Origin of the sequence: Amycolatopsis sp. VC5-11 (assembly GCF_037034185.1) — a bacterium.
In the GTDB taxonomy this organism is placed as follows: Bacteria; Actinomycetota; Actinomycetes; order Mycobacteriales; family Pseudonocardiaceae; genus Amycolatopsis; species Amycolatopsis nivea.
Map to the genome: position 1 here is coordinate 345,648 of NZ_JBAGKF010000008.1, position 57,319 is coordinate 402,966.

General features: G+C 70.0%; 45 protein-coding genes, 1 pseudogene and 1 riboswitch (1 of these 47 running past the window's edge). Of the genes and pseudogenes, 18 read left to right on the forward strand and 28 right to left on the reverse strand.

Annotated elements, in window-relative coordinates:
• Both WA670_RS25235 and WA670_RS25240 read right to left on the reverse strand, forming a co-directional pair.
• Positions 1-601 carry the 5' portion of a GntR family transcriptional regulator gene (locus WA670_RS25235; RefSeq protein ID WP_336159057.1) on the reverse strand. It extends 125 nt beyond the left edge of the window, so only the first 601 of its 726 coding nucleotides appear in the window; its start codon is at positions 599-601; its stop codon lies beyond the left edge, outside the window.
• Between the two features lie 358 nt (positions 602-959).
• Complete coding sequence (locus tag WA670_RS25240) at positions 960-1,724, reverse strand: SGNH/GDSL hydrolase family protein (RefSeq protein ID WP_037818783.1); 765 nt, start codon at positions 1,722-1,724, stop codon at positions 960-962.
• A 126-nt stretch (positions 1,725-1,850) separates the two neighbouring features.
• Between WA670_RS25240 and WA670_RS25245 the strand changes: the two genes are divergently transcribed.
• Positions 1,851-3,050, forward strand: a complete 1,200-nt coding sequence (locus WA670_RS25245; RefSeq protein WP_336159059.1) for a glycosyltransferase — start codon at positions 1,851-1,853, stop codon at positions 3,048-3,050.
• A gap of 62 nt (positions 3,051-3,112) precedes the next feature.
• Here the strand turns inward: WA670_RS25245 and WA670_RS25250 are convergent, their stop codons facing one another.
• The 5 genes from WA670_RS25250 to WA670_RS25270 all read right to left on the reverse strand — a co-directional run bounded on the left by WA670_RS25250 (position 3,113) and on the right by WA670_RS25270 (position 7,990).
• A complete protein-coding gene (locus WA670_RS25250) occupies positions 3,113-4,105 on the reverse strand; it encodes an aldo/keto reductase (protein WP_336159060.1) in 993 nt (330 codons plus the stop codon).
• Positions 4,106-4,254: 149 nt separating this feature from the next.
• Positions 4,255-5,472: a glucose-1-phosphate adenylyltransferase gene (glgC, locus tag WA670_RS25255; protein WP_037818780.1), complete on the reverse strand. Its 1,218-nt coding sequence runs from the start codon at positions 5,470-5,472 to the stop codon at positions 4,255-4,257.
• On the reverse strand, positions 5,469-6,626 hold the full coding sequence (gene glgA / locus WA670_RS25260) for a glycogen synthase (protein ID WP_134732923.1): 1,158 nt from the start codon (positions 6,624-6,626) through the stop codon (positions 5,469-5,471). The genes glgC and glgA overlap by 4 nt, the downstream gene beginning before the upstream one ends.
• 66 nt (positions 6,627-6,692) lie before the next feature.
• Positions 6,693-7,448: a putative protein N(5)-glutamine methyltransferase gene (locus WA670_RS25265; protein WP_037818777.1), complete on the reverse strand. Its 756-nt coding sequence runs from the start codon at positions 7,446-7,448 to the stop codon at positions 6,693-6,695.
• Positions 7,445-7,990, reverse strand: coding sequence for a universal stress protein (locus WA670_RS25270; RefSeq protein ID WP_336159061.1), 546 nt, complete (start codon positions 7,988-7,990; stop codon positions 7,445-7,447). Before WA670_RS25270 ends, WA670_RS25265 begins: the two co-directional genes overlap by 4 nt.
• 147 nt (positions 7,991-8,137) lie before the next feature.
• Between WA670_RS25270 and WA670_RS25275 the strand changes: the two genes are divergently transcribed.
• The gene (locus tag WA670_RS25275) at positions 8,138-10,210 is read left to right on the forward strand and encodes an AMP-binding protein (protein WP_037818776.1); all 2,073 of its coding nucleotides are present in this window, start codon (positions 8,138-8,140) and stop codon (positions 10,208-10,210) included.
• 3 nt (positions 10,211-10,213) lie between these two features.
• Here the strand turns inward: WA670_RS25275 and WA670_RS25280 are convergent, their stop codons facing one another.
• Entirely contained in the window at positions 10,214-11,098 is an 885-nt protein-coding gene (locus WA670_RS25280) for a LysR family transcriptional regulator ArgP (RefSeq protein ID WP_037818775.1), read from the reverse strand.
• 70 nt (positions 11,099-11,168) lie between these two features.
• Here WA670_RS25280 and WA670_RS25285 point away from each other — a divergent pair, with 70 nt between their 5' ends.
• The 7 genes from WA670_RS25285 to WA670_RS25315 all read left to right on the forward strand — a co-directional run bounded on the left by WA670_RS25285 (position 11,169) and on the right by WA670_RS25315 (position 18,654).
• Positions 11,169-11,774, forward strand: a complete 606-nt coding sequence (locus tag WA670_RS25285; protein ID WP_037818808.1) for a LysE/ArgO family amino acid transporter — start codon at positions 11,169-11,171, stop codon at positions 11,772-11,774.
• A 70-nt stretch (positions 11,775-11,844) separates the two neighbouring features.
• Positions 11,845-12,297: a MarR family winged helix-turn-helix transcriptional regulator gene (locus WA670_RS25290; protein WP_134732919.1), complete on the forward strand. Its 453-nt coding sequence runs from the start codon at positions 11,845-11,847 to the stop codon at positions 12,295-12,297.
• Positions 12,294-13,094, forward strand: a complete 801-nt coding sequence (locus WA670_RS25295; protein WP_336159062.1) for an ABC transporter ATP-binding protein — start codon at positions 12,294-12,296, stop codon at positions 13,092-13,094. Before WA670_RS25290 ends, WA670_RS25295 begins: the two co-directional genes overlap by 4 nt.
• A complete protein-coding gene (locus WA670_RS25300; protein ID WP_134663478.1) occupies positions 13,054-13,875 on the forward strand; it encodes an ABC transporter permease in 822 nt (273 codons plus the stop codon). The genes WA670_RS25295 and WA670_RS25300 overlap by 41 nt, the downstream gene beginning before the upstream one ends.
• 45 nt (positions 13,876-13,920) lie before the next feature.
• Positions 13,921-16,050, forward strand: coding sequence for a transglycosylase domain-containing protein (locus tag WA670_RS25305; RefSeq protein WP_238607242.1), 2,130 nt, complete (start codon positions 13,921-13,923; stop codon positions 16,048-16,050).
• Positions 16,051-16,208: 158 nt separating this feature from the next.
• Entirely contained in the window at positions 16,209-16,586 is a 378-nt protein-coding gene (locus tag WA670_RS25310) for a contact-dependent growth inhibition system immunity protein (protein WP_275294713.1), read from the forward strand.
• A gap of 454 nt (positions 16,587-17,040) precedes the next feature.
• Complete coding sequence (locus WA670_RS25315) at positions 17,041-18,654, forward strand: AMP-binding protein (protein WP_037818806.1); 1,614 nt, start codon at positions 17,041-17,043, stop codon at positions 18,652-18,654.
• Between the two features lie 101 nt (positions 18,655-18,755).
• Here the strand turns inward: WA670_RS25315 and WA670_RS25320 are convergent, their stop codons facing one another.
• The 4 genes from WA670_RS25320 to WA670_RS25335 form a co-directional block, all read right to left on the reverse strand.
• On the reverse strand, positions 18,756-19,163 hold the full coding sequence (locus WA670_RS25320) for an ATP-binding protein (protein WP_037818767.1): 408 nt from the start codon (positions 19,161-19,163) through the stop codon (positions 18,756-18,758).
• Positions 19,164-19,165: 2 nt separating this feature from the next.
• Entirely contained in the window at positions 19,166-19,540 is a 375-nt protein-coding gene (locus WA670_RS25325; RefSeq protein ID WP_051729641.1) for an STAS domain-containing protein, read from the reverse strand.
• 1,088 nt (positions 19,541-20,628) lie between these two features.
• Entirely contained in the window at positions 20,629-22,224 is a 1,596-nt protein-coding gene (locus WA670_RS25330) for an FMN-binding glutamate synthase family protein (RefSeq protein WP_336159063.1), read from the reverse strand.
• 41 nt (positions 22,225-22,265) lie between these two features.
• The gene (locus WA670_RS25335) at positions 22,266-22,787 is read right to left on the reverse strand and encodes a DUF6790 family protein (protein WP_336159065.1); all 522 of its coding nucleotides are present in this window, start codon (positions 22,785-22,787) and stop codon (positions 22,266-22,268) included.
• A gap of 59 nt (positions 22,788-22,846) precedes the next feature.
• Between WA670_RS25335 and WA670_RS25340 the strand changes: the two genes are divergently transcribed.
• A complete protein-coding gene (locus WA670_RS25340; RefSeq protein WP_037818764.1) occupies positions 22,847-23,260 on the forward strand; it encodes a MarR family winged helix-turn-helix transcriptional regulator in 414 nt (137 codons plus the stop codon).
• A 112-nt stretch (positions 23,261-23,372) separates the two neighbouring features.
• Here WA670_RS25340 and metH read toward each other — a convergent pair whose 3' ends face one another.
• The 10 genes and pseudogenes from metH to WA670_RS25390 all read right to left on the reverse strand — a co-directional run bounded on the left by metH (position 23,373) and on the right by WA670_RS25390 (position 35,840).
• A complete protein-coding gene (gene metH, locus WA670_RS25345) occupies positions 23,373-26,978 on the reverse strand; it encodes a methionine synthase (RefSeq protein ID WP_336159067.1) in 3,606 nt (1,201 codons plus the stop codon).
• A 17-nt stretch (positions 26,979-26,995) separates the two neighbouring features.
• Positions 26,996-27,072: riboswitch (S-adenosyl-L-homocysteine riboswitch) on the reverse strand.
• Between the two features lie 44 nt (positions 27,073-27,116).
• Positions 27,117-27,719, reverse strand: a complete 603-nt coding sequence (locus WA670_RS25350; RefSeq protein ID WP_275294698.1) for a maleylpyruvate isomerase N-terminal domain-containing protein — start codon at positions 27,717-27,719, stop codon at positions 27,117-27,119.
• A gap of 4 nt (positions 27,720-27,723) precedes the next feature.
• A complete protein-coding gene (locus WA670_RS25355; protein ID WP_336159068.1) occupies positions 27,724-29,094 on the reverse strand; it encodes a carboxylesterase/lipase family protein in 1,371 nt (456 codons plus the stop codon).
• 203 nt (positions 29,095-29,297) lie between these two features.
• Positions 29,298-30,107, reverse strand: a pseudogene (locus WA670_RS25360) (lysylphosphatidylglycerol synthase domain-containing protein); the annotation flags it as partial.
• Positions 30,107-31,114 (reverse strand): glycosyltransferase family 4 protein, encoded by a 1,008-nt coding sequence (locus WA670_RS25365; protein ID WP_037818754.1) that lies wholly within the window; start codon positions 31,112-31,114, stop codon positions 30,107-30,109. The gene WA670_RS25365 and the pseudogene WA670_RS25360, both read right to left, overlap by 1 nt.
• A gap of 31 nt (positions 31,115-31,145) precedes the next feature.
• On the reverse strand, positions 31,146-31,985 hold the full coding sequence (locus tag WA670_RS25370) for an aldo/keto reductase (RefSeq protein WP_037818752.1): 840 nt from the start codon (positions 31,983-31,985) through the stop codon (positions 31,146-31,148).
• A 43-nt stretch (positions 31,986-32,028) separates the two neighbouring features.
• A complete protein-coding gene (locus WA670_RS25375) occupies positions 32,029-32,364 on the reverse strand; it encodes an STAS domain-containing protein (RefSeq protein ID WP_051729638.1) in 336 nt (111 codons plus the stop codon).
• A 712-nt stretch (positions 32,365-33,076) separates the two neighbouring features.
• The gene (locus WA670_RS25380) at positions 33,077-33,490 is read right to left on the reverse strand and encodes an SsgA family sporulation/cell division regulator (RefSeq protein ID WP_037818751.1); all 414 of its coding nucleotides are present in this window, start codon (positions 33,488-33,490) and stop codon (positions 33,077-33,079) included.
• Positions 33,491-33,980: 490 nt separating this feature from the next.
• Positions 33,981-34,853, reverse strand: coding sequence for an alpha/beta fold hydrolase (locus WA670_RS25385; RefSeq protein ID WP_336159069.1), 873 nt, complete (start codon positions 34,851-34,853; stop codon positions 33,981-33,983).
• 51 nt (positions 34,854-34,904) lie between these two features.
• Positions 34,905-35,840, reverse strand: a complete 936-nt coding sequence (locus tag WA670_RS25390) for a LysR family transcriptional regulator (protein WP_037818749.1) — start codon at positions 35,838-35,840, stop codon at positions 34,905-34,907.
• A 118-nt stretch (positions 35,841-35,958) separates the two neighbouring features.
• Here WA670_RS25390 and WA670_RS25395 point away from each other — a divergent pair, with 118 nt between their 5' ends.
• Both WA670_RS25395 and WA670_RS25400 read left to right on the forward strand, forming a co-directional pair.
• Positions 35,959-36,828 carry an alpha/beta fold hydrolase gene (locus WA670_RS25395; protein WP_037818748.1) on the forward strand — a complete coding sequence of 290 codons (870 nt, stop codon included), beginning with the start codon at positions 35,959-35,961 and terminating at the stop codon, positions 36,826-36,828.
• Positions 36,825-38,228 (forward strand): MFS transporter, encoded by a 1,404-nt coding sequence (locus WA670_RS25400; protein WP_336159070.1) that lies wholly within the window; start codon positions 36,825-36,827, stop codon positions 38,226-38,228. The genes WA670_RS25395 and WA670_RS25400 overlap by 4 nt, the downstream gene beginning before the upstream one ends.
• Positions 38,229-38,230: 2 nt before the next feature.
• On the opposite strand, the gene WA670_RS25405 is transcribed toward WA670_RS25400, so the two are convergent.
• Positions 38,231-39,136: a LysR family transcriptional regulator gene (locus WA670_RS25405; protein ID WP_275294706.1), complete on the reverse strand. Its 906-nt coding sequence runs from the start codon at positions 39,134-39,136 to the stop codon at positions 38,231-38,233.
• 109 nt (positions 39,137-39,245) lie between these two features.
• On the opposite strand from WA670_RS25405, the gene WA670_RS25410 reads away from it, so the two are divergent.
• The 5 genes from WA670_RS25410 to WA670_RS25430 are packed head-to-tail and all read left to right on the forward strand — an operon-like array spanning position 39,246 to position 43,598.
• Positions 39,246-39,998, forward strand: a complete 753-nt coding sequence (locus WA670_RS25410; protein WP_336159071.1) for an alpha/beta fold hydrolase — start codon at positions 39,246-39,248, stop codon at positions 39,996-39,998.
• 37 nt (positions 39,999-40,035) lie between these two features.
• On the forward strand, positions 40,036-40,836 hold the full coding sequence (locus WA670_RS25415; RefSeq protein WP_336159072.1) for an SDR family NAD(P)-dependent oxidoreductase: 801 nt from the start codon (positions 40,036-40,038) through the stop codon (positions 40,834-40,836).
• On the forward strand, positions 40,833-41,678 hold the full coding sequence (locus WA670_RS25420; RefSeq protein ID WP_336159073.1) for a sugar phosphate isomerase/epimerase family protein: 846 nt from the start codon (positions 40,833-40,835) through the stop codon (positions 41,676-41,678). Before WA670_RS25415 ends, WA670_RS25420 begins: the two co-directional genes overlap by 4 nt.
• 32 nt (positions 41,679-41,710) lie before the next feature.
• Positions 41,711-42,997, forward strand: a complete 1,287-nt coding sequence (locus WA670_RS25425) for an MFS transporter (RefSeq protein WP_336159074.1) — start codon at positions 41,711-41,713, stop codon at positions 42,995-42,997.
• Positions 42,978-43,598 (forward strand): nuclear transport factor 2 family protein, encoded by a 621-nt coding sequence (locus tag WA670_RS25430; protein ID WP_336159076.1) that lies wholly within the window; start codon positions 42,978-42,980, stop codon positions 43,596-43,598. The genes WA670_RS25425 and WA670_RS25430 overlap by 20 nt, the downstream gene beginning before the upstream one ends.
• A gap of 268 nt (positions 43,599-43,866) precedes the next feature.
• Here WA670_RS25430 and WA670_RS25435 read toward each other — a convergent pair whose 3' ends face one another.
• From WA670_RS25435 to WA670_RS25450, 4 genes are read right to left on the reverse strand one after another with little or no spacing between them, the layout of a single operon-like run.
• Positions 43,867-45,273 (reverse strand): L-fucose/L-arabinose isomerase family protein, encoded by a 1,407-nt coding sequence (locus tag WA670_RS25435; RefSeq protein ID WP_336159077.1) that lies wholly within the window; start codon positions 45,271-45,273, stop codon positions 43,867-43,869.
• Positions 45,274-45,276: 3 nt separating this feature from the next.
• The gene (locus WA670_RS25440) at positions 45,277-46,278 is read right to left on the reverse strand and encodes a substrate-binding domain-containing protein (RefSeq protein WP_238607259.1); all 1,002 of its coding nucleotides are present in this window, start codon (positions 46,276-46,278) and stop codon (positions 45,277-45,279) included.
• Positions 46,279-46,300: 22 nt separating this feature from the next.
• Entirely contained in the window at positions 46,301-47,290 is a 990-nt protein-coding gene (locus tag WA670_RS25445) for an ABC transporter permease (protein ID WP_037818734.1), read from the reverse strand.
• Positions 47,287-48,813 (reverse strand): sugar ABC transporter ATP-binding protein, encoded by a 1,527-nt coding sequence (locus WA670_RS25450; RefSeq protein WP_336159078.1) that lies wholly within the window; start codon positions 48,811-48,813, stop codon positions 47,287-47,289. Before WA670_RS25450 ends, WA670_RS25445 begins: the two co-directional genes overlap by 4 nt.
• A 443-nt stretch (positions 48,814-49,256) precedes the next feature.
• Between WA670_RS25450 and WA670_RS25455 the strand changes: the two genes are divergently transcribed.
• Positions 49,257-54,719: an ATP-binding protein gene (locus WA670_RS25455; protein ID WP_336159079.1), complete on the forward strand. Its 5,463-nt coding sequence runs from the start codon at positions 49,257-49,259 to the stop codon at positions 54,717-54,719.
• 22 nt (positions 54,720-54,741) lie between these two features.
• On the opposite strand, the gene dnaE is transcribed toward WA670_RS25455, so the two are convergent.
• Positions 54,742-57,319, reverse strand: a 2,578-nt coding sequence (gene dnaE, locus WA670_RS25460; RefSeq protein ID WP_336159080.1) for a DNA polymerase III subunit alpha, incomplete at its 5' end; no start/stop codon positions are given.

Consider the following 57,319-nt stretch of genomic DNA (forward strand, 5'->3'; position numbering starts at 1 on the left):
TCCCCGGCGCGATGTCCAGCAGCGCGGCCGTATCCGGCCCGGCGGACACCGCGTGCACCTCGACCTCCGCCCGCCCCAGCCGGATGCCGTTCGTCTCCTCCAGGAGCGCGAACAGGTCCCGGTGCGCCAGGTCCTTCCCCAGCAACGGAATCCCCAGATCCGCGACCAGATAGGTCGAGTCCAGCGACAACGGCGCCCCGCCCAGCCGCCGGACGCGCTCGAGATGCACGACCTGCTCCCCCGCCGCCAGGCCGAGCCGCTCGGCCACAGACGGGGGCGCGGCGACCGTCTCGGCGGTGCGCACCTCGTTGACGACCTCGCCGTGCCCTTCGAGCGCCTCCGCCAGCCCGGTCAGCCGATCGAGCCCGTGCCCGTACTTCGGGCGCACGACCAGCGTCCCGACGCCTTGCCTGCGCTCGACGAGCCCCTCGTCCCGCAGCAAGCCGAGCGCTTCCCGCACGACGTTCCGCGACGCGCCGAACCACTCGCCCAGCGCCCGCTCGCCCGGCAGCAGATCCCCGACCTCGCCCGCGACGATCCGCTGCCGCAACCCGTCGGCCACCTGCCGGGCCCGTTCCGCCCTCCGCTGCGCAGTCACCACTTCGGCGACGCTACCTGGATTTTGATTACGCCGAGGTTACGCCACCCGCATTGACCTGCGGAAACGCCGTGAGCAGCGGGAACGGGGACCCAGTGGAGCGTTCCGCCACCGTGAACCGGCTTGATGGGCGCGGACGCTCCGGCGGGATCAGAGCCGGGCTAGGCCAGCGGCCTCCGTCACCTTCGGCGGAGAGTTTCCCTTGAGCCACCACCGCGAGCCCGCACCGCGACCGGCCGCAAGCCCTCAGCCCGCACCGCGACCGGGCGCAAGTCCGCAGCCCGCACGCGACCGGCCTCAAGCCCGCGCCGCGATCAGCCGCAAACCCGCCCCGCGCCTCAGCGTCCAACCGCCGGAAAGCTCAGCAAATGCTCCCCAAGCTCGACGTCCAGCCCCACCACATCCCGTACTCGGCGAGGTTCCCCGCGTCGTTCAGGTGCACGTTGTCCGCCAGCCACGGGCTCGGGTTCGGCAGATTCGCCGAGCCCGCGGGCGGGATGTACTGCCGCAGGTCGACGAGCGCCGTCCCCTTGGCGACCGCCGTCTCGTAGATCGACGAGGCGTACTGCGACCAGAAGTACTTCTGCGTCTGCCCGCCCCACGGGTTGGGCGTCCACTTCAGCTCGGCGTAGATCGACAGCAGGATGTCGACCCCGGGCCGCGCGGCGCGGATGTTGTCGATGACCTTGCCGAGGTTCGCCTTGAACACCGCCGGGTCGGTCTGCGAGATCAGTTCGTTGCCGCCGAGGTCGATGAGCACCAGGTCGGGCTGGCGCTGGGTGATGTCGGCGAGCGCGCCGGTCGTGTCGGGCCAGCGGCCGCCGGGGAGGTAGTCGGTGGCCATCGCGCCGTTGTGCGCGTAGTTCTTCGTGGTGGTGTTCCACTCGGCGTGCAGGTCGTTGGCGATTTTCGTGGTCCAGCCGTACGTGGTCGGCGCGTAAGTGTCCGTAGTGGACTGGTAGCCCGTGGTGCCGTAGCCGGTGTCGGCCGACGTGCCGAGGATCGCGACCTGCTCCTTCTTGGTGCACCAGGTGCTGGTCTGCCCGGCGTCGGCGGCGACGGCGGGGGACATCGCGATGCCGAAGCCGACCAGGGTCAGCAATGCCGCGACACGGGCTTTTCGCATGGGGACCGGGCCTTTCCGGGAAGGATGATCTGCGGATGTGTCGCGGCGGCCGCCCCGCGCGTTACCGGTGTGCCCGAACAGAAACCTGGATGCGGGGAGCGTCACGGTTCTGGCAGTCTCGAAGAGGTGAAGATCTTGTTCGCCACCGCGCCCGGGTACGGGCTCACCCTCCCGCTGATCCCGGTCGTCTGGGCCGCCCGCGCCGCCGGGCACGAGGTGCTGCTGGCCACCACCGCCGAGATCGCCGAGGTGTCCGCGCGCGCCGGGCTGCCGGTCGCCGACGTCTTCCCCGGCCGCGACATCTGGGCCGATCTGCTGGCGAACGTCAAGGACGGTTCCGCCCCGGACGCGGACGAACCCGAGGAATACCGGCTCGCGCGGCAGGCGCAGGGTCCGTTCGGGCTCTTCACCGCCGCCATGACCGAGGGCACCATCGAAGCGGGCCGGGCGTTCGGCGCGGACCTGGTCGTCTACCCGTCCGACCACGGGGCCGGCGCGCTCACCGCGGTCGCGCTCGGCGTGCCCGCGCTGGAGGTCGGCAACCGGATCTCGTGGTCGGCCAGGGACCTCTCGTGGCGCGCCGAACACGACGACTTCCTGAGCGGCGAACTCGTCGCGCTGATGCGCGAGAAGCTCGGCATCGGCGACGCGCCGCCGAACGTCATCGCCCGGATCGACCCGCGCGCACCGAGCATGGGTGGGCTGCGCGCGGACGAGGATCACGTCGACGAACGCGACGGCGCGCCTTGGTGGCCGATGCAGTTCGTGCCCTACAACGGCGGGGCGGTGCTGCCGGAGTGGACGCTGCGGAAGCCGGAACGGCCGCGGGTGGCGGTCACGCTGGGCACGGTGGTCCCGGCGATGACCGGGGTCAGCAGTTTGAAGGTCGTGCTGGACGCGCTCGGCGGGATGGACGTCGAGGTCGTCCTCGCGGCGGGCACCGCTGATCTGAGCGAACTCGGCGAGCTTCCGGAGAACGTCCGGTCGGTGGGGTATCTGCCGCTCTCGGCGTTCTTGCCGGGGTGTTCCGCGATTGTGCACCACGGCGGGTCCGGGACTACCGCCGCGCCGTTGTTCTACGGGGTGCCGCAGGTGGTGTTGCCGAGTTTCGCGGACAATCCGATGTCGGCGGAGCGGGTGGTCGAGCGTGGCGTCGGGCTGAGCCATGATCCGTCCGCTGTGGACGTCGAGACGATGCGGAAACTGGTGCGCCAGGTGCTCGAGGACGATGCGTTCTCCACGGCGGCGGCCGAGGTGCGCGCGGAGATCGCCGGGCAGCCGAGCCCTTCCGACGTCATCGCGCGCGCCCTCGCCGCGTTGAGCTGAACCGGATCCGGCACCGCGCGGGGCGGACACGGCAGGACCGTCGGCCGGTTCGGCCCGCGCGCTCAGCGGCCGAACAGCGATTTCAACTGCTCGGGAACGCGCTCGCCGCGAATGGGAATCTGCGCCGCGGCCTCCTCGATGTGCTGCAGGTCGCCGGGCGTCAGCTCGACGTCGAGCGCGCCAAGGTTTTCTTCGAGGCGGTGCAGTTTGGTGGTACCGGGGATCGGCACGAACCACGGCTTTTGCGCCAGCACCCAAGCGAGAGCGATCTGGGCCGGGGTGGCTTTCTTGTCGCCGGCGATCTGCTGGAGCAACTCGATCAGCGCCTGATTGGCCTGTCGTGCTTCGGGCGTGAAGCGCGGCAGGGAGCGGCGAAGGTCGTTGTCGGCCAGAGGTGTGCGATCATCCATTTTGCCGGTCAGAAAGCCTTTCCCGAGCGGACTGTATGGAACCAGGCCGATGCCCAGCTTCTCCAAGGTCGGAATGATCTCGACTTCGTGCTCGCGCGTCCACAACGAGTATTCGCTTTGCAGCGCCGTTACCGGCTGCACGGCGTGAGCACGGGTGATTGTCGCCGCGCCCGCCTCCGACAAACCGAAGTGCTTGACCTTGCCTTCGGAAATCAGCTCTTTTACCGCGCCCGCCACGTCTTCAATGGGCACCTGGGGATCGACGCGGTGTTGGTAGAGCAGGTCGATGCAATCGGTGCGAAGACGCGTGAGCGACGCCTCGGTCACCCGGCGGATCTGCTCCGGGCGGCTGTCGAGGCCCGACATCGGGCTCGGTCCGTGTTCGCCGTGCCGGATGCCGAACTTGGTGGCGATCACCACCTGGTCGCGCACCGGAGCCAGCGCCTGACCGACCAGTTCTTCATTGGTGAAAGGACCATAGACTTCGGCGGTGTCGAAGAAAGTCACGCCTCGGTCCGCGGCCGCCCGCAGCAGTTTCGTCATCTCGGCGCGGCCCGGGGGCTCGCCGTAGAAGAAACTCATGCCCATGCAGCCCAGTCCCAGGGCCGAAACTTCGAGTTGCTGTCCCAGCAAGCGCTTCTGCACCGCAAATGCTCCTCAGTAAACATCATCCAGGCCATTGCTTTCCCCGCGTTCAGCGGGGAACTGCCCACAGATTAGGCAGGCCCTTCCGACATCTGGGAGATCCTGGTGATGCAGGTACTGCGAGAACCCCTCTCGTCAGGTCTCCGGCCCTAGATCGCGGTTTCTCCCTTGCCCAGCACGACAATCCCGAAATCGCTCACGTGGTAATGGCCGCGATCCCGCGCCAGGTCCACCCCGATGTGCGCACCGGGCGGGACGACGACGTTCTTGTCCAGGATCGCGCGCCGCACCACCGCGCCGCGGCCGACCCGGGCGCCGTCCAGCAGCACCGAGCCCTGCACGACCGCGCCGTTCTCGACGAAAACATCCGGCGACAGCACCGAATCCACCACTTGTGCGCCGGAAATGATGCAGCCGTTGCTGACGATCGACTGGGTCGCCGTGCCGCCTTCCACGAACTTCGCCGCCGCGCGCTGGCCGGGATGGGCCAGGATCGGCCATTTCCGGTTGTACAGGTTGAAAATCGGCTGCGTCGAGATCAGGTCCGTGTGCGCGTCGTAATAGCTGTCGATCGTTCCGACGTCGCGCCAGTAACCGTGGTCCCGGCTTGTTTCGCCCGGCACCACGTTGCCGTTGAAGTCGTAAACCGCCGCCTCGGATTTTTCCACCAGCGCCGGGATGATGTCGCGGCCCATGTCGTGTTTGGACGCCGGGTTCTTGGCGTCCGCGTGCAGCGCGTCGAGCATCACCTGCGTCGTGAAGACGTAATTGCCCATCGACACATACGATTCGTCCGGCGAATCCGGCAGGCCGGGCGGGTCCTCGGGTTTCTCCAGGAACGCGTCGATCTTCGTCCCGTCCTCGGTGCTGATCACGCCGAACGACCGGGCCTCCGCGCGCGGCACGCGAATCCCGGCGACCGTCACGCCCGCGCCGGACGCGATGTGCGCGTCGATCATCTGGCGCGGGTCCATCCGGTAGATGTTGTCCGCGCCGAACACCGCGATGTACGCGGGCGATTCGTCGTGCACGAGGTTGAGGCTCTGGTGGATCGCGTCCGCGCTGCCCTGGAACCAGCGCGGGCCGAGCCGCTGCTGGGCGGGCACCGGCGTGACGTACTCGCCGGTCAGCGACGACAGCCGCCAGGTCGTCGAGATATGCCGGTCCAGCGAATGCGATTTGTACTGCGTCAGCACGCAGATCCGGCGGATCCCGCCGTGCACCAGATTGGAAAGCACGAAGTCGACCAGCCGGTGCACGCCGCCGAACGGGACCGCGGGTTTCGCGCGGTCGGTGGTCAGCGGCATCAGCCGTTTGCCCTCGCCGCCGGCGAGGACGATTCCCAGCACATCGGATCCGTCGATCACGAAACCCTCCCGCACGCCTCGTAAACCCCGACCGTCGCGGCGGCGATCGCTGCCCAGCCGAACTCTCCCACCGCGCGGTCCCGTCCGGCGAGGCCCAGCCGGGTGGCGCGGTCACGATCCGCGGCCAGGTCGTTGATCCCGCGCGCAAGCCCGGCCTCGAAAGCGCCGGGCTCGTTCTCGTCGTAATGCACCAGCACACCGGTCTCGCCGTCCGCGACCACCTCCGGGATGCCGCCGACGTCGCTGGCCACCACCGCGGTGCCGCACGCCATCGCTTCCAGGTTCACGATGCCGAGCGGCTCGTACACCGACGGGCACACGAACACCAGCGCGTGCGTCAGCAGCTGGACGACCTCGGTGCGCGGCAGCATCTCCGGAATCCAGTGCACGCCGGACCGGTTCTCCTGGAGTTCAGAGACAAGCCCGCGGAACTCCGCGTCCAGCTCCGGCGTGTCCGCACCGCCCGCGCACAGGATCAGCTGCACGTCTTCGTCCAGCGCGGCCCCGGCGCGCACGAGATGCGGCACGCCCTTCTGCCGCGTGATCCGCCCGACGAACAACGCGTAAGGCCGGTTCGGATCGATCCCGTGTTTCTCCAGCACATCGGTGCCCGGATCGGGTTGGTACAGCTCGGTGTCGATGCCGTTGCGCACCACGTGCACCCGCGCCGGATCGACGTTCGGGTACGCGGCGAGCACGTCGCGCCGCATGCCGGAGCTGACCGCGATGATCGCGTCCGCCGCCTCGTACGCGTCGCGTTCGATCCACGACGACACCCGGTAGCCGCCGCCGAGCTGCTCGGCCTTCCACGGCCGCAGCGGTTCGAGCGAATGCGCGGTGATGACGTGCGGGATGCCGTGCGCGAGCTTCGCGAGATGGCCGCCGAGGTTCGCGTACCAGGTATGACTGTGCGCGAGATCGTGCCCGGCGAGGGCGTCGGCCATCGAGACCGCGATGTCCATGGTGGCGAACGCGGGCTGGGCGTACCCGTGCGCGTCGCGGTGCCCGTGCGCGCCGTCCGGGCGGTCGGGGCCCCAGCAGTGCACGTCAAGGTCGACCAGCGACCGCAGTTCCCGCGCGAGGAACTCGACGTGCACCCCCGCTCCCCCGTACACGTCCGGCGGGTACTCCCGGGTGAGCAGGCCGACCTTCATGGGTCGACCCTAGACGTCCGCCCCGGACGCACGCAGTACGGAAAGCGGGCGAATCCGGTTCGCCGCTCAGTGTTCGCGCCGTCCTACCACGACGGTCGCGCCGAGTTCGTCCTCTTCTTCCACCCACGCGACCAGCCCCGCCCGCCGCAGTTCGGCCGTCGCGGCGTCGGCTTGGCGTTCGCTGGCCTCGAAAAGCACGTGCCCGCCCGGCACCAGCCACTCCGGAGCCTCGGCGACGACGCGACGGAGCACGTCGAGACCGTCGGCTCCCCCGTCGAGCGCGACACGGGGTTCGTGGTCGCGCGCCTCGGGCGGCATGAGCGCCACGTCGTCGGTCGGGACATACGGGACGTTCGCGATCAGCACGTCCACCCGGCCGCGCAACCGCCGCGGAAGCGGGGCGTAGAGATCGCCTTGGTAGACCTCACCAGGCACGTTCTGCCGCGCACAGTCCACCGCGGCGGGCTCGACGTCCGCCGCGTGCAGCTCGATCCCGGGCACCTCGGCCGCGACCGTTGCGCCCAGTGCACCGGAGCCGCAGCACAGATCGAGCACCACCGACTGCTCCCGCGCGAACCCGGCGGCCAGCCGCACGAGCAGTTCCGTGCGGTGCCGGGGCACGAAGACGCCCGGCGCGACAACGAACCGGCGGCCGACGAATTCCGCCCAGCCGAGGATGTACTCCAGCGGTTCCCCGGCGACCCTCCGCTCGACCATCCCGGCCAGGTCGCCCGATTGGCCCAGCAGAAGCCGGGCCTCGTCCTCGGCGAACACGCACCCGGCGGCGCGCAGCCGCGCGACAGTGTCCTCGAAGTCGCTCACGGCACCACGACGACGGGCCAGGTCGCGGCGCGCACCAGCCGGTTGCCGACCGAACCGACGAGCCGGTGCCCGCCCTGTTCGGAGGCGCCGACCACGACCATGTCCGCGTTCACCTCCTGCGCGGCCTGACGCAGTTCGGGGAAGGTCTCGCCGCGGCGGACCACGAACGTGACCGGCACCTGCAGGTCGGCCGCCCGGTCGCGCAGTTCCGCGCGCAGCTGCTCGATCTCTTCCTCGAAGGTCTGCTGCTGCACGTCGACGACCGCGGCCGCGGCGAGGCCGGTCCACACCGTCGGCGCGGCCACGTACACCACGACCAGCCGCGCGCGCTGCCTCCGCGCGAGGCCGCCGCCGTAGGCCGTCGCCCGCAGCCCGGTCGGCGAAGTGTCCGCGCCGACCAGGATCACGCGCGGTCCGTCGGTGCCCCGTTCGTACGGGCCCGGATCCCAGCTGGGTCCGTATTCCTCGACCAGTTGCTCCACCCGGCCCATTATGTCCGGCGTGCCGGACGTCGCCGGGTCGCGCCCGTCACCCTCGGGCACGCTCCGCAAGAAAATTCCCACCCAGTTGGATTTTGGGCCTTTCGGAGTACCCCGGGCGTCTCGTGCCTGGTAGCGTCCCCGCAACCTGAACACGCGTCCGGGAAGGACCGGGGAGCCCACACGCGTGCGGCGGCGAGGCGGATCGCGATGCGAGACGATGTAGTCGAGGCGAGTGCGGTGGTCGGGCACTCGCCCGAACAGGTGTGGCAGATAGTCGGCAGTCCGGAGCTGTACCCGAGGTTCGTCCCGGCGATCAGCTGGTGCGAGGTCACCGTTCCGGCCGAGCGCGGGCGCGGGCCGCACTGCCTGATCCGGCTGGCCCCGGACCGGCACACCATGGTCGAGGGCACGATTCACGCGGCGGTGTACCGCCCGGGCGAGCACGTCGTCTGGTGCGGGCTGCCGGACGAGCGGACCTGGGTGTCGGTCGAACTGCGGCCGGTCCCGCGCGGCGGCACCGAGATCGTGCTGCGGATGATGCTCCCGTCGCTGCCCCCGGAACACTCCGACCTGCTCGCCCGAGGCACGGCGAAAGGCCTGCTCAAACAGCTGGCGAAGCGGATCGGGCAGCAGCTGTCCGGGCTGCCGGGCGACCCGCCGGAGCAGGAGCCCGCCACCGCCCTGCGCACGGCGAACACGCTGGTCCGAGCGGGCGTGCTGGCCGCGGGACGGCCGGACAAGATGGTCAAGCAGCTCAGTTCCCTCGCGCGCTGGGGCGCGACCCTGGCCGGCGGATACCTCGCCGCGACCGCGCGCGGGGCCGATGACGTCGCGGTGCACGACGAGCGCAACACGCGCACGTTCGGCGAGATCGACGAACGCAGCAACCAGCTGGCCAACGCGCTGGCCGCGCTCGACGTGAAGCCCGGTTCGCGGGTCGCGCTGATGTGCCGCAACCACGCGGCGATGATCGAGGCGTTCGTCGGCTGCAGCAAACTCGGCGCCGACGTCGTCCTGCTCAACACCGGTCTCTCCCCCGCCGCCGTCGAGGAGGTGCTCACGCAGCACCCGCCCGCCGCGGTGCTCGCCGACGACGAGTTCGCGCCGATCATCGCGTCGGTGCCCGGCGAATTCCCGCGCGTGAGCACGTGGGACGACGCCGACCAGGGCTACCGCACGCTCGACGAACTGCTCCAGGACGCCCCGACGACCCGGCCGAAGCCGAGCGAACACGAGGGCCGGATAGTCGTGCTGACCTCCGGCACCACCGGAGCCCCCAAGGGCGCGCGCCGTCCGACGCCGAAGGGCGTGAGCACGTCGGCGACCGTTTTGTCGCGAATCCCCTTGCGGGCACGGGACAAGATCGCCGTGGCCGCCCCGCTGTTCCACAGCTGGGGGCTGGCCGCGATGCAGCTCGGCATGGCGCTGCGGGCGGAGCTGTCGCTGATCCGCCGGTTCGACGCGGAGCAGACGCTGCGCACGATCGCCGAGCACCGCTGCGACGCGCTGTTCGCGGTCCCGATCATGCTGCAGCGCATCCTCGACCTGCCCGAACGCGTGCGCAACCGGTACGACCTGTCGTCGCTGCGGATCGTGGCGAGCAGCGGATCGGCGATGCCGGGCGCGTTCGTGACGTCGTTCATGGACACCTTCGGCGACGTCCTCTACAACTTCTACGGCTCCACCGAGGTGTCCTGGGCGAGCATCGCCGACCCGGCCGACCTGCGCGCCGCGCCGACGTCCGCGGGCCGCTGCCCGCCCGGCACCCAGGTCGCGATCCTCGACGACGACCGCCGCCCGGTCCCGCCCGGCGACGAGGGCCAGATCTTCGTCGCCAACGACATGCTGTTCGACGGCTACACCAACGGTTCCAGCGTCCCCCGCGCGCACGACCTGATGGCCACCGGCGACGTCGGCTACCAGGACGCGTCCGGACGGCTGTTCGTCACCGGCCGGGCCGACGAGATGATCGTGTCCGGCGGGGAGAACGTGTTCCCGCGCCCGGTCGAGGAAGCGCTGGCCGCACTGCCGGGCGTCTCGGACGCGGCCGTGGTCGGCGTCCCGGACGACGAGTTCGGCCAGCGGCTGGCCGCGTACGTCGTGCTCCGCCGCGGCGCTCGCATGCACGCGGAGGACGTCCGGCACTACATCCACCAGCGGCTCGCGAGGTTCGCTGTGCCGCGCGATGTGTACTTCGTGCCGGAGCTTCCGAGGAACGCGACCGGGAAGATCGTGAAGCGGCTTCTCAACGACGACCTTTGGCCGATCGCGCAGGGGTAGGCCCTACGGCCCCAACGCGCGCCCAGCCGCCCTCCCCACCGCCTCCGCCACCGCGGCCAGCGACGGCGAGTCCAGCTTCCACTGCTGCCAGTGCAACGCCACGTCGACCGCCCGGTCCGGCGCGAGATCCACCAGTTCCCGTCCGGACAGCTGCAGTTCCGGCACCATCCCCCAGCCGAGCCCGGCCGCCACCGCGTCCACAAAGGACACCGACGCCGGGATGCAGTGCCGGACGCGGCCCGAGAGCTTGCGCCGGGTCAGGCGGCGCAGGAACCGGTCCTGCAAATCGTCTTTCCGATCGAACACCACCACCGGCGCGGCGGGCAGCCGCTCCGCGAGCGAGCCGCCGTCCAGCCAGCGGCGCACGAACTCCGCCGACGCCACCGCCCGGTACCGCATCGTGCCGAGGCGGCGGACGGTGCACCCCTGCACCGGTTGCGGCGTCGCGGTGATCGCGGCCATCACCAAGCCCTCGCGCAGCAGGGCGGCCGTGTGGTCCTGGTCGTCGCTGCGCAGGTCGAACGAGACCGGCGGTTCGGCGGGGACCTCTTCGAGCGCGGGCAGGAACCAGGTGGCCAGCGAGTCCGCGTTGACCGCGATCGGCAGCGTCGTCGGCTGGCCGGCTCCGCCGAGGCCCAGTTCCGCGCGGGTGTCGGATTCGAGCCGGGTCAGCTGCCGGGCGAACCGCACCAGCACCTCGCCGGATTCGGTGAGCCGCACGGGTTTCGACCGCAGCACGAGCACCCGGCCGATCCGCTGCTCCAGCGCCTTGACCCGCTGGCTCACCGCGGGCGGAGTCACGTGCAGGACGGCGGCGGCCCGGTCGAACGACTGCTCGTCCACCACCGCGAGCAGAGTGCGGACCTGGTCGAGCGGAAGATCGGACATCACGAACGCTTATCTTAGTTCAGAATCTTTACCTGGAATAATGCGGACGACCGCTTCTACCGTCGGCAGGGTGATCGCAGCGCTCAGCGCCGGGTTCGGCACCGGCATGTCCCTCATCGTCGCCATCGGCGCGCAGAACGCTTTCGTGCTCCGCCAAGGATTGCGCGGCGGTCTCGTCGTGCCGGTGATCCTCGTCTGCACGCTGTCCGACGCGGTCCTCATCGCCGCCGGGGTGAGCGGGATCGGGGCGGTGCTGCAGCGGTGGCCGTCGGCGATCAAGGCGATCGCGATCGTCGGCGGGCTTTTCCTGGTGGGATACGGGATCCTCGCCGCGCGCCGGGCTTTCCGGCCGGGCACGCTGGCCGTCACCCCGGCCGACCTGTCTTCGCCGAAGCGCGTCCTCCTCACCTGCCTCGCGCTCACCTGGCTCAACCCGCACGTCTATCTCGACACCGTCCTCCTCCTCGGCTCCGTCGCGGCCGGACACGGCGACAGCCGCTGGCTGTTCGGCATCGGCGCGGTGGTCGCGAGCGCGGTCTGGTTCAGCACGCTCGGGCTCGGCGCGCGAAGGCTGTCCGACGTCTTCGCGCGTCCCACCGCCTGGCGGATCCTGGACGGCGTGATCGCGGCGACCATGACCGCGCTGGGCGTCGCGTTGCTGCTTCATCAGGGATAAACCAGCAGGCTTCCGGCGAACGAGACATTTAGCGTTGCTAATGACTCTGACTCAGAGCTAACTTCGAGGCATGCCCGCACCCCGGATCGACCTCGCCGAACGCGTTCTCGCCGCGGTGCTGGGCGTACGCCGTGTCGTGCGCCGCCGCGTGCGGGCCGAACTGCCCGGCCCGCATCTGCCGGGCTCGCAGGTGGAACTGCTGCGGGTCGTGCACCGGAACCCGGGCATCGGCGTCGCGGCGGCGGCCCGGGAGCTCAGCCTGGCCGGGAATTCGGTGAGCACGCTCGTGAACGTGCTCACCGAGGCGGGCTTGCTGCGGCGCGAGGTCGATCCGGCCGACCGCCGGGCCGCGCGACTGCAGCTCACCGACGCGGCCCAGGACCGGATGGCGACCTGGCGGCGTACGCGAACAGGCCTGGTTTCCGCCGCGCTCGCTCAACTGTCCGAAGAGGACACTTCGGCGATCGTCGCCGCACTGCCCGCCCTCGAACGGCTCACCGAAGTGCTCAAGGAGGACACGTGAGCGAACCGGCAGTCCGCTGCACCGAAGTGCGGCACTCCTTCGGGACCACCGTCGCGGTCGACGGCGTGGATCTCGCCATCGAGCCCGGCGAGGTCTTCGGCCTGCTCGGCCCGAACGGAGCCGGGAAAACCACCACGATCCGGATGATCACGACGCTTTTGCCCGTCTCGCCGGACCGCATCACCGTCTTCGGGCTCGACGTCGCCCGCCGCCGGATGGCCGTCCGCCGCCTGATCGGCTATGTCCCCCAACAGCTTTCCGCCGACGGCGCGCTCACCGGCCGCGAGAACGTGTCGCTGTTCGCCCGGCTCTTCGACGTGCCGCGAGCCCAACGCGCCGCCCAGGTGCGGGAGGCGCTGGAGCTGGTCGGCCTTGAGAACAACGACGCGGACCGCCCGGCCGGCCGGTACTCCGGCGGCATGATCCGCCGGCTGGAACTCGCGCAGGCGCTGGTCAGCTCGCCCCGGCTGCTGATCCTCGACGAGCCGACCATCGGCCTCGACCCAGTGGCGCGCTCAGCGGTCTGGGAGCGGATTTCCGAGATCCGCGCCCACACTGGGATGACCGTGCTCGTCACCACCCATTACATGGACGAAGCCGAGCAGTACTGCGACCGCGTAGCGCTGATGCACACCGGCAAGATCCGCGCGCTCGGCACCCCGGCCGACCTCGAAGCCGGGCTCGGCCCGCAGTCCACTTTGGACGACGTGTTCCGGACCGTCACCGGGAACGCGCTCGACGCAGGAGGGATTCGCGATGTCCGCGCCGCTCGCCGCACCGCCCGCCGTCTCGGCTGACCCCGGCCCGCTGGGGCAGTTGCGCGTCCTGTTCTCCCGGATCGGCGCGATGTGCCTGGTGGAACTGCAGAAACTCCGCCGGGACCAGACCGAATTGCTCACCCGGGCGATCCAGCCCGCGCTGTGGCTGCTCATCTTCGGCGAAACGTTCACCCGGTTGCGCGCGATCCCGACCGGTTCGGTGCCCTATCTCGACTATCTCGCGCCCGGCATCCTGGCCCAGTCCGCATTGTTCATCTCCATCTTCTACGGCATCCAGATCATCTGGGAGCGCGACGCGGGCGTCCTCGCGAAGCTGCTCGTCACGCCCACGCCGCGCGCGGCGCTGGTGGCGGGCAAGGCTTTCGCCGCCGGGGTGCGCGCCCTCGTGCAGGCGTTCATCGTGGTGATTCTCGCCGCACTGCTCGGCGTCGGGCTGACCGCGAACCCGTTGCGGCTCCTGGGCGCCGCCGTGGCCGTTGTGCTCGGTTCGGCCTTTTTCTGCTGTCTTTCCATCGTTATCGCCGGTTTGGTGCTTTCCCGCGAACGGCTGATGGGCATCGGCCAGGCGATCACGATGCCGCTGTTTTTCGGGTCCAACGCGCTCTATCCGGTGAACCTCATGCCGTCCTGGCTCAAGGTGCTGAGCCACGCGAACCCGCTCAGCTACCTTGTCGACGCCTTGCGGGGATTATTGATCGGCACCCCGGAGAACCTCTGGGCCGACTTCGGCGTCTTAGTGGGTGCGACCGCGCTGGCGATCGCGGTCGCTTCGGCTCTGCTGGGAAGGTTGGCTCGATGAAACACCCTCGTCCGCACACCGGTTTCTCACCGGGACAGGCATAGGTTGGGAACCGTGTCTCGTCGCAGGGGGATAGCCCCGTTCCTCGGATTGTGCGTGCTGGCCGGGATTCTCGTCGCGGGCACGCTCGCCCCGGTCGCGATCGGCGCCGGCGTGCTGTCCAACCAGGTCAGCGATTCGGTCGACGCCATCTCCGCCGATCTCGTGCACGCGGAGCCGCCGCTCGTCACCACGGTCACCGACCGGAACGGCGGGACGATCGCGACTTTGTACTCGCAGTACCGCATTCCGGTCACTCCGGCGCAGATCTCCCCGGCGATGAAAGCCGCGATCGTCGACATCGAAGACCGCCGGTTCTACAGCGAGGGCGGCGTCGACCCGCAGGGCATGCTGCGCGCCGCGGTGCACAACAGTTCCGGCGGGAACCTGCAAGGCGCGTCCACGCTCACGCAGCAATACGTGAAGAACTACCTCGTGAACGTCGTGGACCGCAACGACAAGGCGGCGCAGCAACGAGATCAGGAGGATTCGCTGGCACGCAAGCTGCGCGAGGCGAAGATGGCGGTGCAGCTGGCGCAGACCGTGTCCAAGGACGACATCCTCGCCGACTACCTGAACGTGGTCGAATACACCGGCACGGTGTACGGCGTCGGCGCCGCCGCGCAGGCGTATTTCGGGACGACTGCGGACAAACTGACCGTGCCGCAGGCGGCGCTGCTCGCCGGGATGGTGAACAACCCCAACATCTACAACCCGTACACGCATCCGGACAAGGCGCTCCAACGGCGCAATCTGGTGATCGATTCGATGGTGCAGGCGCATTCGATCCCGGCGTCCTACGGGGCGACCGCGAAGGCCACCCCGCTGGGCCTCAGCGGTTCGCGGCCGCAGGCGCCGGCGAGCACGTGCCTCGGCGCAGCTCCCGATGCCGGGTTCTTCTGCGCGTACGCGGTCCGTTATCTCGTGCAGTCCGGGCTCACCGTCGACCAGATCGACACCGGCGGATACACCGTGAAGACCACCATGGACCCGCACGTGAGCCAGGTGACGAAGGACGCGGTCAACGCGAACGTGCCGACCACGCAGGACGGGGTCGCCAACACGTTCGCGGTCGTGCAGCCCGGCGGCGACGGGCACCAGGTGCTCGCGATGGTCGCGAACCGCAACTACGGCACCGATCCCGACCAGGGCGAGACGTCCACGAACATCGTGGCCGACGCGAGCAACAAGTTCGGCGCGGGCTCGTCGTTCAAGATCTTCACCTCGGCCGCGGCGATGGTCGCCGGGAAGGCGGGCCTGAACACGCCGCTGCCGAACCCGTTCAGCGACTGTTTCAACCCGCCCAACATGAACCGGTACACGCACTGCTATCCGGTGAGCAACGACGGCACGAGCTACCCGAACCCGATCACGCTGGCCGCCGGGCTCGCGACGTCGCCGAACGTCGCGTTCGTCGGCTTGGAATCGCAGGTGGGCATGCCCGCGGTGCTGGACATGGCGCGGAAACTGGGCCTGCGCAACACCATGGCGACCAACGACGCGGGCAGCAAGCCGATCACCGACCCGTCGGACGCGCGGTCGAAGAACCCGCAGTACAACGAACCGCAGTCGCAGTATTTCCAGAACCTGCTGTCGTTCACCCTCGGCAACAGCCCGGTGAGCCCGCTGGAGATGGCGAACGTCTCGGCCACCCTGATGAGCGGCGGGATGTGGTGCCCGCCCGACCCGATCCTGTCCGTCACCGACCGCCACGGCCAGCCGGTCGCGCTGCACCAGCAGGCATGCGAACAGGTGATCCCGCCCGGCGTCGCGAACACGCTGGAGGCGGGGCTGAGCCAGGACACCACCATCGGCACGTCCGCCCGCGCGGCCCAGTCGGCGGGCTGGACCCACCCGGACATCGGCAAGACCGGAACCACGCAGGAAAGCGAATCCGTCGCGTTCGTCGGCGGAGTCGACCACTACGCCGTGTCGTCCATGGTCTTCGCCGACGGCCCCCACCCACAGGAAATCTGCCCCGGCACCCCAGTCCACCTGGGCAACTGCGGCCACGGCGCCTTCGGCGGCACGGTCGCCGCGCCGCCGTACTTCGCCGCGATGAACCAGCTGCTGGCCGGACAGCCGGACGTCCCGATCCCGCCCCCGGACCCGGCCTACCTGGACGCGCACGCCTGAGCCGCTGGGGCTTTGCCATGCGGGGAACCCTGACTCGCTCGCGGTTTCCCCGCACGGGCCTCCCGCGGACCGTCAGCGGCTCTCCGAAACTCGTCCCCGGAACGAGGTGATCACCCCTGTCCCGACGACCCGACCGGTCCGCCCAGTCGCTGGAGCAGATCGAAAACGCCGACTGGGGCGACCCTCCCGCCAACGCGACCAGGCTAATCGAGACCGTGCATCGCTTGCGGCGCAAGCCCATCGCCCTGCTCACGGCCGAAGACCTCCGCCTCCTGCTCGGCCAGGACGTCGGCGCGCCGATCCTCCTGCCGCGCGCGCTGGCGATGCTGGAGCACGACCCCCTCTGCGAAGGCGACCTCTACCCCGGCGATCTGCTCGCGTCGACACTGCGCATCCCGCCGTCGCACTGGCACGCCCGCCCGGACCACCTCGAGCGGCTCGAACGCGTCCTCGCCGCGCTCGACACGACCGCCGAGGACTTCGACTTCCTCCTCCGCAAGCCCATCGCCAAGTTCCGCGAGCGGCTCGGTTCCTGACCGGCGCGGCACGGCCCGCCGCACTCCGGCACCAAGCCCGCACCCACCACGGTGGCCGCACCGACGGCTCAGCCCGCCAACCCCACCCGACTGCGCTCCATGCCCCCGCAAGCGGCTCGGTTCCTGATCGGCGCGATCCGCCGCACCCCGGCACCAAGCCCGCACCCTCCACGGTGGCCGCACCGCGGGCTCAGCCCGCCAACCCCATCCCGACTGCGCTCCATGCCCCTGCGAGCGGCTCCGCTCCTGATCGGCGCGGCACGGTCCGCCGCACTCCGGCACGAAGCCCGCACCCACCACGGCGGCCGCACCGACGGCTCAGCCCGCCAACCCTGTCCCGACTGCGCTCCGTGCCCCCGCGAGCGCCGTCCGATGTTGCGTCTTCCTGACGGTCGTAAAACGTATTACAGTAGCTGGACGCGTGAATGGCCGTCGTCTGAATTGGGGGCACGTGGTGCAGCTCCAGCCGAGTGCGCATGTCGACACGTTCTGCCGGGACCACCTCCCGCCGTTCGAGCAGTGGCCGCGGTTGTGGTTCGACCTGCCCGAACTGCAGTACCCCGACCGGCTCAACGCGGCCACGCGACTGCTCGACGACACGATCGCGCGCTGGGGAGCCGACCGTCCCGCGTTGCTCTCCCCCACCGAATCCTGGTCCTACGGCGACCTGCTGACGCGCGCCAACCAGATCGCCCACGAGCTCACCGCGCAAGGCGTCGTACCTGGGAACCGCGTGCTTCTGCGCGGGCCGAACACCCCGTGGCTCGCCGCGTGCTGGCTGGGCGTGCTGAAGGCGGGCGCGGTCGCCGTCGCCACCATGCCGATGCTGCGCGCGCACGAACTGTCGAAGATCATCGAAGCGAGCACGCCCGTCATCGCCCTGTGCGACCACCGGTATCCCGAGGAACTGCAGTCCTTCGACCTCCCCCTGGTGCCCTACGGCGGCGACAGCCCCGACGACCTGGCCGCCCGCTGCGCCGCCCGTCCCGCGACCTTCGAGGACGTCGACACCGCCGCGGACGACGTCGCTCTCCTCGCCTTCACCTCCGGCACCACCGGCCGTCCCAAGGCGACCATGCACTTCCACCGCGACCTGCTCGCCATCGCCGACACGTTCTCCCGGCACCTGGTCAAACCCCGGGAAACCGACCTGTTCTGCGGCACTCCCCCGCTGGCGTTCACGTTCGGCCTCGGCGGCCTGCTGGTCTTCCCGCTGCACGCCGGCGCCGCGACGCTGCTCATCGAGCGCGCCACCCCGACCGAACTCGCCAACCTCGTCGCCGAGCATCACGTGACGGTCCTGTTCACCGCGCCCACCGCGTACCGCGCGATCCTGGCCTCCGACCGCCGCCCGCTGCTGTCCGGCTTGCGCCGCGCGGTGTCGGCGGGCGAGGCGCTGCCGGAATCCGTCGCGACCGACTTCCACGAGGCCACCGGCCACTGGCTCATCGACGGCATCGGCAGCACCGAAATGCTGCACGTCTTCATCTCCGCCGCCGACGAGGACGCCCGTCCCGGCGCGACCGGCCGCGTCGTCCCCGGCTACCGCGCACAGATCGTCGACGACAACGGAAACCCCGTCCCCGACGGCACCCCCGGCCGCCTGGCCGTCCAAGGCCCGACCGGCTGCCGCTACCTCGCCGACGACCGGCAGACCGTCTTCGTCGAGGACGGCTGGAACCTCACCGGCGACACGTACGTCCGCGACTCCGACGGCTACTTCCACTACCGCGCCCGCAGCGACGACATGATCGTCTCGTCCGGCTACAACATCGCCGGGCCCGAGGTGGAAGAAGTGCTGCTGCGCCACCCGGATGTGCTGGAATGCGCGGTCGTCGCCGCCCCGGACGACGCGCGCGGCTCGATCGTCGCGGCTTACGTGGTCCTCAACGAGGGCGTCCCCGGCGACGACGCGAAGGTGAAGGAACTCCAGGACTTCGCGAAATCCCTTGCCGCGCCGTACAAATACCCGCGACGGGTGGAGTTCATCCCGGACCTGCCGCGCAATCCGAGCGGGAAGGTGCAGCGATACCTGCTGCGCCGCCGCGCGGCCGAACCGGTGAGCTGACTTCGGAAGCGGTCGTCCTTACTGAACCGGCCCTCAGCCGCCAGCGTCGCCGGTGCCGACCGCCCTCCAAAGCGGACCCATCGACCGGCGAACTGGGTCCGTCAGAGCTTCCAGCCGAGCGTGACCACCGTGCCGTCCGCGCCGGTCCGCACGTCCGCTTGGTCCGCCGTCGCCTGCACAAGCAGCAACCCGCGCCCGCGCACCGACACCGGATCGTCCTCGGCCTCGTCCGGCGGACGCCACTCGCCGTGGTCGGCGATCACGACCTCGACGCTGTCCGGCCGGCACACCGCGTCGAGATCCACCAGCCCCGGTTCCCCCGGATAGGCGTGGTCCGCGACGTTCGCCAGCGCCTCGTACCCGGCGAGCACGATGTCGTGCGCGCGATCGTCCGGGATGCCGGACTCCAGCGCCCAAGCCAGCAACCGGTGCCGCAGCGCCCGCAGCGCCCCCGGTTCGGCCACGATCCCGTGGCAGCTCAGCGCGCGGGTGTCCTCCTGCACGTCCATGGTCAGCCGCCCGCTCCGGCGACCCCGGCCAGCGCCTGGTCGACCGAGGGGAACAGCGAGATCCACTCGTCGAGGCCGGTGGTCGTGAACGGCCGCGAGGTGATCGAAGACGTGCTCACGACCCGCAGCGCGCCCGCGTCGAGCTTGCGATGCGCGCCCGCCAGGACCTGCAGCCCGGACGAGCTGAGAAAATCGACCGCGCGCAGGTCGACCACCAGCACGCCAGGCTCGCGTTCGAGCACCCCGCCCACGAACTCGCCGAGCTCGGGCGCGGTGACCAAATCGATCTCCCCGCCCACGGTCACCACCGCGGCCGGCCCCCGCCACCGGACGGATACCTCGAGGTCTCCCGCGTCCTGCTCGTCTCCCGAAGCCACGATCACCGATCGTGCCCGATCGGAGGACGAATCGCCAGTGGACCACCGGACGGGGGCACTACGTTCCCTCCGCCCGGCCCCGCCCGCACTCCCCCATCGGCGGGCCCGGCGGGGGCCAGTCGCGGGGAATGGCACGTCGGCCCTGGGATGGGCTGGATGCGGCGATGCGGAGCTGGCCGCATGGGGTGGCTCTTCACCCGACCGGCCTCAGCCCGGCAAACTCCTCGCCCAACTGCCCCAGCTCAGCAACGACCCTTCCCCCGACCGGCCTCAGCCCGGCAAACTCCTCGCCCAACTGCCCCAGCTCAGCAACGACCCTTCCCCCGACCGGCCTCAGCCCGGCAAACTCCTCACCCGACTGCCCCCGGCTCGGCAACGGCCCTTCGCCCGGCATGTCCCCCATGGGGTTTTCTCCGCGGTGGGCCGAAGTTCCCGCCCCAGCCGACGGACCCGGCGCGCGTTGCCGACGTCCGTGAGGGCCACCCTCACGGAATCTGATTCCCTCAGGGTGGCCCTCACGGACCTCCACCGAGCGGAGCCGCGCAGCCCGGCTCGCCAGCCGGTGCTCCGCATCGCCCTGGCAAGCGCCGCTACCGCGACCCCGCCGCAAACCACGCGGCAGAGATGGCCCCAACGCCACATTGGGTGCGTTCCACGCACCCAATGTGGCGTTCGGTGCGTCAGACGCACCCAATGCCGCATTGGGGCACCAAAGACAACCGGAGAAGAGCAAGGGGCCTCGGCCGACCAGGTGCCCGCCTCACCGTCGATCACCCGGCGAATATCCGTCGCACGACCCGCCCGCAACCAGGCCAGATCAGCTGCCGAGCGGCACTTCCGTCCTCAGGCGAACGTCCGGATCAGCCGCCGCCCAGTCCCACGCCCAGCAGCGCCCTGCGTCCAAGAGAACCGATCTGGATCAGCCGCCGCCCAGTCGCGCCCTGCGCTCAAGGGAACCGGTCCGGATCAGCGCCCGCCCAGCAGCACTCCCCCCTCTGGCGAACGTCCAGCCCAGTTCCCCGTCCAGCCGCGCCCTGCACTCAAGAGAACCGGTCCAGATCAACCGCCGCCCAGCAACGCCCCCGCCCTCAAGCGAACCGATCCGGATCCGCCGCCGCCCATTCCTCCGCCCAGTCGCGAGGCGGCTCCGCCAGCAACTGCCCAGGCTCCAGCCAGTCGTACCACTCCGCGTAGGACAGCACCGTCCGCGGATCCACCCGGCGGCGCAGCAATCGCGGCGACAGCTCCGCCGGGTCCGAGACCCCCATCGCCGCCATGATGCGCATCGCCGAGGCGACCGTCGCCTCCTGGTATCGCCGCACTCGCTCGGTCTTGTCGCCCACGTCCAGCGCCCGTCCCCGGCGCGGGTCCTGCGTCGCCACCCCGACCGGGCATTTGTTCGTGTGGCATCGCTGCGACTGGATGCATCCCACCGCGAACATCATCGCCCGCGCGGCGTTCGTGTAGTCCGCGCCCTGGATCAGCCGCTTCACCACGTCCGCGCCGGTCGCGACCTTTCCGCTCGCCCCGAGCCGGATGCGGTCCCGCAGGCCGGTGCCGACCAGTGCATTGTGGACAATGTGCAGCCCCTCGGTGAGCGGCGTGCCAAGGTGATCCGCGAACTCCAGCGGGGCGGCCCCGGTACCGCCTTCAGCACCGTCGACCACGATGAAGTCCGGCGTGACCCCTTCGGCCAGCATCGCCTTGCACACCGCCAGCACCTGCACCCGCGAACCGACGCACAGCTTGAACCCGGCCGGTTTCCCACCGGCCAACTCGCGCATCCGGGCGATGAACTGCACCAGTTCACGAGGAGTCGAGAATACCCGGTGATATGGCGGGGAAACGACCGTTTCTCCTATGGGAACCTCGCGCACCCGGGCGATTTCCGCATTCACCTTGGTGCCCGGCAGGACACCGCCCATCCCGGGCTTTGCGCCTTGCGAAAGTTTCAGAGAAACGCATTTCACCGCGTCGTGTGCGGCTTTGTCGGCGAAGGTCGACGGGTCGAAATCTCCGTCCGAGGTTCGGCAGCCGAAGTAGCCAGTGCCGATTTCCCAGATCAGGTCACCGCCGCCCCGCAGGTGATACTCCGACAAGCCGCCTTCGCCGGTGTCATGGGCGAAACCACCGCGGGCGGCACCTTGGTTCAACGCGAGGATCGCGTTGCTGGACAAGGAACCGAAGCTCATCGCGGACACATTCAGCAACGCCATCTCGTACGGCTTCGTACAGTCCGGCCCGCCGACCCGGACTCGCGGCGCGTGATCCGGAACCGGCACCGGCGCGAGAGACGGGACGAGGAATTCGTATCCCTCGGCGTATACGTCGCGCTCGGTGCCGAATGGTTCTTCCGCGGCCGTGCCCTTGGCGCGCTGGTAGACAATGGACCGGACGTCGCGGTCGTAGGGGCGGCCGTCGAAGTTGCGTTCCACAAAGTACTGCTGCAATTCCGGCCGGATGCTTTCGAGCAGGAACCGCAGGTGCCCGAGCACCGGATAGTTCCGCAGCACCGAATGCCGCCGCTGGATCACGTCGTACACCCCGGTCGCCGCGAGCAGCAGCAACGGTCCTGCCAGGAACCACCACCAGGGCGACACCGTCGCGCTGAGCACTGCCGCGCCGGCCGCGAGCACGACCAGTCCCGCGACCAGTCCGAATCGGACCACACTGAGTCTTGCCACGGCGTCGAAACTAAACCCAGTGGCCACGACGTGCAGGTCGGCTAGACCAGCGCGGGCTTTTCGACAGCCGCAACCAGTCGCTTCGAGCGGACCGCGAGGACGATCAGCACCGCCGGGAACAGCAGGTCGCAGACCAGGACGCCGCCGGTGTTGCCCGGCGCGTGGTCGCCGTTGGCGAACCACTGGTACACGTGGCCGATCAGCGCGCCCCACAGGAACATCCCGGCGCCGAGGCCGACGGTGATCCGTTCCCGGGCGGTGGCCGACGACGAGGCGGCGCGGAAGCCCATCACTGCGAGCCCGAGGTTGGCGAACGCGATCTCGAACTGGAACGGCGAGCGGGCGAATCCGATCGTGTCGGCCATCACGCCCGGCATGCCGAGGAAGGCCAAGACCATCCAGAGGCTGCCGCAGCCGAGCGCGGCGACGGCCCACCACCGCTGCCAGGTCTCGAGCCTGGCCTGCGGCGAAGGGCTCTTCCGGGTGCGGATCAGCGCGCCGGCGACCGCGATCAGCGGCCAGATCAGGGGGAACAGGGTCTGCGCGACGTAAGGGATCTCCATGCCGATGAGTCTTGCATAGTTAATATTAACTCGTCAACACTCCTGGTAGGCTCGCTCCCGTGGACGACGGACTTGCCGAAGCGCTTCATCGAGTGGTGTACCTGCTGGGCGAAGCCGCGCGGAAACGCGCGGACGACTCAGCCGGGCTGACCTACAGCCAGCTGCGCCTGCTGGGCACAGTGGACGACATCGAACCCGCGACACAGCATCAGCTCGCGCAGGCGATGTCGGTGTCCGACCCGGCGATCAGCCGCGCGCTGCGCCCGCTGGAATCAGCCGGGCTCGTCCAGGTGCGCCAAGACCCCGACCACGCCCGACGACGGCTGGTCACGCTCACCGACGCGGGCCGCAGAGCCTTCCACGACACCGGGAAACCGCTCCGGGACGAGTTCCGGGAGGCCTTGCTGAAGGCGGGCTTTCCGTACGAGCAGTACCTGCGCGACACCGAGCGGCTCGCCGAACTGCTGTCCTGAAGCATCTCCGGGAACGGCCGCTTTCAGAGATGCCGTGAGGGGAACCCTGAGCGAATCAGATCCCCTCACGCACCTCGACGCCCGTCACCCAAGGGCCACGGCGAAACGCGGCTCAGTAAGCCAGATTGGGCCGCAGCCACCGCTCCACTTCGGACAGTTCCTCGCCGCGCCGGGCCGCGTAGTCTTCCATCTGGTCGCGGCCCAGGCGGCCGACCGTGAAGTACCGCGATTCCGGGTGCGCGAAGATCAGCCCGCTCACCGCGGCGGCCGGGGTCATCGCGTACGACTCGGTCAGCCCGATCCCCAGCTCGTCGGCGCCCAGCAGCTCGAACAGGTCCTTCTTCTCGCTGTGGTCCGGGCTCGCCGGGTAGCCGAGCGCCGGGCGGATGCCGCGGAAGCGTTCCGCGTGCAGGTCCGCCAGGTCCGGCTGCACGTCCGGCTCGAACCAGCGGCGGCGGGCTTCCAGGTGCAGGTACTCGGCGAACGCCTCGGCCAGCCGGTCGGCCAGCGCCTTCACCATGATCGCCCGGTAGTCGTCGTGTTCGGCTTCATAGCGGGCCGCCAGGTCCTCCGCGCCGTGGATCCCGACCGCGAACCCGCCCAGATGGTCGCCGAAACCGGCGGGGGCGATGTAGTCGGCCAGGCACCGGTTCGCGCGGCCATCCGGCTTCTGCGTCTGCTGGCGCAGCATCGGGAACTTCCAGTCCGAGTACTCGCCGTCGAGCAGGATGTCGTCGCCCTCGGAATGCGCGGGCCAGAACGCGTACGCGCCGCGCGCGGTGAACGAGCCGTTCTCGATGATCTCGTCCAGCAGCTGGTTCGCGTCGTCGAACAGCTCGCGCGCGACCGGCTGGTCGAGGATCGCCGGGTACTTGCCCTTGAGTTCCCAGGCCAGGAACAGGAACTGCCAGTCGATCATCTCGCGCAGCTCGGGAATCGACGGCTCGACCACGCGCACCCCGGTGAACTCCGGCGTCGGGATCTCGTCGAACGATACCGTCTCGGCGTTGGCGCGGGCTTGCTGAAGAGTGAGCATCGGCGTCGAGTGCCGGTTTTCGTGCTGGATCCGCAGCCGCTGCTGCTCCGCGCGGTTGGCGGTGTCCAGCGCGTCCGCGCGGTCGGTGTCGAGCAGGTCGGACACCACGCCGACCACTCGCGACGCGTCGAGCACGTGCACCGTCGTGTGGTCGTACGCCGGGGCGATCTTGACCGCGGTGTGCTGCTTCGACGTGGTCGCGCCGCCGATCAGCAGCGGCAGCTTCAGCCCGCGCCGCTGCATTTCCTGCGCGACCGACACCATCTCGTCCAGCGACGGCGTGATCAGCCCGGACAGCCCGACGACGTCGGCGTGCTCGGCGACCGCGGTGTCGAGGATCTGCGCCGCGGGCACCATCACGCCGAGGTCGATCACCTCGTAGTTGTTGCAGCCCAGCACGACGCCGACGATGTTCTTGCCGATGTCGTGCACGTCGCCCTTCACCGTGGCGAGCACGACCTTGCCCTGCCCGCGGGTGGTCTCGAAGCGGCCCTCTGCCTGCAGTTTGGCCTTCTCCGCCTCCATGTACGGCTCGAGATAGGCCACCGACCGCTTCATCACCCGCGCGCTCTTCACGACCTGCGGCAGGAACATCTTCCCGGAGCCGAACAGGTCGCCGACGATCTTCATGCCGTCCATCAGCGGGCCCTCGATGACCTCGAGCGGCCGGTCGAACTCCTGCCGGGCCTCCTCGGTGTCGTCCTCGATGAAGTCCACGATGCCGTGCACCAGCGCGTGCGAAAGCCGTTCCGCCACCGGGTTTTCCCGCCAGGACAGGTCGACCACGCGCTTGGTCCCGCTGCCCTTGACCGTCTCGGCGAACTCCACGAGCCGGTCGGTGGCGTCCTCGCGGCGGTCGAACAGGACGTCCTCGACGAGTTCCAGCAGGTCCTTCGGGATGTCCTCGTACACCGCGAGCTGGCCGGCGTTGACGATGCCCATGTCGAGTCCGGCGCGCACGGCGTGGAACAGGAACGCCGAGTGCATCGCCTCGCGCACGACGTTGTTGCCGCGGAAGGAGAACGACAGGTTCGAGATGCCGCCGGAGGTGTGCGCGCCCGGACAGCGTTCCTTGATCAGCGGCAGCGCCTCGATGAACGCCTTCGCGTAGCCGTTGTGCTCGCTGATGCCGGTGGCGACGGCGAGCACGTTCGGGTCGAAAATGATGTCCTCGCCCGCGAAACCGGCCTCGCGGGTGAGCAGATCGTAGGCGCGGGAACAGATTTCGACCTTGCGCTCGACCGTGTCGGCCTGGCCCTTCTCGTCGAAGGCCATCACCACGACGCCGGCGCCGTAGTCGTGGATGCGCCGCGCCTGCTCCAGGAACGGGCCCTCGCCCTCCTTGAGGCTGATCGAGTTGACCACGCCCTTGCCCTGCACGCAGCGGAGCCCGGCCTCCAGCACGCTCCAGCGCGAGCTGTCGATCATCACCGGGATGCGCGCGACCTCGGGCTCGGTGGCGATGAGGTTGAGGAACGTCGTCATCTCCTGCTCGGATTCGAGCAGGTCGGCGTCGAAGTTGACGTCGAGCAGGTTCGCGCCGCCGCGGACCTGCTCCAGCGCGACGTCGACCGCCGCCTGGTGGTCGCCCGCCTCGATCAGCCTGCGGAACTTCGCCGAGCCGGTGACGTTCGTGCGCTCGCCGATCATCACGAACCCGGTGTCCGCGCCGATCTTGAACGGCTCGAGGCCGGAGAACCGCGTGCTCGACTCGTGCGCGGGCACCGGACGCGGCGGCAGGCCCTTGACGGCCTCGGCGATCTTCGCGATGTGCGCGGGCGAGGTGCCGCAGCAGCCGCCGACGATGTTGACCATCCCGGCCCCGGCGAACTCGCCGAGCATGCCGCCGGTTTCCTCGGGCGTCTGGTCGTAGCCGCCGAACGCGTTGGGCAGGCCCGCGTTCGGGTGGCACGCGGTGTAGGTGTCGGCGAGCTTCGACAGTTCCTCCACGTGCGGGCGCATTTCCGCGGCGCCGAGCGAACAGTTGACGCCGACGACCATCGGGCGCGCGTGCGCGACGGAGGTCCAGAACGCCTCGACGGTCTGGCCGGACAGCGTGCGCCCGGACAGGTCGACGATGGTCACCGAGATCCACAGCGGCAGGTGCGGCGCGACCTCGCGGGCCGCGGTGATCGCGGCCTTGCAGTTGAGGGTGTCGAAGATGGTCTCGATCATCAGCAGGTCGACGCCGCCGTCGGCGAGCGCCTTGATCTGCTCGGCGTAGGAGGCCTTGACCTCTTCGTAGGTGACCGCGCGGAACGCCGGGTCCTCGACGCGCGGCGACAGCGACAGCGTGACGTTGAGCGGGCCGATCGACCCGGCCACGAAGCGGTCGCCGAACTCGTCGGCGGCCTGGCGCGCGAGTTCCGCGGCGCGCAGGTTCATCTCGCGCACCCGGTCCTGGAGGCCGTAGTCGGCCTGGCCGATGCTGGTGGCGGTGAACGTGTTGGTGGTGGTGATGTCCGCGCCCGCGGCGAGGTACTGGCGGTGCACGTCGAGCACGACGTCCGGCCGCGTGAGGTTCAGCAGGTCCGGGTCGCCGGTGACGTCCTTCTCGTGGCCCTCGAGCCAGTCCGCCCGGTAGTCCTCGGGAGCGAGACCGGCCCCCTGCAGCATCGTGCCCCAGGCCCCGTCGAGCACGACGACGCGCTGGTCGAGCAGGTTCCGCAGGTTCTGGGTCATCGCCACCTCCGCATGAGTTCACGGAGGCGCCCTTGGATGGTGGTACCGGCCGAGCGTGGCGGACCACCGGTCCGTTGCAGCGCCTCTCGACCTGGTGGTCAAGACTACCGGATGTGACCAGCCCCCGGGCAGGCGTGTTCACTCCTCGGGATTCGAGCGGTCCTCGAGCGGGCTGCCCCGCCACTTCCAGCCGGTCCGCCGGGGCCGTCCGGGCAGGGCGATCCGCCCGGCGCACCAGCGCAGCGCGTCCCAAGCGTCGGGAATCGGCTCCTGCTCGGGGAAAAGCCGCGCGACGACGCGGGCGCAGGTGCCGCGCGGCGGGTCGATCGCGACGCCGAGGCCTTGTGCGATGTCGTCCCCGTGCAGCAGCAGTTCCACGCAGCCCATCGCGGCGAAACCGGCCGGATCCGAGCGGCCGGTCGGGTGGTAGGCGCGCTCGTCCGGTCGGCTGCTCCGGACCGCGGCGGCGAGCAAACGCCCGCCGGTGAGAGCGAATTCGAGCAGTTCGGCCGGGGACGCGTCGGCGTCGGTTTTGGCGAGGAAGCGCACGTAGCGGTCGGCCGGGCGGCTCGCGACCTGCGCGGCGTAGGACAGAAGCGTGTCCCCGAGGTGCTCCGCGGTGTAGCGGCAATCCCACTCGAGATCGCCTGCCGGACGCGTCCAGTCGCCGTCGGTGACCGGCTCGAGAGCGGCGGACACGCAGGCGAGGGCTTCGTCGAGGTCTTCGGCGCGGACGGTCATCCGGTCAGCGTAGAGAAGCCCAGAACCCGCAGTGGTGATCTTTCGCGAATCCGGTCAGCGGCTGCGCGCCGCCCGGCCGGTACGCGACCGCCTGCCCGGTCGGGCCGCCGCGGACGAACGCCGTCCAGTCGTCCACCATCCGGTCCGCGAGCCGTTGCTGCGCCGGGGTGAATGTCGTTGGCTGCCCGGCGAAATCGAACAGGTAGGGCAGCTCCGCGGTGTGCGTGGCCCCGAGCGGGAACGGCGCGCGCAACGCGGCCGCCGCCGGCGAGGTCGGATCGTTGAACTCGTAGGTCGACACACTGGGCAGCGAACTGGCGAGCCGCGCGGACGGGCAGGCGAACGCCCAGTCGGTCACAGCCGCCGCGTACGCCAGCGATGCGTTGCCGCTGAACGCATCCACCGGGTACTCGCGAGCGACCGCGTCGGCGTGCGGGAAGACGTTGGCAAGCGCTTGCGGGTAGCCGTGCCGCGTGACTTCGCGGCCGGCCGCGGCCTGTTCGGCGAGGAAATACGTGAACTCGTCGTGCGTCGTGCCCAGCATGACCGGCACCGGAGTCGCGGGAACCTTCCCGGGCAGCACCGAACCGCCGGTGACCGGTCCCGGCATCTCGATGCCCGCGATCGAGCCGTACGCCGGAGCGGTCCGGAGTTTCCCGACGGGCAACTCCCGCAGGCACTTCGCGGCGGTCCGGCGGTCGGTGCAGCCGCGCGCGGCGGCGTACTCGATGCTCTTGCTTTCGGCGGCGGGCAACGTCGCCTGCGCCTGGCACGGTCCACTTTGGATGATCGCGGCGCGGAACAGCCCGCGCGAGCCGGGGGCGACGAGGTGGTCGCACACCGACATCCCGCCCGCGGACTCCCCCGCGATGGTCACCTGGTTCGGGTCGCCGCCGAAGGACGCGATGTTGTCGCGCACCCACAGGAGTGCCTGCTGTTGGTCGAGGAAGCCGTAGTTCCCGGGCTCCGCGCCCAGCGACGGGTCGGCGAGGAAGCCGAGCGCGCCGAGCCGGTAGTTGAGCGTGACGACCACCGCGTCGCCGCGCTCGACCAGCCGGGCGGCGCCGTAGCGGTCGCCGCCGCCGCTGAGGAACGCGCCGCCGTGCAGCCACACCAGGACCGGCCGTCCGGTCTCGCCGGCCGGCGGGGTCCAGACGTTCAGGTAGAGGCAGTCTTCGCTGGTCAGGGCTCCGTCGGCGGCCTGCGGACAGCGGGGCCCTGGTTTCGTGGCGTCGCGCTCCCCCGTCCAGGGCTCGACCGGGGCGGGCGGCTGCCAGCGCCGCTCGCCGACAGGTGCGGCCGCGTACGGGATGCCTTGGAAGAGCCGGTGATCGGGAGCGACACTGCCGCGGACAGCGCCGGCTGCGGTGTGCACGAGGTCGCCTGCCCGGGTGATCGCCGCGACCGAAGACGCGCAAGCCGACGCGGCCAGAACGGGGACGACGACCAGCGCCGCGAACCACCGTCGCCGAATCCCCCGAAAAGCCGCCGCCACCGGCCGGACGATACCGGCCGGGCGTCCGGGCCCGGCCGCCGGATCATCCGGCGGAGCGCGAGAACCGCCCCGCCGGGCAGCGTCGAGACCAGACCGAGCACGCCGTAGCCGACCGCGACCGTCACGCCCTGTTCCGCGCCCAGTCCGGCGGCGGCGAACGAAACCGCCGCGGTGCCCTCGCGCGGGCCGAATCCGCCGACGTTCAGCGGCATCCCCATCGCCAGCAACGCGAGCACGAGCAGCGGCAGCAGGACGGTCAACGGCGCGGTCGCCCCGGCCGCGCGGGCGGCGACCACGAACAGCGTCAGATGCCCGGCCGCCGCCAGCAGAGACCAGCCGGTGACGCCGGGCCACGCTTCGAGCACGCCGGTCCGGATGTCGGCCGCCCAGACGTGCCGCAGCCGTTTCCGCATCGCCACCGCGACGACGGCCAGCGCCACGATCACGATCCCCAGGCAGAGCAGCACCTGCCGCGGCAGCAACTCCGGCCGGAAGACCACGACGGCCAGTCCGGCGACCACCACCAGGGTCTGTCCGGCGGCGCGTTCGAGCACGACCGCTCGGACGCCGCGGCCGACGTCGCCCGATCGTCGTCCGTGCTGGACCGCGCGGTGGACGTCGCCGAGCACGCCGGCCGGGAGGACGCCGTTGAGGAATTGCGCGCCGTAGTAGTCGCCGACGGCTTCACGAAACGGCAGGTGCAGGCCGAGCCGAGCCGCGACCAGCCGCCAGCGCGCGGCGCTCGCGAGCGTGGTCACGACGCCGATGACCAGGGCTATCGCGATCGGTCCCGGTCCCAGAGCCCGCAGGCCGCCGGTGAACGCTCCCGTGCCGAGCCGCCACCACAACGCGGCGATGAGCGCGGCTCCGGCCAGCAGTCGCAGCCACCGCATCAATCCACCGCCAAGATTCCGCGCAACCGGACCGCTGCCTCGGCCCACCCCTCCAGTGTGCGCGCTCGTGCGACAGCCGCAGCACGGAGTCGTTTCCGCAGGCCAGGGTCGTCGCGCCAGCTCCGGAGCGCGTCCGCCAGCGCTGTTTCGTCGCCGGGCGGGACGAGCATGCCTGGCAGCTCTCCGTCCGGTGCCCGGCCGAGCGCGTCGGGTACGCCGCCGACGTCCGAGGCGACCACGGGGATTCCGCGTGCGAGCGCCTCCGTGACGACCATGCCGTACGTCTCGGCGTGCGAAGGCAGGACGAGCAGGTCGGCTCGGTCGTAGGCGTTCTCCAGCGCTTCTCCGGCGAGCGGGCCGGTGAAACGGGCGCGAGGGTGGCTCAAGCTGTTGGCGTAGGCCGGGTTTCGGGTGCGCGAGCCGACGAGGTCCACCTTTAGTCCGTCTACTTCGGACAGTGCGTTGAGGAGAATGTCCTGGCCCTTGCGCGGGGTCACCGCGGCGACACAGACCAGCTGGGACACCCCGTCGGTCCCGGTCGCCCGCGGTGCCGGATCGGTCCCCGGCGGTGCGATGTGGACGGTCGCGAGGCCGTGCCGCTGCTCGACGGCGCGGGCGGCGGCGGGGCTGGTGACGATGACCTGGTCCGCCAGGTGGAGCGTCTTCCGTTCGCGGGCGTCGAGGTCGGCCGCGCGCCGCAGGTCCAGGCCGGTTTCGTCGGCCAGCGGCAGGTGCACGAGGACGGCCAGGCCGATCCGGTCCGCGTGCCGGGCGAGGACGTCCGGCACTCCGCACGCGATCAAGCCGTCGAGCAGCACTTTCGCGCCGTCGGGAACCTCGGCGAGGACCTGGTCCAGCTGACGCCGGTCGCCGTCCGGCCAGGTCCCGCCGACCGGCCGCAGCCGCACCCGCAGCTGCTCGGCCATGCGGCGGTCGTAGGTGTTGCCGCCGCTGGGCACGCCGAGGTCTTCGATGTCGCCGGGCACTACGAAACAGGACAGTCGCACGTTGCCTACACGAGCGGTCGGCCGATCCGGTTCAGCCTTCGAAGATGTCCGGGTCGAAGCCCGTCCGGCGGCCCTCGTCGAGCCCGCTGAGGACGTCCAGGTCGCCGTCGCTCAGGGAGAAGTCGAAGATGTCGATGTTCTCCCGCATCCGCTTCGGCGACGACGACTTCGGGAACACGACGTTGCCGAGCTGGATGTGCCAGCGCAGCACGATCTGGGCAGGCGTTTTGCCGTGTTTCTCGGCCAGTTCGGCCAGCAGCGGGTCTTCGAGGACCTCGCCTTGCGCCAGCGGGCTCCACGCCTCGGTCACGATGCCGTGCGCCTCGTGGTACGCGCGCAGTTCCGGTTGCTGCAGCGCGGGATGCAGCTCGATCTGGTTGACCGCGGGCACCGTCGCCGACTCGGCGGCCAGCCGTTCGAGGTGCGGGATCTGGAAATTGGACACCCCGATCGCGCGGGCCTTGCCGGCGCGCTGCAGTTCCTCGAAGCCGTGCCAGGTGACGACGTACCTGTCCTGTTTCGGCAGCGGCCAGTGGATCAGGTAGAGGTCGACGTAGTCCAGCTCGAGCCGCTGCAGGCTGCCCTCCAGCGCGTTGATCGCGTTGTCGTGGCCCTGCGCGTCGTTCGCCAGCTTTGTGGTGACGAAGATTTCCTCGCGCGGTACGCCCGAATCGCGAATGCCCGCGCCGACGCCTTCTTCGTTGCGGTACATCTGCGCGGTGTCGAGGTGCCGGTACCCGGCCTCGAGGGCTTCGCGCACCGCCGCGGCCGTTTCCTCCGGCGGGATCTGGAAGACGCCCAGGCCGAACTGCGGGATCCGGACGCCGTTGTTGAGTTCGAGCTGCGGAACGCGGTTCGTCTCGATCGTCATGTCGGCGACCTACCCGTGCGCGGCGGTCGTGAAACTCGCTGGATCAGGCGGCGACCGCCTCGCGGACGCCCAGGATTTCATCGGCGCCGGTCACCGAAAGACACCGCCGGACGGCGTGCGCCGGTCCGACCACGACAGTGAACTGAGGGTTCCGCTGGTGCGCGTCGAGCAGGGCGCGAACGCCCGCGCAGCTCAGAAACGCGACGCCGGACAGGTCGACGACCACCGGCCCGGCCAACGGCGCGACAGCCGCCTCGAAAACATGCGCGGTAGCCGCGTCGAGGTCCCCGACCGGAGCGAGGTGAATCGCGTCCGCCCGCCTCGTCGCGCGGACGGTCAGTTCCACCGGCGCGGTGACGCCGGGAAGGTGGAGAGTCATGGGTTTGCGCTCCTTTCGCAGAGACCTGCTTGGGGCGCTGACCGCAGTATGGTTCTGGACAACAGCCAACACAGGCGACCGTACGCGTTCTCCCAGTGCGGTCAACCCGGATCACCACGAGGTTCACTCACGCGGCGGCCGAGTCCGCCTGGTCGGGGGGCTGACGCTGACGGCGCGGTGACAGGGTGCGCTGGGGCGGAGTCCTACTGGCGCGGTTGTTGGCAGGATGCCGGTTTCGCGGCGACGGTGCGGGGTCGTTCATCGGCCGTTCATGCGGGGGCACCTGGTCGGGGGATGCCCGGCTCGCGGTTCGCCGTTCGCGGTTAGCCGCTCGCGCCGCGGCTGGCGGTTCTTGGGATGCGGCTCCGCCGGGCTTCAGACTCCGCCTGGCTTCAGATGGTGCTCGCGGCACGAGCCCACCGGACTTCGGTTGATCCTCGCCACGCAAGCCCGCCCGGCTTCACTTGATCCTTGCGACACGAGGTCGCCGGGCCCTGGGTGATCTTCGCGGGGCGACTCGGCCCGGCTTCAGTGATGATTGCGAGGCGAGCCCGCCGGACCCGAGCTGGCCGATGGGCCTATCCACCCTCGGGCCGAATCCTCGACGCGGCAGGCATTAGCGCAGCGACGAAGCCTCGCCGACTCCCGCAGCAGGTCATCTCTCCTGCCCGGGAGCCTTCCGGCCGCTGCCGCCGATGTCCACTATGGACAGTCAGTCGCGCAGGGCGAGCTTCGCGAGTTCCTCGTCGAAGTCGAAGCAACGGTCTTCGGAACCGACCGGGACCTCGTCGTAGGTGCGGTCGAGGAAGTCGGCGAGTTCGTTCGCCGCCGCCTCCAGCACCGCGGAGCCGTCGGGGGCGTTCAGCTCCACCAGCACGCGGCTGTCGTCGGCGGCGGGACGCACCTGGACGTCTCCGTCGCCGGCCGGGGCGAGCAGGCCGTCGGCGAGCAAGTCCCGCCCGAACAGCCAGCGCACGACTCCGCCGCCCGCGTGGTAGCCGACCGACACCGCGAACGGATCCGCCGGGTCGTATTCCAGATCGGCGCGCACCGGCAGCGGGACGGACCCGAACGTGCGCAGCCCGAAGATGATCGTCGCGCGGACGACCTGCGGTTCGGTTTCCACGACGGCGCCTCCTTCGTTACCCGGTCGCGAACCTGTCCGGACCGAAGTGAATGTTTCTCAATAAGTAACGCGCCGTAAGAGCCTAAGCTGCCCGACGGGGGAGATTTCACCCCAACGGTGGAGATCTACGTCTCAGTCGGCTACGCAAGGGCAGCATTGACAGCAGGATCGGGCAACGCACCCGCCGCCGCCCCCGCCGGACCGGGGCTGCTTCGACCTGCGGAAACGGACCGCCACGATCGTGGAACCGGACGGTCCGGAGCCGCACGGAAAGATCGTCGCCCGCCTCCCGGAAATATCGGCGACCACCGGGACGAATCGATTCAACGATGAGCGGCGGCTCGGTTGCTGCTCAGCGGCGGTGGCGGCGGCAGAGTCCGGTCTCGGCGCCGGACCGGAAAGCGAATCCGCAGTGGAAGCGGCCGGGCAGGGGCAGGTCGGCAGCGACGCGAGCGAGCAGCAGTTCGTCTGGCGTGAAGCTTCGAGAAGGTCAGTGCGTCCGCTTGAGAAAGGCCTCGACGGCGTCCACGACCTCGCCAGGCGCTTCTTCCGGAACGTAGTGGCCGCCGGGGACGGCATGACCGGTGACCGCGGCGGGAGCGGCGTGATGGTCCTGCCAGACGCGTACCACGTCACGCCCGCCGAGGCCGCCCTCAGCGCCCCACAGGAGCAGCAGCGGGGCCCGCACCCGCAGCCCGCCGGCGTGATCCGCCTCGTCGCGTTCGAGGTCGGCCGTGAAGCCGGTCCGGTAGTCCTCGAAGGACGCCCGCAGCCGCGCCGGGTCGCTGAACGCCTCGACGTAGTGCTGGAAGGTTTCCTGGTCGACGGTGCCGGATTCGCGCACCCTGGCGAAGAAATGACCGAGATACGCCTCGACGTTCCCGTCGACCAGCTTCGCCGCCAGCTCGGTGTTCCGATGGAAGAACCAGTGCCACATCGCGCTCGCCGAATCGCGGTCGAACGAGTTCATGACCACCCGCGTGGGGAGAATGTCCAGCAGCGCCAGCGCTTTGACCTCCGCCGGGCGATCGAGCGCCCAGCGATGCGCGACGCGCGCGCCGCGGTCGTGCCCGACCACCGACGCCGACTCGAACCCCAGGTGATGGATCAGGCCGCTCAGGTCCGCGGCGGCGGCCCGTTTGCTGTAGTCCCCGGACCGGGCGAGGCCCGAAGCGCCGTAACCGCGCAGATCCGGGGCGACGACGGTGCGTCCCTGGCTGAGCGGCTCGATCACGTGCCGCCAGCACGCGTTCGTCTGCGGCCACCCGTGCACCAGGACGACCAGCTCCGGCCCGTCGCCTTCGACGCGGTAAGCCAGTTCCACGTCGTCGAGGCGCACCGATTCGAGCGTGTCCCGCGGCATAGTTCTCCTTGCGGTCGTTGAGTTTTCTCGCGTCCACAGTGGACGCGACGGTCAGGAGGCGCCCAGCGCCGGATGGCGGGCGAGCAGGTCGTCCAGCCGGGAGCCGACCTCCGCGCAGTTCTGCCGCACCACGGCGAGGAACGCCGCGAGAACCGGCGAGGAATCGGCGGCCCGGAAGGACATCTGCAAATCCGGCAGCCGGAAGCGGGGCTCGACGTCGCAGAACCGGATGTCGTCGCGAGCGATCAGGCGCATCCGGTTCGGGCCGAGCCCGACCCCCGCGCCGCAGGCGGCGAGCCCGGCGATCGTGTGGACGTCGCGCGCCAGCGCGGCCCCGTCGAGGGCGGCGGGATCGTGCTCGAACAACGGTCGCAGGTAAGAGCCGGCGGCGTCCGCGCTGACCACGAGCGGCTCGCGCGCCAGCTGCCCGGCCTCGACGGACCGCTGCCCGGCGAAGGGGTGCGCCGACGAGACCACGGCGACCAGATGATCCGCGCCGATGGGCACCGTCACCAGGTCCTCCGCCCCGGCTCCGCGAGGGCCGCCGCGCCCCACCGCGACATCCAGTTCGCCGGCGAGCAGGGCCGCGGACGCGGTCGGCGTGTCCAGTTCCTGGAGGACCATCCGGACATCCGGACGGGCCCGCCGGAACCGGCCGAGCACGCCCGGCAGCGGGTCGAGCAGCGCGGACCCGATGAACCCGAGCCGCAACCGCCCGGTCTCCCCGCGCGCGGCCCGGCCCGCCTCGACCCGCGCGAGTCTCATCTCGGCGAGCGCGCTGTCCGCCCTGGCAAGGAAGGCATTGCCCGCGGCGGTGGGGAAAACGCCGCGCGGGGTGCGGTCGAACAGCCGCTCGCCGACCTCGCGTTCGAGCGCGGCGATCTGGGTCGACAGCGGCGGCTGGGCGATGCCCAGCGACGCCGCGGCGCGGCCGAAATGCTGGTGCTCGGCGAGCGCCAGAGCGTAGCGAAGATGACGGGCTTCCACGCGGCCACGATACGCGGAAAGTATGACGAAGGCTCCTGTCAGATATGAACGTGGATAACGGGGCAGAGCTGCGGTGACCTGGTGCGGTCCGTGATCAACCCTTGCGAAGGGCCCTGGAATGACCCGTCCGTCCTCGTCCGAGACCGTCCTGCTGCTCGTGCACGGCGCCTGGCACGCCGCCCTGCACTGGAGCTCGACCCAGCGCGCGCTCAGCCGCCACGGCCTTGCCAGCATCGCCGTCGACCTGCCCGGCAGCGGGCTCGGCGCGCCCGTCCCCAGCGGGTACTTCCGGCCCGGCCAGCCGGGGCTCGCGGCCGAGAAGTCGGCGCTGAGCGACCTCACCTTGCAGGACAGCACCGACGTCGTGCTCGAAGCGCTGGTCAGCGCCCGCACCCGCTACCGGAATGTGCTGCTGGTCGCGCACAGCGCCGCGGGTTCCGTAGTGTCGGCCGCCGCGGAGCAGGCACCCGAACTGGTCGACCGCCTCGTGTACCTGTCCGCGTTCGTGCCCGCGGGCCGGCCGCGGTTCTCCGACTACATCGAAGCCGAGGAGAACGCCGGCGCCGTCCAGATTCCGCCGGTCGGCGACCCGGCCGAACTGGGCGCGATCCGGATCAATCCGCTTTCTCCCGACCCGGCGGTCACTGACGTCATCCGGCGCGCGTTCCTAAACGACCTGCCCGCGGACGCCCCGGACTCGTGGCGGCAGTTCCTGCACCCGGATCACCCGCTATCGCACTACGGCACACCAGTTCCGCTCTCGGCGGAGCGCTGGGGACGGCTCCCGCGCTCCTACCTCCGGTTGACCGGCGACCTCGCGCTGCCGCCGGTGACCCAGGATCTGATGATCGCCGAGGCCGACCAGGTGACGCCGGACAATCCGTTCCAGGTGCATTCCCTGCCGGGCGGCCATTCGCCGTTCGTGATCCGGCCGGAGGAGCTGGCGACGCTGTTCGCCGCCATCGCGCTGCAGCGGTCCGCCCGATGACCACGACGCGGTCCCCCTCCCGGCGGCTTCTCCTGCCGATCATCCTGTCCGGCACTTTCGTGCAGCTGTTCAGCGTCACGGTCATGCAGGTGGGCGTGGTCGACGTCCAGCGAGATCTGGGCGCCGGGGCAGGCGAGAGCCAACTGGTTCTCGCCGCCTACACCCTCGCCTACGCCTGCTCGCTGATCGTTTCCGCGCGGCTGGGCGACAACTACGGCTACCGGAGGACGTTCGTCGCCGGGATGGCGCTGTTCACTCTCGCCTCGGTCGGTGCGGCCGCCGCGCCCGAAGCGTGGGTGCTGATCGCCGGGCGTCTGCTGCAGGGTTTCGGCAGCGGGCTGATGGCGCCGCAGATTCTGTCGATCATCCAGTCCGCGGTGGCCCCGGGCCGTCGTGCCACCGCGTTGAGCGCGTTCGGCGCGACCATGGCGGCCGCTTCGCTCGCGGGCCCGGTGCTCGGCGGCGTGCTCATCCAGCTCGACCCGCTCGGACTCGGCTGGCGGGCGGCGATGCTGCTGACCGTTCCCGTCGGCATCGCCGCCCTCGCGCTCTCCCCCGCGCTGCCGCCGGACCACGGCGAACGCGCGGCGGCACGCGTCGACCGGACCGGGGCGGCGCTGAGCCTGTTCGGCTTGGCCCTGCTGGTCTTTCCCCTGACAATGGGGCGGGACGCCGGCTGGCCGTGGTGGACGTGGCTGAGCCTGGCGCTGGCTGCGGCTCTGCTGGCCGGTTTCGCGATTTCCCAGCGCAGGGCGGCGGAACCGCTCGTCCATCCGTCCGCGTGGGCGGAACCGGCGACGCGATGGGGGCTGGGCATCGTCCTGGTCTTCAACGCCGGAGTGCCGTCCTTCACGCTGTTGCTGTCGATGCATCTGCAGGGCGCGCAGGGCTGGAGTCCGCTTCAGACCGGGTTCGGCATCACCCCGTACGCCATCGGGGCACTGGCCGGGAGCGGGATCGCGAAGAGGCTGGGCCGGCGCTTCGGCCCGTGGGCTCTGGCGTCGTCCGCCCTGGCCATGGGATCGGTGTCGCTGGTCGTCCCGGCGACCATCGGCGACCCGGCCCTGCGGTGGCTGTACTGGCTCGCGCTGTGCCTCGGCGGCATCGGGTTCGGCGTGTTCACCGCTTCGGCGTTCACCCAGATCATCGCCAGAGTCCGCCCCGAAGCCGCGACCTCGGTCTCGGGTCTTCTCCCGACGGCACAGCAATTGGGCGGAACCCTCGGCGTCACGTTCGCGGGCATCGCCTACGCGACGTCCGCCGGGAACCCCGGCCGGGCGTTGTGGCACGCGATGACCTACGAGGCCGCGGTGTTCGCATTGGCCGCCGCCTTCGCTTTCGGGCTGGCCGGCCGCGCGGCTCGAAAAGCACCGGCCCGGACCGGCTCGGCGATCTGCTGAACTCACGGCTGCGCGCTGTAGGTGGGATCGGCCCGGTATTTCCGTGCGGTTTCCCGCAGGCAGTGCAGGAGCAGGTCGCCGTATTTCGGGTCCGTGCCGGCCCAGGCGGCCCAGGTGCGCATCCAGTGTTCGGGCCGATGTTCGCTGAGCGGGACCCAGGTCCAGCCGGGGAACCATTTGCGCGCCGAGGCATTGCCGATGAGGACCGCGTCCACGCGGGAACTCGTGGCGATCAGTTCGCTGTGTTCGGAGAAGGCGCGAAACAGCCAGTCGACTTCGGTCCGGGTGGTCGAGGCGGCGGTGCGGAGACTGATTTCCTCGCCCTTGGAGGAATGCGCCATGACACGCAGCCCGGCGAGGTCCGTGACGTCGATTTCGGTTCGGCCGGCCGGGAGCGCGTCTTCGCGGAAGACGCAGCCGAGTCGTTGCCGGAACAGCAATTCCGCGTGGAGTTCGGGCGGTTCGGTGTGCATCAAGCTCAGATCGAGCAGACCGTTGTTGAGCATCCGCCGCTGTTCCTCGCTGGTGGCCTCGACGATGGCGAACCGGACCTCCGGCGCCTCGGCGGCAACCGACGCCAGGTAATCCTCGATCCAGCCGTGCGGAACTCCCGAGGGCACTCCGAGATGCACGAGGCGCCCGCCGGCCGAGGCGGTCTGGAGGACTTCCGGGACCCGGTCGACGAGTTCGAAGATCGACAGCAGGTGCGCGCGCAGGCCTTCCCCCGCGACGGTCAGCGTGGTGCCAGCCGGCGTGCGCCGCAGCAACTGGTGCCCGAGGTTCTTCTCCAGCTGGGCGATCTGCCTGCTCAGCGTGGGCTGAGTGAGGTGCAGTGCGGCCGCGGCGCGCGAGATCGAGCCGTATTCGGCCACCGCGCGGAAGTAGTCGAGCTGACGCAACTCAAGCATGGGGACATGCTATGCCTCCGGAGCATGAGGATGGCCAATAACAGGTATTTGCTAAATAACCGGCGGCCGCTGACGATCTGAGGACCGAAGACACTCCCCGGAGGACCCCATGAGCGCAAAGATCGTCGAGCTGGCTTTCGAGCGGTTTTCCGGTGGCGCCGCGCCGTTCTCCTTCGTGCTCGTGCACGGCTGGGCCCGGTCCCGTGCGGACTGGGCTCCGATCCTCGACGGTCTCCGTGCCCTCGCTCCGGTCGTGGCCGTCGACCTGCGCGGGCACGGCGAGTCCCAGCCGGGCGAGGGCATGCGGCTCCCGGATGTCGCGGCCGACGTCCGGGCCGTGCTCGATCGGCTCGGGCTCGCTCGCGTCGTGCTGGTCGGGCACTCCGCGGGCAGCGAGGCGGCCGCCTTCCTCGCCCGGCGGGAGCCGGAACTCGTCGCCGGTCTGGTGGTCGTCGATCCGGCGTTCGGGCTTCCCGACGAGGACCGCGCCCGGATCGAGGCGCTGGCCGCGCGGCTCCGGCGGGAGGATCCCGTCGCCGTCGCGGCCGAGCACTTCCTGAAGTCCGGGCCCAGCCCGTTGCCGGGCACCGGCGGGGCGGTCTCGGCCACGCCGGAAGCGATCCGCGATCTGTTCGCCGACTTCGCCTTCGCGCCGGAGGCCCTGCATTTCCAGACCGAGACCGCCAGGTTCTTCGCCGGGTTCCCCGTTCCGGTCCTGGCGTTCTACCGGAACGAAGAACGTGCCGCTCTCGCCCGGGAAATCCTTCCTGCCGCCCGGATCCAGGTGCTTCCCGGGGGCCATTGGACCCACCACGAACATCCCGGCGAGGTCGTGACCGCCATCGCGGACTGGATCCGCTGACCGAGTTCTTTTTCTTGCGTTGAAAGGAAAGAAGAGAATGACCGAGCCGCAACGCGTCGCCATCGTCACCGGCGGGGCCGGAAAACTGGGGAGCGCCATCGCCGCGCGGCTCCTCGAGGACGGCGTCGCCGTCGTGGTGGCGGACGTGAACAAGGAAGCGGCAGCCGCGACCGTCGCGGGGTTCCGCGAGCGGTTCGCCGCTCCCGCCGTCGACATCGCCGCCGACCTCGGGTCCGTCGAGGCGATCGAGTCGCTGGTGGACGAGACGGGCGCCCGGTTCGGCCGGATCGACGTCGTCGTCAACAACGCCGCGGTGAACCGCCGTTCGACCCTGTCCGAACTCGCCCCCGACGACTGGGACCTGATGAGCGGCGTGAACCTGCGCGCGCCGGCGATCCTGGTGAGCCGCGCGCTCGGTTTCTTCAAAGCGCAAAACGGCGGCGCGATCGTCAACATCGCCTCGCGGAACTGGGTTTCCGGCGGCCCGGTGGCCTACACGACGATGAAGGCCGGCCTCGTCGGCATGACCCGCTCGTTCGCCACCGAACTGGCGAAGTACCGCATCACCGCCAACGCCGTGGCGCCCAGCTTCATCGAATCGGACTTCACCGGCTACGACCGCGACGAGGAGCAAATGCGGCGTCTGATGGAGCAGTACCAGGCGATCACCCCGCTCCCGCGCATGGCCGAACCCCGCGATGTCGCGAACGCCGTCGCGTTCCTCGCCTCGCCCGCCGCGTCCTTCATCACCGGCGAAGTCCTGCACGTCTGCGGCGGCGCCCAGCTCGCCCCGCTCCCCCGGACGCCGCTCGCCGTCGAGCGCTCTTCGCGGCGATGAAGTTCAGCGTCGCGACGATCTCGTTGCCCACCCTGGACATCGGCGAATCGATCGCCGAAATCGCCGCGGCCGGGTTCGGCGGTGTCGAATGGCGCGTCGAGCCGCGTCCCGGCAGCATCCCGGATGCCCAGCCCGCGCACCCGTTCCTCGTGGACCACCGGTCCACCCTCCCGCTCGACGTCGCGGCGGCGGAGAGCGTGGCGGCGGAAACTCGCGCGGCGGGGCTCGAAGTGGTCGGACTGGCGCCCTACGTCGAAGTCGGCGACACCGCCACGCTCCGGCTGGCCTGCGACATGGCCATTGCCGCCGGCACCGGACAGATCCGGTTGCAGGCACCGAGAATCTCTCGCACGAACAAACCGTATTCCGTCCTCTACGGAGAAACAGTCGCGTTCTTCGCCGACATCGAGGCCACGGCGAAGGAAACCGGCGTCCGGGCGTTGCTCGAGATCCACCACAACACCATCTGCTCCAGCGCGTCTTTGGCGCACCGGGTGGTCGCGCGGTTCGACCCGGCGCACGTCGGCGTCATCTACGACGTCGGGAATTTCGTCTTCGAAGGCTACGAGGCGCACGAAATCGCGCTCGACCTGCTCGGCGATTACCTCGGGCACGTGCATCTGAAGAACGCCGCGCACTTCCGGTCGCCGGGCGGGGCATGGCGGCCGGGGTGGACGCCGCTCGAAGACGGCGAGGTCGACGTCCCGCACGTCCTGGGACTCCTTCACGAGCACGGCTACCGCGGCTGGGTGTCCGTGGAGGACATGAGCCTCGACCGCACCCCACGCGCCGCCTTGCGCCACAACGCGGCACAGCTCCGCGAATGGGGCTTGCTGCACTGACACCTCACCATCCAGGACAAGGAGGTCCTCGCATGGACACCGCGGAGCCGTCCGCAGGCACAGCCCTGCCCGAGCACCCGGCCGTTTCCCGCTACCGCTGGGTGATCTTGGCCAGCTGCTGGCTGGCTTTCACCCTCATCTACATCAACCGCACCGCGTGGTCGGTGGTCGCCGTCGACGCTTCGCATTCCCTCGGACTTTCCGTGGCCCAGCTCGGGATCTTCGCCACGGCGCTGTCCATCGGCTACGTCGTCACCAACATCCCCGGCGGCATCGTCGCCGACCTGATCGGCGGCCGGATGGCAGCCGGGATCTCCTTGGTGACCGCGGGAATGCTGACCTTCGCGTTCGGCAGCGTCAAGAACGTCGGCGTGGGAATCGCGATCCAGATCCTCATCGGGCTGGTCAGCGGCGCCGACGTCGCGTCCTTCACCAAGCTGATCAGCCGCTGGTTCCCGCCCCGCGAGCGCGGCACCGCGTTCGGCCTGTACATCACGTCGACCGCGCTGGGCGGGGTGATCGCGAACGCCTCCATCCCGGAGTTGCTGACGGCCCTGCACTGGAACGGCGTCTACTACCTCCTCGGCACGCTGACCGTCGCCGTCGGCGCGGCGTGCTGGGCCCTCCTGCGCAACAATCCGCCGTCCCCGGTCGAACCCGCCGGCGAACCCCCGGCCCCGGGCGGCGGCAGGCTCGGTCTGCGCGCGATGTTCGCCAATCGCAACCTGGTGTCGCTCGCGGCGGCCGGCCTCGGCATGCAATGGGCGACCCTCGGGTTCCTGGCCTGGGGCAATTCGCTGATGGTCAAGGCGCTCGGCCTGTCCGCCGGGAAGGCGGCGCTGGTGATGGTCGTCGTCAGCACCACGGCCATCGGGGTCAAACCGCTGGTCGGCTTCCTGTCCGACCGCGTCCGCGGCACCCGCAAGACGCATCTGATGGTGCTCAGCGGGTACTTCGCGCTCATCCTGGCGGTGTTCGGGCTGGTCCGGAGCTACTCGATGCTGCTCGTGCTCGCTCCGTTCCTCGGGCTCGGCGTCTACGGCTATACGGTGCTCACGAACTCGACCGTGCCCCAGTACGCGGATCCGCGGTTCGTCGGCGGGTCGTTCGGTTTCGCCAACACCGCCTGGCAGCTCGGCGGCGTCTTCGCGCCGGTCGCGGTGGGCGCGGTGTTCGGCGCCACCGGTTCGCTGTTCCTCGCCCTCGCGGTTCTGGCGGCCGGCCCGTTGCTGGGGGTATTCCTGCTCCTGCCGATCCGCGAACAAGCCAAGACAGCGGTCTCCGCCGAAGGGAACTCTCTTGTCCACAACAGACACTGACCGGCTCGAAATCCGCGCGCTGGTGGAAAACTGGGCCCTGTGGCGAGACGCTGGGGACTGGGAACGGTTCGCCACGGTGTGGCATCCCCGCACGGGCTGGATGAGCGCGACCTGGTTCCAAGGCCCGGCGTCCGAGTTCATCGCCGCCAGCCGCACGGGATTCGAGAACGGGGTGAGCATCCTGCACTTCCTGGGCGGGCACACCGCCGACATCGCCGGAGATCGCGCGGTCGCCCAGACGAAGATGACCATCAACCAGCGCGCGGACGTCGACGGCGTGCCCGTGGACGTGGTGTGCACCGGCCGGTTCTACGACTTCCTCGCGGTGCACGAGCGGCAGTGGAAGATCGTGCGCCGCCAGCCGATTTACGAGAAGGACCGGCTCGATGCCGTCGACCCGGCGGCTTCGCTGTCCCTCGATCCGGCTGTGCTCGGCCGCTTTCCGATCGGCTACCGGCACCTCGGCTATGTCCAGACGAAGGCCGGGTTCACCGTGCGGGAAGGCCTCCCCGGCCTGACCGGCGCCGCCGTCGAGACGCTGTACCGGGAAGGGGACGAGTGGCTGGCGGGCTCGAGCACCCCTGGGACGCCGCTCCGCTGAAGTCATGCGGAGCACCGGCCGACGAGCCGCGCTGGGCGGTTTCTCTCCGGCTGAAGGTCCGTGAAGGGCTCCTTGAAGGAATCTGATTCCCTCAAGGAGCCCTTCACGGACCTCGCCACTACGTACCGTGCGTCAAGCTGTCGCTGGACGAGGGGCGCGATTCGGTAAGAAGGCCGCACGCCACAGCTACTGAGAAACCTCAATGTGGCACCGGGTGCGCGGGATGCAGCGCGCTGCCGGGAACCTCAGAGGCCCGTCGAGCAGAGGGTCACCGGCTCCACTCCTCCACCCGCACCCCCATCAACCGAGCCGCCGCGCGCAGTTCTCTCCGCCGATCCCCCGGCACCGCATGCACGTGATTCGCCCCGAAGCGCGACAAAAACGTCTCCGAAGCCACATCCAGACGCGCGAACGCGTGCGGCCACTCCGGCGTCGAGCGCGACACCAGCTCCTCCGTCGTCCGCGCGTCGTAGTTCTCGAACTCCCCCAGCACCAATTGCATCCGATACTCCCCGTCCAACCGGCTCAACCGCGCCAAGGTCATCCGGCCGGGGGCGGCGATGTGCTGCACCGAAGCCCCGCCCGCGGGGAAGAAGAACACCTCCGGATAAAGGTGCACCCGCGCCAGGTTCTCCGCCGGGTCCTCGCTCCGCGCGGCGAACCACGTCGCGTGCTGGCCGGAGTTGCACAGGTCCCACACGTCGCGGTCCGGGTGGTAATGCCGGACATCAGCAAACAGCACCGGCGTCCCGGTGATCCGATGCATCAGCTGCATGGTCAGCGCACCGTCCATGTCCGCTTCGGTGGCGGTGACGTGCACGGCTTTGGGGCCGTTCCAGTCGTACGGATCGTTGAGCAGCGCCTCGGCGACATCGGCGGTCGCGAAGTGCTCGGTCAGCTCCGGTTGTGCTTTGATCCCAGAAAAATCCAGGTGGCGTTCGGCAGCGACATCGCGCACGGCAAGGTAAAGACGCAGTTGGCGTTCCAGCAACTCCGGGGTGAGCCGATCTCCATCGTAGTGCACGGTGGCATGCTCTTCCAGCCATTTCCGACCGTCCGCAGCCGCGGAAGAGGGGCCGGATTCGGCGCGGCGGACCAGTTCGTATTGGTCGATTTCCTCGACGTCCACGCCGAATTGGCGCATCCACTGATCGGTATTGGCCACCGCGGTGTTCATGCCCATCGGCCGTCCGCCGAAGCGGCCGAAGGTCGAACCGCGCAACGAACCGACGGCAGCGGCGGCGCTCGCGTGCGCGCCGACTTCGGCGATCAGTTCCGGGTCGGACGGCGAGCCCCACAAACGGGTGTGCGTGCGGCCGATCTGGTCGAGCGCGCCCCCTGCGGCGAGCATTCCGACCAACCCGGGCTCGGTCGGGTCGGTGCTCGCGACGAGCAGCAGCGGGCCCGGGGTCGCGTCCGCGGCCAGCATGGTGAAGTGCGGAAACGCCCACACCGCGTAGTACAGCACCGTCACGTCCACCGAACTCGCGGCGACCGAGCGCGCGGCCGCGGTCGCGGTGGTGTTCGTGGCTACCAGCCCTCCGGTGACGACGTCGTGGCCCGCCGCGGTCAAGGCGGCGGTGAACTCGTCCACTTTGGACCGGATGAAGCCGGTGTTCCGCCGGTGCACGTGGTCGCGCCCGTCGGAGACGGCGAGGACACCGATTCGCGCCATAGGTCAGCTCCGGTTCAGTTCGGCGTACACCTGGGCGGCGTTGTCGCGCGTCACCAGGCGGGTGGGCAGGGTCTGCGTCTTGGGCACGGTCTGGCAGTCGACGAGCAGTTTCTTCGCTGCCGCAACGGCTTCCTTGCCGCCGGTCGGGTAGATGAACGTGGCCGACAACCGTCCGGCCTCCACCGCTTTGATGCCGCCTTCGGGCACCGGCAGGCCGTCGATGCCGACGATCGGCAGGTCCGCGCGGCCCGCGTTCTGCGCGGCGATGCGCGCGCCCTCGGCCATCGGGTCGTTCTCGGAGAACATCGCTTGCGCGTCCGGATGCGCTTTCAGCAACGCGTCCGCCTGCTGTTGTCCCTTGTCCCGCAACCAATCCGCGTCCGCGCTGCCCACGACGGTGATATTGCGGTCCGTAATGCCCTGGTTGAATCCATCGCTGCGTTCCTTGGCAGGCGTCGATCCAGCGAGACCCTTCAGCTCGACGACTTTCCCGCCCTGCGGCAGCAATTTCTCGGCGAAGAACTTGCCCGCCTGACGGCCGATGTCCACATTGTCCGCACCGATGAACGACGTGTACCCGTCGCCGTCCACCTTCCGGTCCAGCACGAGCACCGGGATCCCCTGGTCGTAAGCCTTCTTCACGACTCCGGTCAGCGGCGTCGCCTCGTTCGGGCTGATGATCAGCAGGTCGATGCCCTGGGTCAGGAACGTATTGACCTGCTCGACCTGTTTCGCGTTGTCCTGCGCGGCATCCGCGTAACTGACGCTGAATTGCGGCACGCCCGCCGCAGCCTTGCGGATGTCGTCGTCCATCCGGACGCGATACGGTTCGGCGAGATTCGCCTGGCTCATCCCGATTTTGTATTTCCCGCTCGGGCCGTGGCATTGTTTCGCGGCCGGCGCGGCGCCGGACGACGCGCCCGGCGCGTTCTCGTGCGTGGTGCCGCAGGCGGCGACGAGGGCCAGCCCCGCCAGGACCGCCCCGCCGCGGATGATGCCGGACATCTGCTCCCCTTTTCCCGGACGCCTATGCCGTGGCCGGGCGCAGCCGCTGCAGGCCCGCGGCCAGCACGATCACCACGCCGACCACGATCAGCTGGACGTTCGAATCGATGTCGTTGAGCTGGAGGATGTTGTCGAGCACGCCGACCAGCAGGGCGCCCGCGACGGTGCCGGACACCGACCCGCGCCCGCCGGACAGGCTGGTCCCGCCGATCACGACGGCGGCGATCGCGTTGAGCTCGTACCCGGTGCCGTCGTTGGGCCCGCCGAAGTTGTACTGTCCCGCGTGGACGATCCCGGCCAGCGCGGCGAGCAGCCCGCACAGGCCGAAGACCAGCACTTTCACCCGGATCACCGGCACCCCGGACAGCACCGCGGCCTTCTCGTTTCCGCCGATCGCGTACACGTGCCGCGAGAACGCGCTCGCCCGCAGCACCAGCACCGCGAGCGCCGCGACGACCACGAAGAACAGCGCCGGGATCGGCACCACGCCGCCGAACGTCCGCTCGCCCAGCAGCGAGAACGGCACCGGAGCCTGGCCGGGACCCGTGCCGTAGGTGATCGAAACGCCCTCGCCGCCGGACCACATCCGGGCGATCCCGCGGGCGATCTGCATCCCGGCGAGCGTCACGATGAACGACTGGATCCGGAACCGCGCGCTCGCGATCCCTTGCAGCAGCCCGAAACCGAAGCCGAGCGCGAGGATCAGCAGCACGCCCGGCACGAGTCCCCAGCCGCCGCTGGTGAGCAGCAGCGCGACGCCGACGCTGGCCAGCCCCATCACCGAGCCCACCGACAGGTCGATGCCGCCGACCAGGATCACCAGCGTCATGCCGACCGCGATGATGCCGATCTCGGAAATCGCGCGGACGACGTTGAACAGGTTGCCGCTGCCGAGAAACACCAGCTCCCCGTCGCGGTGCGGGGAAAAGACGATCGCGGCCGCGAAGACCAGCACGAGCCCGAAGACGCTCTGGAACCGGAACACCGCGGCCAGCACGGAACGCCCGTTCACCGGACGTCTCCCATCGACGCGGCGAGCAGTTCCGCCTCGCCGGCCTGAGCCGTGTCGAGCTCGTGCACGCTGCGTCCGCCGCGCAGCACCACCACGCGGTCGCACACGCCGACCAGCTCGGCCGGTTCCGAGGACGCCAGCAGCACCCCGACGCCGCTCCGCGCGGCCTCGCCGAGCAGCCGGTAGATCTCCGCCTTCGCCCCGACGTCCACCCCGCGCGTCGGCTCGTCGAGCAACAGCAGCGCCGGTTCGGTCAGCAAAGCCCGTCCCAGCACCACTTTCTGCTGATTCCCGCCGGACAGCGAACCCACCGGATCGGCGAGCGACCCCAGTTTCACCCCGAGCCTCCCCGCTTCCTCCCCGGCCACCGTCCGCTCGCGCCTGCCGGGAACGATCCCGAACCGCGCCAGCCGGTCCACAATGGACAGAACGGTGTTCGCCACGACGGAATGCTCCAGCGCCAGCCCCGCGATCCGCCGGTCCTCGGGCACGAACGCGATCCCCGACCGCAGCGACCCGCGCGGCGAGCGCGGCCGGAACTCCTTGCCGCGCAGGAAAATCCGCCCGCTCAACAATTTTCCCCCGGCAGCGCCGTACAGCGCCTCCAGCAACTCGGTCCGTCCCGCGCCGAGCAATCCGGCGACGCCGACGATCTCTCCGGCCCGCACGGTGAGACTGATCCCGTCCGGCTCCCGCCGCCCGGCGCGCGGCCGCATCACAAGATCCTCGACGCGAAGCACCTCGTCCTGACTCGGCGAGGGCACGCTGTCCGCGCGGAACATGAGGTGCACCGGACGGCCCACCATCGCCTCCGCGGCCCGCTCGGCAGTCAGCTCGGCCGCGCTGAACTCCGCGACGACCTCGCCGTTGCGCAGCACCGTCGCCCGGTCCGCGACCCGCCCGATCTCGTCCATCCGGTGCGACACGTAAACGATCGCCGCCCCGTCCGCGCGCAGTTGGTCGATGACCGTGAACAGCCGCTCGACCTCGCGCGGCGACAGCGCCGACGTCGGTTCGTCCATCAGCAGGATCCGCGCGTCCAGCGACAGCGCTTTCGCGATGGTGACGAGCTGCTGTTCGCCAGTGCGCAGCCGTTCGACCGGCGTGCGCGGATCGAGGTCGACGCCGGAGCGCTCCAGCACCTCGCGGGTGGCCGCGACCATCCGCCGCCGGTCGACCGTGCCGCCGCGGGTGTGCGGTTCGCGGCCGAGAAAGACGTTCTCCGCCACGGAAAGCGCGGGGACGAGGTCCAGTTCCTGATGGATCATCGCGACCCCGGCGCGGCGCGCGTCGGCCGGGCGGGCGAACCGGACCGCCTCCCCCGCGATCCGGATCGCCCCCTCCCCGGCGGCGATCTCCCCCGACAAGATCTTCAGCAGCGTGGACTTGCCTGCCCCGTTCTCGCCGAGCAGCGCGTGCACCTCCCCCTTCGCCGCGGTGAAGTCCACCGCGCCCAGGGCACGCACCCCGCCGTAGGTCTTGCTGACGCCGGCCAGCTCGGCCAGCGCGACGCCGTCGCCCATGCCCCGCCCTCTCGGCCCGCCCCACGTCGAGAAATCGATTACCCGCGACGGTAGGGGCACCCCGCCGGAGTGTCAAGGGTCACATTTTCCCAGTTCAGGGGAGCCTCGGCTCCGGTTCCGCCGGGCACGTTCCGCTCCGCCGCCTGAACTGCGGGTGACCCCTGTCCGACCCCCTGGAAACGCCTGGCCGTCGAGTTGCCTTCGCCCCTGGCCAGCCGGGCGTGATTTGTGGCATACCTCGCGATAAACGAGGCCCGGACGACGTGACACGAGCCGTTTTTGGCGGGTTCCTACAAACCGGCAGGCGCGGCATGCGTCATCCGCGACATTGGTGTACCCGGCGGTAAGGGAGCAATGTGTACGACGAAGACAGGCGACGTTCCGGCGGGTCCGGCGTCGCCTGCTGTGCGTGGTGCAGTCAGGTTCACTGGGAGGCTTTGTCCGTGTTCAATCGCGTCGCCATCGTCAACCGCGGAGAGGCCGCGATGCGGCTGATCCACGCCGTCCGGGACTTGTCCGCCGAGACCGGGCGACGGATCGAGACGGTCGCGCTCTACACGGACGCGGACGCCACCGCGACTTTCGTCCGCGAAGCCGACGTCGCCTATTCGCTCGGCCCCGCCTCCGCGCGGCCCTACCTCGACCTCGCCAAACTGGAGAAGGCGCTGGTCGACACCAAGGCCGACGCCGCGTGGGTCGGCTGGGGCTTCGTCGCCGAGGACCCGGCGTTCGCCGAGCTGTGCGACAAGATCGGCGTCGCCTTCGTCGGCCCCAGCGCGGACGCGATGCGCAAGCTCGGCGACAAGATCGGCGCGAAGCTGATCGCCGAGGAGGTCGGCGTCCCGGTCGCTCCGTGGAGCGGCGGCGAGGTCGCGACGCTCGAGGAAGCCCTCGCGGCGGGCGACAAGATCGGCTACCCGCTGATGCTCAAGGCCACCGCGGGCGGCGGCGGGCGCGGCATCCGCAAGGTCGAGTCGGCGGGCGACCTCACCGAGGCGTACGAGCGCACCAGCCAGGAGGCGCTGCGCGCGTTCGGCAGCGGCGTCGTGTTCCTCGAGCGCCTGGTCACCGGCGCGCGGCACGTCGAGGTCCAGGTGATCTCCGACGGCGAGACCGCGTGGGCGCTCGGCGTCCGCGACTGCTCGGTGCAGCGGCGCAACCAGAAGATCATCGAGGAGTCGGCGTCGCCGGTGCTCGGCGCGGAGCAGACCGCCGAGCTGAAGGCGTCGGCCGAGCGGCTCGCGGTCGCGGTCGGCTACCGCGGCGCGTGCACCGTCGAATTCCTCTACCACCCCGGCGACCGGATGTTCGCCTTCCTCGAGGTCAACACCCGCCTCCAGGTGGAGCACCCGATCACCGAGATCACCACCGGCACCGACCTCGTGCGGCTGCAGCTGCACGTCGCGTCCGGCGGCAAGCTCGAAGGCGCGCAGCCGGAGGAGTCCGGGCACGCCGTCGAAGCGCGGCTCAACGCCGAGGACCCGGACCGCGACTTCGCGCCGTCCCCCGGCCGCATCGCGCGGCTGCTGCTGCCCGCCGGCCCCGGCATCCGGGTCGACACCGGCGTCAGCGAGGGCGACACGATCCCCGCCGACTTCGACTCGATGATCGCCAAGATCATCGCCTACGGCCGCGACCGCGACCAGGCGCTCGCGCGGCTGCGCCGGGCGATGGCCGAGACGTCCGTGCTCATCGAGGGCGGCGCCACCAACAAGAGCTTCGTGCTCGACCTGCTCGACCAGCCCGAGGTCATCGACGCCAGCGCGGACACCGGCTGGATCGACCGCGTCCGGGCCGAGGGCCGTCTCGTCACCACGCGGCATTCCGCGGTCGCGCTCGCCGCGGCGGCGATCGAGGCCTACGAGGACGACGAGGAGGTCGGCAGGCAGCGTCTGCTGTCCACCGCGTTCGGCGGCCGTCCGCAGGTGCGCCACGAAATCCGTCCGCTCGACCTGAAACTGCGCGGCGCGTCCTACCGCGTCACGGTCGCGCGCACCGGGCCGAAGCGGTTCCGGGTCGGCGTCAGCGGCGGCGGCGACGTGCACCCGGCCGACGTCGAGCTCGAGCGGTTCGACGAGTACAGCGGGCAGATCACCGTCAACGGCACCCGGTTCCGGCTCGTCACCGGCACGCACGGGCCGACCCACCTGGTCGAGGTCGACGGCATCACCCACCGGATCAGCCGCGACGAGGGCGGCGTCGTCCGCTCCCCCGCGCCCGCGCTGGTGGTCGCCACGCCGGTCGCGGTGGACGACGAGGTCGAGTCCGGCGCGCCGGTGCTCGTGCTGGAAAGCATGAAGATGGAGACGGTGCTGCGCGCGCCGTTCCGGGCCCGGGTCAAGGAACTCCCGGTGTCGATCGGCAGCCAGGTGGAGACCGGCGCTCCGCTGCTGCGCCTCGAACCGCTGGCCGACGAGGCCGAGGACGAGGCCGCCGCGCAGGCCGAGACCGCCGAGATCGACCTGCCCGCCGAACAGGACGGCACGAGCGCGGCCGACCTGGTCGAGCGCGGCAGGCAGGACCTGCGCAGCCTGCTGCTCGGCTTCGACGTCGACCCGCACGACCAGGGCCGGGTGCTCAGCGGCTACCTGGCGGCGCGCGCGGAGCTGCCGGCGCGTCCGCTGGAGGGCGAGCTCGAACTGCTCGACGTGTTCGCCGACCTGTCCGAGCTGAGCCGGAACAAGCCGGCCGCGGACGACCTCAGCGCGTCGAGCCCGGTGCACAGCGCCCGCGAGTACTTCCACACCTACCTGCAGAGCCTCGACGTTGAGCGCGCCGGGCTGCCGGAGAAATTCCAGGGCAGGCTGCGCCGCGTGCTCGGCCACTACGGCGTCGGCGACCTGGAGCGCACGCCGGAGCTGGAAGAGGCGGTCTTCCGGATTTTCCTTGCCCAGCAACGGGCTTCGAGCGACAGCGCGATCGTGTCCGCGCTGCTGCGGCAGTGGCTCACCGAGGCCCCGCCGTCGGCCGAGCTGCGGGAGACGGCCGGGCTCGCGCTCGAGCACCTGATCGCCGCGACCCAGCTGCGCTTCCCGGCGGTCAGCGACCTCGCCCGCGGCGTGGTGTTCCGCTGGTTCGCGCAGCCGATGCTGCGCCGGGCGCGCGCCGAGGTGTACGCCGAGATCCGCGGCCACCTGCGCTACCTCGACCGCAACCCGGACGCGGCCGACCGCGCCGAGCGGATCTCCGGCATGGTGTCGAGCAACGAGCCGCTGGTGCGGCTGCTCGGCCAGCGGATCGGGCGGCCGGGCGCGGACCCGGCCCCGATGCTCGAGGTGCTGAGCCGGCGCTACTACGGCAACAAGGCTCTCACCGACGTGCGCGTGCGCGAGGTCGCGGGCTGTTCGTTCGTCACCGCCTCGCATCCGGAGCCGGCGCGCGTGGTCACCACCGCGGTCGACTTCCCGCAGCTGCCGGACGCGATGCGCGCGGTGGCCGAGCTGTCCGACGGCGCCGGGGTGCCGGTCGCGGCGGACGTGTATCTCAAGTGGACCGACCAGCCCGACAGCGACGCGATGGCCGCGAAGCTGGGCGAAATCGTTGCCGCGCAACCGCTTCCGGCCGACGTCGACCGGGTGGTCACCACCGTCGCCGGCGGCGGCGGCGCGGTGATGCACCACCACTTCACCTTCCGCCGGACCGAATCCGGCTTCGCCGAGGACCGGGTGATCCGCGGGCTGCACCCGCGCGTCGCCGAGCGCCTCCAGCTGGAGCGGCTGCAGGAATTCGACCTCACGCGGCTGCCGTCGGCGGACGAAGAGGTGTACCTGTTCACCGGCACCGCGAAGGCGAACCCGGCCGACGAGCGGCTGATCGCGATGTCGCAGGTCCGCGACCTGACGCCGCTGCGCGAGGCGGACGGCAGGCTCGTGTCGCTGCCCTCGGCCGAGGACACGCTCGCCGCGTGCCTCGACGCGGTTCGCAACGCGCAGGCGCGGCGTCCGGCGAAGAACCGGTTCGACACCAACCGGATCGTCATCTACGTGTGGCCGCCGAGCGACCTGACGATGGACGAGCTGAACCTGCTCGCCCGCCGCGTGCTGCCGACGACCGCCGGCGCGGGCCTGGAGGAGATCCAGTTCCTCGCCCGGCAGCGGAACTCCGAAACCGGCGAGCTGACCGACATCGCGGTGACGGTCCGCAACGAGGTCGGCGCGGGCGTGCGGCTGTCGGTCGAGGCCCCGAGCACCGAACCGGTGCAGCCGCTGGACGACTACCGGCAGAAGGTGCTGCGCGCGGCGCGCCGCGACACGGTGTACCCGTACGAGCTCACCGAACTGCTGGCCGGCGGCGGCACCTTCACCGAGCACGACCTCGACGACACCGGCGCGCTCGTGCCGGTCGATCGGCCACGCGGGCAGAACAAGGCCGGGCTCGTGGCAGGCGTGGTCAGCACGCCGACCGATCTGGTGCCCGAAGGCGTCAAGCGCGTGGTGCTGCTGGGCGACCCGACGAAGTCGCTCGGCGCGCTGGCCGAACCGGAGTGCACGCGGGTGATCGCGGCGCTGAACCTGGCGCAGGAGCTGCGGGTTCCGGTCGAGTGGTTCGCGCTGTCGTCCGGCGCGCGGATCTCGATGGAGTCCGGCACCGAGAACATGGACTGGGTCGCGGCCGCGCTCAAGCGGATCGTGGAGTTCACCCAGGACGGCGGCGAGATCAACATCGTGGTCGCCGGGATCACCGTGGGCGCGCAGCCGTACTGGAACGCCGAGGCCACGATGCTCATGCACACCAAGGGCATCCTGGTGATGACGCCGGATTCGGCGATGGTGCTCACCGGCAAGCAGTCGCTGGACTTCTCCGGCGGCGTGTCGGCCGAGGACAACTTCGGCATCGGCGGCTACGACCGGGTGATGGGCCCGAACGGGCAGGCGCAGTACTGGGCGCCGAACCTCGCCGGGGCGCGCGACGTGCTGATGGCGCACTACGCGCACACCTACGTCGTGCCGGGCGAAGCGGGCCCGCGCCAGGCGGTCACCAGCGACCCGGCGGGCCGCGACGTGTCGGACTACCCGCACGCCGTCGTCGGCAGCGACTTCGCCACGGTGGGCCAGATCTTCTCCGCCGAGCACAACCCGGACCGCAAGAAGCCGTTCGACATCCGCACGGTGATGCGCGCGCTCTCCGACCAGGACCACCCGGTGCTGGAACGCTGGGCGGGCATGGCGGACGCGGACACCGCGGCGGTGCAGGACGTGCACATCGGCGGCCACCCGGTGTGCCTGCTGGGAATCGAATCGCGTTCGGTGCCCCGCCGCGGCTTCCCGCCCACCGACGGCCCGGACACGTTCACCGCGGGCACGCTGTTCCCGAAGTCGTCGAAGAAGGCGGCCCGCGCGATCAACGCGGCGAGCGGCAACCGTCCGCTGGTGGTGCTGGCGAACCTGTCCGGCTTCGACGGTTCGCCGGAGTCGATGAAGAAGCTCCAGCTGGAGTACGGGGCCGAGATCGGCCGCGCGATCGTGAACTTCGAGGGACCGATCGTGTTCACGGTGATCTCGCGCTACCACGGCGGCGCGTTCGTGGTGTTCTCGAAGGCGCTGAACCCGAACATGACGGTGCTGGCGCTGGAGGGCTCGTTCGCTTCGGTGCTCGGCGGCGCTCCGGCGGCCGCGGTGGTGTTCGCCGGCGAGGTGAAGACCCGGACGGCGAACGACCCGCGGGTGGCCGGTCTGCAGAAGCGGCTCGGCGAACTGAGCGGAGCCGAGCGGGCCGCTTGCGCGGCCGAGCTGGCGGAGGTCACGTCGTCGGTGCGGGCCGAGAAGCTCGGCGAGGTGGCGTCGGAGTTCGACCGGGTGCACAGCATCCAGCGCGCCGTCGAGGTCGGGTCGGTGGACGCGATCGTCAGCACCGCACAGCTCCGGCCCCGGATCATCGAGGCGATCGAGCACGGATTGAAGCGCTGAGGATTCCCGTGGGTGCCGGTTCTCACCCGGCACCCACGGTGATTCCCCGGATCGTCTTCACCTCGCCCAGCAGCGCCGGAGTCACCTTCACCGAATAGCCGTCCAGCGCGTACCGCTGCTCCCCCACGTGCAGATGGACCGGCGTATTCCCTTGGTGCGCCAGCAAAGTCTGCTTGAGCTCCAGCACCACCGGCAGCGTCACCTTCTCCGCCCGCGTGTGCAGCACCAGCGGCGTTTCCCCGAGTTCCGTCAGGTCCAGCGGCACCAGATCCGCCCCGAAGACCGACATCTTGTCCTCCCGCCAGTTGACCCGGCCCTTCACCAGCACCGCGTTGTCCTCCACCAGATCTGCCGCGCACAACGCGTACGACTTGGCGAAGAACAACACCTCGAGAGACGCGTCCAAATCCTCGACCGTGCAAATCGCCCAAGGTTCGCCCTTTTTGTTCACCCGCCGCTCCAGCGAAGTGATCAACCCGGCGACTACGAGTTCGCCTTCCTTCGGCGGGTTGTCGATGATCGCGGCGATCGTGCGGGGCGCGTGTTTGCTGAGGACGCCTTCCGCCCCGTCCAAGGGATGCGCTGAAACGTAGAGGCCGAGCATGTCCCGCTCGTGCGCCAGCAACTGCTTGCGCGGCCACTCTTCGGCGGTGAATTTCACGTGCGCCAACGGCGAAGAAGCCGGTTCCTTGTTTTCTCCGCCGAAGAGGTCGAACTGGCCCATCGCTTCCTGGCGCTTGAGCGGGACGACGGCTTCCACCGCGTCCTCGTGCACCTGGATCATCGACAGCCGCGTGTGGCCCATCGAATCGAACGCGCCCGCCTTGATCAGCGATTCGATCACCCGCTTGTTGCAGGCCACCAGCTCCGACTTGTCCAGGAACTCGGTGAACGAGGAGTACTTGCCCTTCTCCTCGCGCGTCTTGATGATCGACTCCACCACGTTCGCGCCCACGTTGCGCACCGCGCCCAGACCGAACCGGATGTCGTTCCCGACGGCCGCGAACCGCAACGCCGACTCGTTCACGTCCGGCGGCAGCACCTTGATCCCCAGCCGCCGGCACTCCGACAGGTAGATCGCCGACTTGTCCTTGTTGTCACCCACCGACGTCAACAACGCGGCCATGTACTCCGCGGTGTAGTTCGCCTTCAGATACGCGGTCCAGTATCCGACCAGCGCGTACCCGGCCGCGTGCGACTTGTTGAAGGCATAGCCCGCGAAAGGCAGGATCGTGTCCCACAACGCTTGCACAGCCTCGCCGGAGAACCCGTTGTCGATCATCCCGGCACGGAAGCCCTCGAATTCCTTTTCCAGGACTTCCTTTTTCTTCTTGCCCATCGCGCGGCGCAGGACGTCCGCGCGGCCCATCGAGTATCCGGCGACCTTTTGCGCGATCTGCATGATCTGTTCCTGGTACACCACCAGACCGTGCGTCTCGGCGAGGATCTCGCGCAACGGCTCTTCCAGTTCCGGATGGATCGGTTCGATAGCTTGCCGCTTGTTCTTGCGGTCGGCGTAGTTGTTGTGCGTGTTCATCGCCATCGGACCCGGCCGGTAGAGCGCGTTGACGGCCACGATGTCCTCGAACCCGGTAGGACGCATGCGGCGCAACAGATCCCGCATCGCGCCACCGTCCAATTGGAACACTCCGAGACTGTCGCCGCGGACCAGCAGGGCAAAGGTCTCGGGATCATCGGTGGCCAGCCGGTCGAGGTCGACGTCTTCGCCGCGGTTGGCTTGGACGTTGTCGATCGCGTCGCCGATGACGGTGAGGTTGCGCAGTCCGAGAAAGTCCATCTTGAGCAGGCCGATGGCCTCGCACGACGGATAGTCCCAGCCGGTGATGATCGACCCATCATCCCTGCGCCACAACGGAATCGCGTTCAGCAACGGTTCGCTGGACATAATGACCGCACAGGCATGCACACCCGCGTTGCGGATCAGCCCCTCCAGACCGCGGGCGGTGTCGAAGATCGTCTTGCACTCTTCGTCCGTCTCGACCAGCGTGCGGACCTCCGCCGCTTCCGCGTAGCGCTCGTGCTTGGCGTCCACGATGCCCGACAACGGAATGTCCTTGGCAGCCACTGGCGGCGGCAACGCTTTGGAGATCCGGTCCGCGATCGAATACCCTGGTTGTCCGAAGTGGACCCGCGCGGAGTCCTTGATCGCCGCCTTTGTCTTGATGGTGCCGAAGGTGATCACCTGCGCGATCCGGTCGGAGCCGTATTTCTCGGTGGCATACCGGATCATCTCGCCGCGACGCCGATCGTCGAAGTCCATGTCGATGTCCGGCATGGACACTCGCTCCGGGTTCAGGAACCGCTCGAACAGCAGACCGTGCCGGATCGGGTCGAGATTGGTGATCCGAAGCGCGTACGCGACCAGCGATCCCGCCGCCGACCCGCGTCCCGGCCCCACGCGGATTCCCGCCGCGCGGGCGTGCGTCATGAGATCAGCCGTGATGAGGAAGTACCCGGGAAACCCTTTCTCCACAATGACTTTGAGCTCGTACTCGGCGCGCTCCCGGTATTCGCCCGGCACTCCGTCCGGCAGCCGGTGCTCAAGCCCGGACATCACTTCATGGTGAAGCCAGGTGGTT

Bases quoted from the DNA above. Each gene is read 5' to 3' on its own strand.
- WA670_RS25335 (WP_336159065.1), bottom strand. From the start codon at position 22,787: ATGGAGATCCCTTACGTCGCGCAGACCCTGTTCCCCCTGATCTGGCCG.
- WA670_RS25410 (WP_336159071.1), top strand. From the start codon at position 39,246: ATGAGCGCAAAGATCGTCGAGCTGGCTTTCGAGCGGTTTTCCGGTGGC.
- WA670_RS25280 (WP_037818775.1), bottom strand. From the start codon at position 11,098: ATGTCCGATCTTCCGCTCGACCAGGTCCGCACTCTGCTCGCGGTGGTG.
- WA670_RS25375 (WP_051729638.1), bottom strand. From the start codon at position 32,364: ATGACTCTCCACCTTCCCGGCGTCACCGCGCCGGTGGAACTGACCGTC.
- WA670_RS25370 (WP_037818752.1), bottom strand. From the start codon at position 31,985: ATGACGATCGAGACGAACCGCGTTCCGCAGCTCGAACTCAACAACGGC.
- WA670_RS25425 (WP_336159074.1), top strand. From the start codon at position 41,711: ATGGACACCGCGGAGCCGTCCGCAGGCACAGCCCTGCCCGAGCACCCG.
- WA670_RS25300 (WP_134663478.1), top strand. From the start codon at position 13,054: ATGTCCGCGCCGCTCGCCGCACCGCCCGCCGTCTCGGCTGACCCCGGC.
- WA670_RS25240 (WP_037818783.1), bottom strand. From the start codon at position 1,724: ATGCGAAAAGCCCGTGTCGCGGCATTGCTGACCCTGGTCGGCTTCGGC.
- WA670_RS25440 (WP_238607259.1), bottom strand. From the start codon at position 46,278: ATGTCCGGCATCATCCGCGGCGGGGCGGTCCTGGCGGGGCTGGCCCTC.
- WA670_RS25450 (WP_336159078.1), bottom strand. From the start codon at position 48,813: ATGGGCGACGGCGTCGCGCTGGCCGAGCTGGCCGGCGTCAGCAAGACC.
- WA670_RS25290 (WP_134732919.1), top strand. From the start codon at position 11,845: ATGCCCGCACCCCGGATCGACCTCGCCGAACGCGTTCTCGCCGCGGTG.
- WA670_RS25420 (WP_336159073.1), top strand. From the start codon at position 40,833: ATGAAGTTCAGCGTCGCGACGATCTCGTTGCCCACCCTGGACATCGGC.
- glgA (WP_134732923.1), bottom strand. From the start codon at position 6,626: ATGAAGGTCGGCCTGCTCACCCGGGAGTACCCGCCGGACGTGTACGGG.
- WA670_RS25350 (WP_275294698.1), bottom strand. From the start codon at position 27,719: ATGACCGTCCGCGCCGAAGACCTCGACGAAGCCCTCGCCTGCGTGTCC.
- WA670_RS25395 (WP_037818748.1), top strand. From the start codon at position 35,959: ATGACCCGTCCGTCCTCGTCCGAGACCGTCCTGCTGCTCGTGCACGGC.
- WA670_RS25320 (WP_037818767.1), bottom strand. From the start codon at position 19,163: ATGGACGTGCAGGAGGACACCCGCGCGCTGAGCTGCCACGGGATCGTG.
- WA670_RS25400 (WP_336159070.1), top strand. From the start codon at position 36,825: ATGACCACGACGCGGTCCCCCTCCCGGCGGCTTCTCCTGCCGATCATC.
- WA670_RS25275 (WP_037818776.1), top strand. From the start codon at position 8,138: ATGCGAGACGATGTAGTCGAGGCGAGTGCGGTGGTCGGGCACTCGCCC.
- metH (WP_336159067.1), bottom strand. From the start codon at position 26,978: ATGACCCAGAACCTGCGGAACCTGCTCGACCAGCGCGTCGTCGTGCTC.
- WA670_RS25385 (WP_336159069.1), bottom strand. From the start codon at position 34,853: ATGCCGCGGGACACGCTCGAATCGGTGCGCCTCGACGACGTGGAACTG.
- WA670_RS25415 (WP_336159072.1), top strand. From the start codon at position 40,036: ATGACCGAGCCGCAACGCGTCGCCATCGTCACCGGCGGGGCCGGAAAA.
- WA670_RS25405 (WP_275294706.1), bottom strand. From the start codon at position 39,136: ATGCTTGAGTTGCGTCAGCTCGACTACTTCCGCGCGGTGGCCGAATAC.
- WA670_RS25435 (WP_336159077.1), bottom strand. From the start codon at position 45,273: ATGGCGCGAATCGGTGTCCTCGCCGTCTCCGACGGGCGCGACCACGTG.